Source organism: Microbacterium sp. NPDC055312 (assembly GCF_053645675.1).
Genome location: NZ_JBSHMU010000005.1, coordinates 57,672 through 114,306, shown reverse-complemented (window position 1 = coordinate 114,306; position 56,635 = coordinate 57,672). Strand labels below are relative to the sequence as shown.

Annotated in this window: 55 protein-coding genes and 1 pseudogene (2 of these 56 only partly in view); 26 read left to right on the top strand and 30 right to left on the bottom strand. The window is 67.5% G+C overall.

Annotation, left to right across the window (positions count from 1 at the left end; genetic code table 11):
- On the top strand, positions 1-947 hold the 3' portion of the coding sequence (locus ACWIDW_RS12580; protein WP_454125660.1) for an ABC transporter substrate-binding protein. It extends 73 nt beyond the left edge of the window; 947 of the gene's 1,020 nt are visible here — the last part of the coding sequence; its start codon lies beyond the left edge, outside the window; it ends in the stop codon at positions 945-947.
- A 110-nt stretch (positions 948-1,057) separates the two neighbouring features.
- On the opposite strand, the gene ACWIDW_RS12575 is transcribed toward ACWIDW_RS12580, so the two are convergent.
- From ACWIDW_RS12575 to ACWIDW_RS12535, 9 genes are all read right to left on the bottom strand, one after another.
- Positions 1,058-1,495 carry a VOC family protein gene (locus ACWIDW_RS12575; RefSeq protein ID WP_454125659.1) on the bottom strand — a complete coding sequence of 146 codons (438 nt, stop codon included), beginning with the start codon at positions 1,493-1,495 and terminating at the stop codon, positions 1,058-1,060.
- Positions 1,496-2,164: 669 nt separating this feature from the next.
- The gene (locus tag ACWIDW_RS12570; protein WP_454125658.1) at positions 2,165-2,305 is read right to left on the bottom strand and encodes a hypothetical protein; all 141 of its coding nucleotides are present in this window, start codon (positions 2,303-2,305) and stop codon (positions 2,165-2,167) included.
- Entirely contained in the window at positions 2,302-4,659 is a 2,358-nt protein-coding gene (gene purL, locus ACWIDW_RS12565) for a phosphoribosylformylglycinamidine synthase subunit PurL (RefSeq protein WP_454125657.1), read from the bottom strand. The genes ACWIDW_RS12570 and purL overlap by 4 nt, the downstream gene beginning before the upstream one ends.
- 93 nt (positions 4,660-4,752) lie before the next feature.
- Positions 4,753-5,682 (bottom strand): hypothetical protein, encoded by a 930-nt coding sequence (locus tag ACWIDW_RS12560; protein WP_454125656.1) that lies wholly within the window; start codon positions 5,680-5,682, stop codon positions 4,753-4,755.
- A gap of 21 nt (positions 5,683-5,703) precedes the next feature.
- Positions 5,704-6,021 (bottom strand): hypothetical protein, encoded by a 318-nt coding sequence (locus ACWIDW_RS12555; protein ID WP_454125655.1) that lies wholly within the window; start codon positions 6,019-6,021, stop codon positions 5,704-5,706.
- A 94-nt stretch (positions 6,022-6,115) separates the two neighbouring features.
- Entirely contained in the window at positions 6,116-6,601 is a 486-nt protein-coding gene (locus ACWIDW_RS12550; RefSeq protein WP_454125654.1) for a pyridoxamine 5'-phosphate oxidase family protein, read from the bottom strand.
- A gap of 118 nt (positions 6,602-6,719) precedes the next feature.
- Positions 6,720-7,049: a DsrE family protein gene (locus ACWIDW_RS12545; protein WP_454125653.1), complete on the bottom strand. Its 330-nt coding sequence runs from the start codon at positions 7,047-7,049 to the stop codon at positions 6,720-6,722.
- A 105-nt stretch (positions 7,050-7,154) separates the two neighbouring features.
- The gene (locus ACWIDW_RS12540; RefSeq protein WP_454125652.1) at positions 7,155-9,704 is read right to left on the bottom strand and encodes an ABC transporter; all 2,550 of its coding nucleotides are present in this window, start codon (positions 9,702-9,704) and stop codon (positions 7,155-7,157) included.
- A gap of 60 nt (positions 9,705-9,764) precedes the next feature.
- Positions 9,765-11,132 (bottom strand): plasmid pRiA4b ORF-3 family protein, encoded by a 1,368-nt coding sequence (locus tag ACWIDW_RS12535; RefSeq protein WP_454125651.1) that lies wholly within the window; start codon positions 11,130-11,132, stop codon positions 9,765-9,767.
- Between the two features lie 183 nt (positions 11,133-11,315).
- Here ACWIDW_RS12535 and ACWIDW_RS12530 point away from each other — a divergent pair, with 183 nt between their 5' ends.
- Positions 11,316-15,053 carry a hypothetical protein gene (locus ACWIDW_RS12530; protein ID WP_454125650.1) on the top strand — a complete coding sequence of 1,246 codons (3,738 nt, stop codon included), beginning with the start codon at positions 11,316-11,318 and terminating at the stop codon, positions 15,051-15,053.
- A gap of 102 nt (positions 15,054-15,155) precedes the next feature.
- Positions 15,156-16,076 (top strand): hypothetical protein, encoded by a 921-nt coding sequence (locus tag ACWIDW_RS12525; RefSeq protein ID WP_454125649.1) that lies wholly within the window; start codon positions 15,156-15,158, stop codon positions 16,074-16,076.
- Positions 16,077-16,144: 68 nt separating this feature from the next.
- Here ACWIDW_RS12525 and ACWIDW_RS12520 read toward each other — a convergent pair whose 3' ends face one another.
- The 4 genes from ACWIDW_RS12520 to ACWIDW_RS12505 all read right to left on the bottom strand — a co-directional run bounded on the left by ACWIDW_RS12520 (position 16,145) and on the right by ACWIDW_RS12505 (position 19,455).
- A complete protein-coding gene (locus ACWIDW_RS12520; protein WP_454125648.1) occupies positions 16,145-16,642 on the bottom strand; it encodes a hypothetical protein in 498 nt (165 codons plus the stop codon).
- Positions 16,643-16,685: 43 nt separating this feature from the next.
- Positions 16,686-17,246 carry a DUF5067 domain-containing protein gene (locus ACWIDW_RS12515; RefSeq protein WP_454125647.1) on the bottom strand — a complete coding sequence of 187 codons (561 nt, stop codon included), beginning with the start codon at positions 17,244-17,246 and terminating at the stop codon, positions 16,686-16,688.
- Between the two features lie 158 nt (positions 17,247-17,404).
- Positions 17,405-19,132: a DNA/RNA helicase domain-containing protein gene (locus ACWIDW_RS12510; protein WP_454125646.1), complete on the bottom strand. Its 1,728-nt coding sequence runs from the start codon at positions 19,130-19,132 to the stop codon at positions 17,405-17,407.
- Positions 19,129-19,455 carry a nucleotide pyrophosphohydrolase gene (locus ACWIDW_RS12505; protein WP_454125645.1) on the bottom strand — a complete coding sequence of 109 codons (327 nt, stop codon included), beginning with the start codon at positions 19,453-19,455 and terminating at the stop codon, positions 19,129-19,131. The genes ACWIDW_RS12510 and ACWIDW_RS12505 overlap by 4 nt, the downstream gene beginning before the upstream one ends.
- 78 nt (positions 19,456-19,533) lie before the next feature.
- Here ACWIDW_RS12505 and ACWIDW_RS12500 point away from each other — a divergent pair, with 78 nt between their 5' ends.
- A complete protein-coding gene (locus ACWIDW_RS12500) occupies positions 19,534-20,421 on the top strand; it encodes an HNH endonuclease (protein WP_454125644.1) in 888 nt (295 codons plus the stop codon).
- Here ACWIDW_RS12500 and ACWIDW_RS12495 read toward each other — a convergent pair whose 3' ends face one another.
- Complete coding sequence (locus ACWIDW_RS12495) at positions 20,422-20,850, bottom strand: (deoxy)nucleoside triphosphate pyrophosphohydrolase (protein WP_454125643.1); 429 nt, start codon at positions 20,848-20,850, stop codon at positions 20,422-20,424.
- A 173-nt stretch (positions 20,851-21,023) separates the two neighbouring features.
- Between ACWIDW_RS12495 and ACWIDW_RS12490 the strand changes: the two genes are divergently transcribed.
- Complete coding sequence (locus ACWIDW_RS12490) at positions 21,024-22,106, top strand: type I restriction endonuclease (protein ID WP_454125642.1); 1,083 nt, start codon at positions 21,024-21,026, stop codon at positions 22,104-22,106.
- Between the two features lie 84 nt (positions 22,107-22,190).
- On the opposite strand, the pseudogene ACWIDW_RS12485 reads toward ACWIDW_RS12490, so the two are convergent.
- A pseudogene (locus ACWIDW_RS12485) lies at positions 22,191-22,828 on the bottom strand (ISL3 family transposase); the annotation flags it as partial.
- 41 nt (positions 22,829-22,869) lie between these two features.
- Between ACWIDW_RS12485 and ACWIDW_RS12480 the strand changes: the two are divergent.
- Together ACWIDW_RS12480 and ACWIDW_RS12475 are read left to right on the top strand one after the other, a co-directional pair.
- A complete protein-coding gene (locus tag ACWIDW_RS12480) occupies positions 22,870-24,510 on the top strand; it encodes an ATP-dependent nuclease (protein ID WP_454125641.1) in 1,641 nt (546 codons plus the stop codon).
- Between the two features lie 283 nt (positions 24,511-24,793).
- Positions 24,794-25,444, top strand: coding sequence for an NAD(P)H-hydrate epimerase (locus ACWIDW_RS12475; RefSeq protein WP_454125640.1), 651 nt, complete (start codon positions 24,794-24,796; stop codon positions 25,442-25,444).
- A 36-nt stretch (positions 25,445-25,480) separates the two neighbouring features.
- On the opposite strand, the gene ACWIDW_RS12470 is transcribed toward ACWIDW_RS12475, so the two are convergent.
- Positions 25,481-25,978, bottom strand: coding sequence for a MarR family winged helix-turn-helix transcriptional regulator (locus tag ACWIDW_RS12470; RefSeq protein WP_454125639.1), 498 nt, complete (start codon positions 25,976-25,978; stop codon positions 25,481-25,483).
- Positions 25,979-26,180: 202 nt separating this feature from the next.
- Between ACWIDW_RS12470 and ACWIDW_RS12465 the strand changes: the two genes are divergently transcribed.
- From ACWIDW_RS12465 to ACWIDW_RS12440, 6 genes are all read left to right on the top strand, one after another.
- Entirely contained in the window at positions 26,181-27,065 is an 885-nt protein-coding gene (locus tag ACWIDW_RS12465) for an ABC transporter substrate-binding protein (RefSeq protein ID WP_454125638.1), read from the top strand.
- A 40-nt stretch (positions 27,066-27,105) separates the two neighbouring features.
- Positions 27,106-27,948, top strand: coding sequence for an amino acid ABC transporter permease (locus ACWIDW_RS12460; protein WP_454125637.1), 843 nt, complete (start codon positions 27,106-27,108; stop codon positions 27,946-27,948).
- A gap of 61 nt (positions 27,949-28,009) precedes the next feature.
- Positions 28,010-28,723: an amino acid ABC transporter ATP-binding protein gene (locus tag ACWIDW_RS12455; RefSeq protein WP_454125636.1), complete on the top strand. Its 714-nt coding sequence runs from the start codon at positions 28,010-28,012 to the stop codon at positions 28,721-28,723.
- Positions 28,724-28,726: 3 nt separating this feature from the next.
- Positions 28,727-29,686 (top strand): aldo/keto reductase, encoded by a 960-nt coding sequence (locus tag ACWIDW_RS12450; protein ID WP_454125635.1) that lies wholly within the window; start codon positions 28,727-28,729, stop codon positions 29,684-29,686.
- A gap of 252 nt (positions 29,687-29,938) precedes the next feature.
- Positions 29,939-31,243 (top strand): hypothetical protein, encoded by a 1,305-nt coding sequence (locus ACWIDW_RS12445; protein ID WP_454125634.1) that lies wholly within the window; start codon positions 29,939-29,941, stop codon positions 31,241-31,243.
- Positions 31,244-31,358: 115 nt separating this feature from the next.
- Positions 31,359-32,702 (top strand): DUF222 domain-containing protein, encoded by a 1,344-nt coding sequence (locus ACWIDW_RS12440; RefSeq protein WP_454125633.1) that lies wholly within the window; start codon positions 31,359-31,361, stop codon positions 32,700-32,702.
- 174 nt (positions 32,703-32,876) lie between these two features.
- Here the strand turns inward: ACWIDW_RS12440 and ACWIDW_RS12435 are convergent, their stop codons facing one another.
- Together ACWIDW_RS12435 and ACWIDW_RS12430 are read right to left on the bottom strand one after the other, a co-directional pair.
- Entirely contained in the window at positions 32,877-34,373 is a 1,497-nt protein-coding gene (locus ACWIDW_RS12435; protein WP_454125632.1) for a SulP family inorganic anion transporter, read from the bottom strand.
- 102 nt (positions 34,374-34,475) lie between these two features.
- The gene (locus tag ACWIDW_RS12430; RefSeq protein ID WP_454125631.1) at positions 34,476-35,060 is read right to left on the bottom strand and encodes a helix-turn-helix domain-containing protein; all 585 of its coding nucleotides are present in this window, start codon (positions 35,058-35,060) and stop codon (positions 34,476-34,478) included.
- Positions 35,061-35,160: 100 nt separating this feature from the next.
- Here ACWIDW_RS12430 and speB point away from each other — a divergent pair, with 100 nt between their 5' ends.
- The 5 genes from speB to ACWIDW_RS12405 all read left to right on the top strand — a co-directional run bounded on the left by speB (position 35,161) and on the right by ACWIDW_RS12405 (position 39,232).
- Positions 35,161-36,168, top strand: coding sequence for an agmatinase (speB, locus tag ACWIDW_RS12425; RefSeq protein ID WP_454125630.1), 1,008 nt, complete (start codon positions 35,161-35,163; stop codon positions 36,166-36,168).
- Positions 36,165-36,563: a nuclear transport factor 2 family protein gene (locus ACWIDW_RS12420; protein ID WP_454125629.1), complete on the top strand. Its 399-nt coding sequence runs from the start codon at positions 36,165-36,167 to the stop codon at positions 36,561-36,563. The genes speB and ACWIDW_RS12420 overlap by 4 nt, the downstream gene beginning before the upstream one ends.
- A 53-nt stretch (positions 36,564-36,616) precedes the next feature.
- Positions 36,617-38,011 carry a purine-cytosine permease family protein gene (locus ACWIDW_RS12415; RefSeq protein WP_454125628.1) on the top strand — a complete coding sequence of 465 codons (1,395 nt, stop codon included), beginning with the start codon at positions 36,617-36,619 and terminating at the stop codon, positions 38,009-38,011.
- 4 nt (positions 38,012-38,015) lie between these two features.
- Entirely contained in the window at positions 38,016-38,657 is a 642-nt protein-coding gene (locus ACWIDW_RS12410) for a cyclase family protein (protein WP_454125627.1), read from the top strand.
- Between the two features lie 77 nt (positions 38,658-38,734).
- The gene (locus ACWIDW_RS12405) at positions 38,735-39,232 is read left to right on the top strand and encodes a gluconokinase (RefSeq protein ID WP_454125626.1); all 498 of its coding nucleotides are present in this window, start codon (positions 38,735-38,737) and stop codon (positions 39,230-39,232) included.
- Between the two features lie 32 nt (positions 39,233-39,264).
- On the opposite strand, the gene ACWIDW_RS12400 is transcribed toward ACWIDW_RS12405, so the two are convergent.
- From ACWIDW_RS12400 to ACWIDW_RS12370, 7 genes are all read right to left on the bottom strand, one after another.
- On the bottom strand, positions 39,265-39,657 hold the full coding sequence (locus tag ACWIDW_RS12400; RefSeq protein WP_454125625.1) for a DUF4186 domain-containing protein: 393 nt from the start codon (positions 39,655-39,657) through the stop codon (positions 39,265-39,267).
- 38 nt (positions 39,658-39,695) lie between these two features.
- On the bottom strand, positions 39,696-39,905 hold the full coding sequence (locus ACWIDW_RS12395; RefSeq protein WP_454125624.1) for a hypothetical protein: 210 nt from the start codon (positions 39,903-39,905) through the stop codon (positions 39,696-39,698).
- A gap of 91 nt (positions 39,906-39,996) precedes the next feature.
- Positions 39,997-40,218, bottom strand: a complete 222-nt coding sequence (locus ACWIDW_RS12390) for a helix-turn-helix domain-containing protein (RefSeq protein WP_454125623.1) — start codon at positions 40,216-40,218, stop codon at positions 39,997-39,999.
- Positions 40,219-40,704, bottom strand: coding sequence for a DUF2975 domain-containing protein (locus tag ACWIDW_RS12385; RefSeq protein WP_454125622.1), 486 nt, complete (start codon positions 40,702-40,704; stop codon positions 40,219-40,221).
- A 205-nt stretch (positions 40,705-40,909) separates the two neighbouring features.
- On the bottom strand, positions 40,910-42,487 hold the full coding sequence (locus ACWIDW_RS12380) for an SDR family oxidoreductase (protein WP_454125621.1): 1,578 nt from the start codon (positions 42,485-42,487) through the stop codon (positions 40,910-40,912).
- 377 nt (positions 42,488-42,864) lie between these two features.
- A complete protein-coding gene (locus tag ACWIDW_RS12375; protein ID WP_454125620.1) occupies positions 42,865-45,045 on the bottom strand; it encodes a malate synthase G in 2,181 nt (726 codons plus the stop codon).
- Entirely contained in the window at positions 45,042-45,473 is a 432-nt protein-coding gene (locus ACWIDW_RS12370; RefSeq protein WP_454125619.1) for a GlcG/HbpS family heme-binding protein, read from the bottom strand. The genes ACWIDW_RS12375 and ACWIDW_RS12370 overlap by 4 nt, the downstream gene beginning before the upstream one ends.
- Positions 45,474-45,657: 184 nt before the next feature.
- Between ACWIDW_RS12370 and ACWIDW_RS12365 the strand changes: the two genes are divergently transcribed.
- The 5 genes from ACWIDW_RS12365 (at position 45,658) to ACWIDW_RS12345 (ending at position 50,694) form a co-directional block, all read left to right on the top strand.
- The gene (locus tag ACWIDW_RS12365) at positions 45,658-46,389 is read left to right on the top strand and encodes an IclR family transcriptional regulator (RefSeq protein ID WP_454125618.1); all 732 of its coding nucleotides are present in this window, start codon (positions 45,658-45,660) and stop codon (positions 46,387-46,389) included.
- A 75-nt stretch (positions 46,390-46,464) separates the two neighbouring features.
- Positions 46,465-47,043 carry a PadR family transcriptional regulator gene (locus ACWIDW_RS12360; RefSeq protein WP_454125617.1) on the top strand — a complete coding sequence of 193 codons (579 nt, stop codon included), beginning with the start codon at positions 46,465-46,467 and terminating at the stop codon, positions 47,041-47,043.
- Positions 47,044-47,066: 23 nt separating this feature from the next.
- Entirely contained in the window at positions 47,067-48,710 is a 1,644-nt protein-coding gene (locus ACWIDW_RS12355) for an ABC1 kinase family protein (protein ID WP_454125616.1), read from the top strand.
- A gap of 508 nt (positions 48,711-49,218) precedes the next feature.
- The gene (locus ACWIDW_RS12350; RefSeq protein ID WP_454125705.1) at positions 49,219-49,914 is read left to right on the top strand and encodes a class I SAM-dependent methyltransferase; all 696 of its coding nucleotides are present in this window, start codon (positions 49,219-49,221) and stop codon (positions 49,912-49,914) included.
- 3 nt (positions 49,915-49,917) lie between these two features.
- Entirely contained in the window at positions 49,918-50,694 is a 777-nt protein-coding gene (locus ACWIDW_RS12345) for a GAF domain-containing protein (RefSeq protein ID WP_454125615.1), read from the top strand.
- A 123-nt stretch (positions 50,695-50,817) separates the two neighbouring features.
- Here ACWIDW_RS12345 and ACWIDW_RS12340 read toward each other — a convergent pair whose 3' ends face one another.
- Positions 50,818-52,539, bottom strand: coding sequence for an AAA family ATPase (locus ACWIDW_RS12340; protein ID WP_454125704.1), 1,722 nt, complete (start codon positions 52,537-52,539; stop codon positions 50,818-50,820).
- A 343-nt stretch (positions 52,540-52,882) separates the two neighbouring features.
- On the opposite strand from ACWIDW_RS12340, the gene ACWIDW_RS12335 reads away from it, so the two are divergent.
- Both ACWIDW_RS12335 and ACWIDW_RS12330 read left to right on the top strand, forming a co-directional pair.
- Entirely contained in the window at positions 52,883-53,269 is a 387-nt protein-coding gene (locus tag ACWIDW_RS12335; RefSeq protein ID WP_454125614.1) for an ArsR/SmtB family transcription factor, read from the top strand.
- Position 53,270: 1 nt separating this feature from the next.
- Positions 53,271-54,251 (top strand): SRPBCC family protein, encoded by a 981-nt coding sequence (locus ACWIDW_RS12330; protein ID WP_454125613.1) that lies wholly within the window; start codon positions 53,271-53,273, stop codon positions 54,249-54,251.
- Between the two features lie 27 nt (positions 54,252-54,278).
- Here the strand turns inward: ACWIDW_RS12330 and ACWIDW_RS12325 are convergent, their stop codons facing one another.
- Positions 54,279-54,662, bottom strand: coding sequence for a DoxX family protein (locus ACWIDW_RS12325; protein ID WP_454125612.1), 384 nt, complete (start codon positions 54,660-54,662; stop codon positions 54,279-54,281).
- Between the two features lie 86 nt (positions 54,663-54,748).
- Here ACWIDW_RS12325 and ACWIDW_RS12320 point away from each other — a divergent pair, with 86 nt between their 5' ends.
- Positions 54,749-55,780 (top strand): mechanosensitive ion channel family protein, encoded by a 1,032-nt coding sequence (locus ACWIDW_RS12320; RefSeq protein WP_454125611.1) that lies wholly within the window; start codon positions 54,749-54,751, stop codon positions 55,778-55,780.
- Positions 55,781-55,783: 3 nt separating this feature from the next.
- Here ACWIDW_RS12320 and ACWIDW_RS12315 read toward each other — a convergent pair whose 3' ends face one another.
- The 3 genes in view from ACWIDW_RS12315 to ACWIDW_RS12305 are tightly spaced (at most 31 nt apart) and all read right to left on the bottom strand, a layout consistent with a single transcriptional unit that may run on beyond the window.
- Positions 55,784-56,164, bottom strand: coding sequence for a DoxX family protein (locus ACWIDW_RS12315; protein WP_454125610.1), 381 nt, complete (start codon positions 56,162-56,164; stop codon positions 55,784-55,786).
- Positions 56,165-56,195: 31 nt separating this feature from the next.
- Positions 56,196-56,495 (bottom strand): DUF503 domain-containing protein, encoded by a 300-nt coding sequence (locus ACWIDW_RS12310; RefSeq protein ID WP_454125609.1) that lies wholly within the window; start codon positions 56,493-56,495, stop codon positions 56,196-56,198.
- A 22-nt stretch (positions 56,496-56,517) separates the two neighbouring features.
- Positions 56,518-56,635, bottom strand: partial view of a ribonuclease H family protein gene (locus ACWIDW_RS12305; protein WP_454125608.1) — the 3' end only. The gene runs 647 nt beyond the window's last position; 118 of the gene's 765 nt are visible here — the last part of the coding sequence; its start codon lies off the right edge, out of view; its stop codon occupies positions 56,518-56,520.

Sequence of the window (56,635 nt, the reverse complement as noted above, 5' to 3'; positions counted from 1 at the left end):
AATCGCCCGCGGCCACCTCGGGCGACGGCGCCGACAAGATCGGCAACGGCGGCAAGGTGAACATCCTGGCCAACCCGTCGGGCTCGCAGACCTTCGCGCCCTACCTGATCGACTCCCTCAAACTCGACGAGAAGTACGGGTTCGATCTCAACATCGTCAGTGCGAGCGATCCGGTGACCGTGTTCAGAACGGGTGAGGGCGATGCCATGCTCACGTTCTGGACGAACTTCGCGAACATGAGAAACGCCGACGTCGGCATCACCGCCGTCGCCCCGTTCACCACCTGGGTGAACAACATCGTCGCCGCGAAAGACAGCGGGATCTCGGACGTCGGCGACCTCAAGGGCAGCCGCCTCGCAGTCTTGGGGACCACGTCGATGGACTGGACGATCCTGAAGACATACGCGGCGAAGGAGTTCGACCTCGACGTCGAGAAGGACGTGGAACTCGTCGACACCACGGCTCCTGCGCTCGCGCAGGGACTGCTGGCGAAGGGTGACGTCGACGCCACGCAGATGTGGTTCAACCTCGTGCCCCCGCTCACCGCGTCAGGTGACAATGTCACCATCGCCTCGATGGCCGAGATGGCCGAAGCGATTGGCCTTCCGCGCGGCGCCCACCTGATGTTCGGCTTCCGCGACTCGTACATCGCGGACAACCCCGAGAACGTGAAAGCGTTCGTGCACGCCTACGAAGAGGCCGTCACACTCATGCTCGAAGACGACGAAGTGTGGCCGGATATCGCCGCGAACATCGGCATCACAGACGCCGACCAGGTGGTCGAGCTGCGCGAGCTCACCCGCCCCGTCCTCCTGAATCGCTTCTCGGATAACGCAAAGGATCAGCTGGCGGAGATGGCCGACATCCTGATCCCGCTCGTCGGGGCGGAGAACCTTGGGTTCTCGACGCTGCCCGAAGACATCATCTCGCTGGAATTCCAGAGCTGACCGCAGCGGGTCGCCCGCTGTGAGCGCGATTGTGCCGCTTCTCGAGACGAGGAGCGGCACAATCGTGCGCGGCGGGCGGCCGCAAGTCCGACACCGCGTGAGGTGCCGGGTCAGGTGCGCGTGAGGTCTTCGGCGAGCATCACGATGATGCCGCTCGGGCCACGCAGGTACGTCAGCCGGTAGACGCCGTGGTAGTCGGCGACGCCGCGCAGCGGATGGCATCCGTGCTGCGCGGCGATCGCGAGCGCCTGGTCGAGGTCGTCGACCTGAAAGGCGACGCGATGCATGCCGATCTCGTTCGGCAACGTCGGGTCGGTCTCGATCGCCGCGGGATGCACGTATTCGAACAGCTCGATCCGCCCGTCGCCGTGCGGGGTCTGCAGCATCGCGATCTTCGCGTGGTTGCCGTCGAGCCCGACGGTCGTGTCCGCCCACTCGCCGCTGACCTCATCGCGCCCGATGACGGTCAGCCCCAGTGCGGTGAAGAACGAGATGGCCTCGTCGAGGTCGCGCACGGCGATGCCGACGTTCTCGAAGCGGATGCTCATGCCTCCGGATGCTACTCCCCGGCGCTCCGTTCGTCAGCACGCCTCTTGGGCTGCGCCGTGTGCGGGCACCTCGGGTCCAGGTATCCTGCCTTCGAGCTCAGGCATCCCTCTCGCCGGGTCGGCCCATATGGTCGCCTCGGTCGCGAAGAGGCCGCGATCCGGGACCAGCCGACGCGGGGCGCGCGCCTGCGCGCGCGGCGGCCCCTGCCGAGTAGGCCCGTATGGCAGCCTCGGTCGTGGGGAGGCGACCATTCGGGACCAGCCGACGGGGGGATCCCTAGCGCGGGCGACGCGATGGTCCGCCTATAGGCATCCCTTGCCGGGTGGGCCCATATGGTCGCCTCAGTCGCGAGGAGGCAGCCATTCGGGGCCAGCCGACGCGGGGCGGAGGCTCCAGCCGCAGGCATCCGTCGCCGAGTGGGCCCATATGGTCGCCTCGATCGCGGGGAGGCAGCCATTCGGGACCAGCCGACGCGGGGCGGAGGCCCCAGCCGCAGGCATCCGTCGCCGGGTGGGCCCATATGGTCGCCTCGGGCGTGGGGAGGCAGCCATTCGGGACCAGCCGGCGTTGGGCGCAGGCCCGAGAGCGAGGCGGCCCCTGCCGAGTGGGCCCATGTGGTCGCCTCGATCGCGAGGAGGCAGCCATTCGGGACCAGCCCCGCCCGCGCGTCAGCCGAGCAGCGTGAGCGCGGTCACCCCGCCGGCGCCGACGATGAGCGCGACGATGGTGACCCAGGCGACGGCCCGGATGCGGCGGCTGCGGCGCTCACCGAGATCGCCGTAGTCCTCGTCGGTGTGCACGTCGGTCACGCGACGGGCTCGGTCACGGTCGGGCCGAACACGGCGGGAAGCGTGCCGCGGGAGGTCTCGCGCAGCTCGTCGACCGAGAAGGTGAACACGTCCTGCACCTCGAGGGTCGGCTCGGTGTCGGTGACGCCGATGCGCAGCACCGGGTAGTCGCGTCCCTCGCACAGCCCGCGGAACTTCACGTCTTCCTCGCGGGGCACGGTCACGATCACGCGGCCGGCCGACTCCGAGAAGAGCGCGGTCGCGGCATCCACTCCGTCGCGCTCCATCAGCTCGGTGAGCCAGACGCGCGCGCCGACGCCGAAGCGCATGACGCCCTCGGCGAGGGCCTGGCCGAGGCCGCCCTCCGACAGGTCGTGCGCCGACGAGATCAGCCACTCCTCGCGAGCGGCGCCGAGCAGGCCGGCGAGACGGCGCTCGCCGGCGAGGTCGACCTTGGGCGGCAGGCCGCCGAGGTGGTCGTGCACGACGTCGGCCCAGGCCGAGCCCGACAGCTCGGTCGCGGTCACACCGAGCAGGTAGATGTTGTCGCCGGCATCCTGCCAGCCCGACGGGATGCGACGCGACACGTCGTCGATGATGCCGAGCACGCCGACCAGCGGCGTCGGGTGGATCGGCACGTCGCCGGTCTGGTTGTAGAACGACACGTTGCCGCCGGTGACCGGGGTGCCCAGCTCGTAGCATCCGTCGGCCAGGCCGTCGACGGTCTGCCCGAACTGCCACATCACCTCGGGATTCTCGGGGGAGCCGAAGTTGAGGCAGTCGGTGATCGCCGTCGGGGTGGCGCCGGTGACGGCGACGTTGCGGTACGCCTCGGCGAGGGCGAGCTGCGCACCCGCGTACGGGTCGAGCTGGCAGTAGCGGCCGTTGGCGTCGGTCGAGACGGCGAAGCCGAGACCCGACTCCTCGTCGACGCGCACCATGCCGGCGTCGTCGGGGAAGGCGAGGGCCGTGTTGCCGCCGACGTAGTAGTCGTACTGGTTCGTGATCCAGCTGGTGTCGGCGAGGTTCGGCGAGCCGAGCAGCTGCAGGAACTGCGCCCGCAGCACCTCGGGCTCGTTCGAGCGGGGGAGGTCTTCTGCGGCATCCGCCTGCAGCGCGTCGAGCCACGTCGGGTAGGCGACCGGGCGGTCGTAGACGGGGCCGTCGACGGCGACGGTCGACGGGTCGACGTCGACGATGCGCTCGCCCTGCCAGTCGATGATCAGGCGGCCGTCGCCGGTGACCTCGCCGAGCACGCTGGTCTCGACCTCCCACTTCGCCACGACCTCGAGGAACGCGTCGAGCTTCTCGGGCGCGACGATGGCCATCATGCGCTCCTGCGACTCGCTCATCAGGATCTCTTCGGCGGTGAGCGACGGGTCGCGCAGCAGCACGTTGTCGAGCGAGACGTGCATGCCGCTGTTGCCGTTGGCGGCCAGCTCGCTGGTCGCGCACGAGATGCCCGCGGCACCGAGGTCTTGAATGGCCTCGACGAGCTCGAGCGCGTACAGCTCGAGGCAGCACTCGATGAGCACCTTCTCGGCGAACGGGTCGCCGACCTGCACGGCCGGTCGCTTCCTCGGTTTGGCGACGCTGGCGTCGCCCTGGGTTGCTGAGCCTGTCGAAGCATCGAACGAATCGGATGCCAGGATCGACGCGCCACCGATGCCGTCGCCGCCCGTGCGGGCGCCGAACAGCACGACCTTGTTGCCGACGCCGGTGGCGTTGGCGAGCTTGAGGTCTTCGTGGCGGAGCACGCCCACCGCGAGGGCGTTGACGAGCGGGTTGGCCTGGTAGACGGCGTCGAACACCGTCTCGCCGCCGATGTTCGGCAGGCCCAGGCAGTTGCCGTAGAAGCTGATGCCGCTGGTGACGCCGTGCACCACGCGGGGGGTGTCGGGGTGGTCGATGGCGCCGAAGCGCAGGGCATCCATCACCGCGACCGGGCGGGCGCCCATCGAGATGATGTCGCGCACGATGCCGCCGACGCCGGTCGCGGCGCCCTGGAACGGCTCGATGAAGCTGGGGTGGTTGTGCGACTCGGCCTTGAACGTGACGGCCCAGCCCTCTCCCACGTCGACGACGCCGGCGTTCTGGCCCATGCCGACCATGAGCCGTTCCTTCATCTCGTCGGAGACCTTCTGCCCGAAGCGGCGCAGGTAGTTCTTCGACGACTTGTACGAGCAGTGCTCAGACCACATCACCGAGTACATGGCGAGCTCGCCCGAGGTGGGGCGCCGACCGAGGATGGTCTTGATCTGCTCGTATTCGTCGGGCTTGAGCCCGAGGGCGGCGTAGGGCTGCTCCTTCTCAGGAGTCGCGATGGCGTTCTCGACCGAGTCGGGAACATGCTGACGAGAGGCAGGAGTGGTCACGCGGGCTCCAGAAGAAGAGGGAGGCGGGGCACGTTCAGTCTACCGGCGTGCCACGACGCTCTCGGCCTGCCGGAGTCGACGGCCACCGAAGCCTTAGCCGCCGTACTGCTCCGGATCGGCGCCGGGCTCGGTGCGCAGCGGCTGCCCCTCGGCCGCGCCGTGGTTGCGCATCATCTGCGCGCGCGACGGCTGAGGACGCTGGTACGCGTATTCGCCGCCCTGGCGTCCGCCGTAGGGGCGTCCGTGATCGGCGTACTCCTCGCGGAAGAACGCGAGCCGCCACCGGCCCATCGTGATCAGGGCGCCCGTGCGCAGGGTGCGCCCCTGCTCTTCATCCCCGATGCGCTCGCGGTAAGCGCCTCCTCCGACCGCGCCCTTCGCGTAGAGCACGTACTCGTCGCCCGGCTCGTGACGGATCTCGGCGTGCACCGATTCGAGATCGGGCAGCACGAGGTCGCACGTCGACGATGAGCCGATGGTGATCCTGTCGGAGGTGAGATCGAACACCTTCGGGGCGACGCCGTCCCACTGCTCGGCATCGACGGTGAAGATGAGTCGCGGATGCCCGGCGCCCCACGCGTAATGAGTGGTGGTGATGACCCGCCGTGGGCGGTTGCGTTCGAAGGTCGGCGCCAGCGGGAGCAGCACCCGCGCGACGGAGGGGATGGACGGCAGGGTACGGGAGGACTGGATGCGACGCACGCTGTTCAGCGCGCTCAGCGATCCGAGGCGCATGTGCGATGACCCGGTGGCCAGGCGCGAGAGCATGCTGCGACGCACGTCGCCCACCTCGATCATCGGCCCTTGCGGGCCTTCGATCCGCACCGTCAGCCCCTGGGCGGCGAGCTGCCTGGCGAGGGCGTCGACCTCGTGCAGCTGCGCGCGGCGGATGATGGGAAGACGCTCGGGATCGCTGATGAAGACGTTCACGCGCCGACCGTGGCCGGTGATCTTCACGGAGAAGGGCGGTTCGTCGTCGGTTCCGAGCAGCGCGACCGTGAGGTCGACGTCGACGGTGATCATGGCCCGTGCCCCACAGCCGACTCAGCCCGCCGAGGGGCCGGAGTCCTGGTCGGTGTACGCGCCGGTCTCAGAGGTCAGGGTGTTGTCGCTCGTGGTCACACGCAGCGTGCCGTTGATCTTCCACGTCGCGCGCGGGGCGTCGGGGCCGATGTCACGCGGCACCTCGACGGTCATGTCGTCGAACGCGTAGTTGACGACGGCGCCGCGGCCGGTGAGGAACGACCACATCTCGCGGCCGAGGTCGGTCCAGTCGCCGATCGAGCGGCCTTCGGGCCCGCTGCTCGATCCGAACAGGTCGGAGGAGGAAGAGGAGGAAGAGGAGGAAGAGATGTCGCTCATGTCGGCTCCTTTGCCGGTGTCGGTGGGTCGAACACTAGTCCTGCCCGCCGACACCGGCAAGAGCCGATCACCGGCATCCGGTCGGAGGCCTCGGTCAGAGGTCGACCTTGCCGCTTTCGCCGCCGTCGTAGCGCTCGCCGGTGAGCTTCGACTTCACGAAGCTGAACACCGTGGCGATCCGGCCGCCGGGGGTGTCCCAGTACTCGGCCGATTCCGCCGTGAAGCGCACCAGGCCCACGTCGGGGTCGTCGGGTCCGTCGGGGAACCAGGCTTCGACCACCGGGTTCCACAGGTCCTTGATCTTGGCGAGGTCATCGACCAGCCACGCGGTTCCGGAAAGCGACACCCATGCGTCGTTCGAGCTCATCGAGACGTTCACGTCGGCGTCGTCGGCGAGCTCTGCCGCGGGGGACGAGCTGTTCGAGATCAGGAACCACAGGTCGCCGTCGAACTCGGCCTCCTGCACGGTGAACGGCCGGGCGACGAGCTTGCCGTCGCTCTTGCGGGTGGTGAACATCGCGAAGCGGAAGTCCTTGATCAGCTCGGCGACCTTCTTGCGGTCATCGGTCGTGTCGGTCATCGCCTGCTCCCTCCAGTCGCCCGCCGGCTGCGGGCGTCGTGGCTCACCACGATGCCGCCGCAGCCGAGAGTCGGGCAGGGGGTTGCCGCGTCGCGCGCGCTGGGTTACGCCGTCGGGCTCACAGTCGGATGTACGCCGCACCCTCGAACTGCGCGTCGGTGAGCGCGACGATCGCGGCGGGGACGGTGCGGATGCCCGGCTGCAGGTCGTCTGCGGTGATCTCGTGCGCGCGCATGCCGCCCTCGCACGCCTCGATCGCCGCGCCCGCGGGCAGCCTGTCGACGGGGAGCGGGTCGGCGTCACGGGTGACGCCGGTGATCGCCGGGCCGTTGACGATGATCCGGATGCGGTGCTCGGGCCGGTCCGTGTGCAGGATGCGCGCCGAGGTGATCGAGCGCGCGACGTCGGCGGGATCGGCGGTGACGTGGATGACGACGGTGCGGGTCATACCGGCATCCTGCCATCCGGATGCCGCCCCGCCGGCAGCGCCGAGAAACCACGTTCTGCATGAGAAACCACGCGGTCGTCCGTTTCTCTCGCGGGAAGTGGTTTCTCAGCGGGGTGGGGCGGGAAGGCGGGCGGCGAGGTAGGGGGCGGTGCGGCTGGCGGATGCCCGGGCCACGGCATCCGGAGTTCCGGTCGCGACGATCCGGCCGCCGGCGTCGCCTCCGGACGGGCCGAGGTCGATGACCCAGTCGGCGTCGGCGACGACGCCCATGTCGTGCTCGACGACGACCACCGTGTCGCCGGCGTCGACGAGCGCGTGCAGCTGCGCGAGCAGCAGGCGCACATCGGCGGGGTGCAGGCCCGTTGTCGGCTCGTCGAGCAGGTACAGGGTGTGCCCGCGGCGCACCCGCTGCAGCTCGGTGGCGAGCTTGATGCGCTGTGCCTCACCGCCCGACAGCTCGGTTGCCGGCTGGCCGAGGCGCAGGTACCCGAGGCCCACCTCGAGCAGCGCGCGCAGGCTGCGCGCGGCCGCGGGGATCTCGGCGAGCACCTCGGATGCCTGGGTGACGGTGAGCGCGAGCACGTCGGCGATCGAGTGCCCGTGCCAGCGCACCTGGAGCGTCTCGTCGTTGTACCGGGCGCCGCGGCAGGTGGGGCAGCGTCCGTAGCTGCCGGGCAGGAACAGCAGCTCGACGGCGACGAACCCCTCGCCCTGGCAGGTCTCGCAGCGTCCGCCGGGCACGTTGAACGAGAACCGGCCGGCCGTGTACTCGCGTTCGCGGGCGAGGTCGGTGCGCGCGAACGCCGTGCGCACCGCGTCGAACAGGCCGGTGTAGGTCGCGAGGTTCGAGCGCGGGGTGCGTCCGATCGGCTTCTGGTCGACGCGCACCAGGCGGTCGACGAGCTGCAGACCTTCGGTGCCCCGCACGCTGAGCGTGTCGACGTCCGACGGCGCGGTCGCCTCCGCGATCCCCGGCTCGTCGGGTGCGGTCTCGGCTTCTGCGGGGTCGGCGGCATCGGCATCCGGATGCAGGTGATCGCGCACCACCTGGTGCAGCACCCGGCTGACGAGGGTCGACTTGCCCGAGCCCGAGACGCCGGTCACGGCGACGAGCGTCTGCAGCGGGACGGCGACGTCGACGTCGTCGAGGTTGTGCAGCCGGATGCCGTCGACGCGCAGCCACCCGGCCGCGTCGCGGCGCTCGCGCGGGGCTGCGTGCTCGCCCTGTGCGGAGGGGAAGAGGAAGGGGCGGGTGAGGCTGGCATCCACCTTCTCGAGACCGTCGACGGGACCGCTGTAGAGCACCTCGCCGCCGCCCTCGCCGGCGGCGGGGCCGACGTCGACGATCCAGTCGGCGCGACGGACGACGTCCATGTTGTGCTCGACGACGAACACCGAGTTACCCGAGCCCTTGAGCTGTTCGAGCACCTCGAGCAGTGGCTCGGCGTCGGCGGGGTGCAGGCCTGCCGAGGGCTCGTCGAGCACGTAGACGACTCCGAAGAGCCCCGAGCGCAGCTGGGTGGCCAGGCGCAGGCGCTGCATCTCACCGGGCGAGAGGGTGGTGGTCACCCGGCCGAGGCCGAGGTAGCCGAGGCCCAGGTCGCAGAGCACGCCGATGCGGGCGCGCAGGTCGGCGGCGATCGCGACGGCGACGTCGGTGCGCTCGCCGCTGCCGGCGGTGGGCACGGCGGGGGCCGGGTCGGTGATTTCGGTGGTGGGGCGCAGCACCTCGGCGAGCTCGGTCATCGGCAGGGCGTTCAGCTCGGCGATCGAGCGCCCCGCGAAGGTGACCGCGAGTGCTTCGCGGCGCAGCCCGGTGCCGTCGCACAGCGGGCACGGGCCGGTGCGCATGAAGCGCAGCACCTTGGCGCGCATCATCGCGCTCTGCGAGTCGGCGAGGGTGTGGAAGACGTACTTCTTCGCGCTCCAGAAGCGGCCGTTGTAGGGCTTCTCGATGCGGTCGCGCTGCGGGATGATCTGCACGACCGGCTGCTCGTCGGTGAACAGCAGCCAGTCGCGGTCGGCTTGCGGCAGGTCGCGCCAGGGACGGTCGACGTCGTAGCCGAGGGTGATGGCGATGTCGCGCAGGTTCTTGCCCTGCCAGGCGCCCGGCCAGGCGGCGATCGCGCCGTCGCGGATGCTGAGCGACGGATCGGGCACGAGCGAGTCCTCGGTGACGTCGTGCACGACGCCCACGCCGTGGCAGCGCGGGCAGGCGCCGGCGGCGGTGTTCGGCGAGAACGCGTCGGAATCGAGGCGCTCGGTGACGCCGTCGGGGTAGGTGCCGGCGCGCGAGAGAAGCATGCGCAGCGAGTTCGACAGGGTCGTCACCGTGCCGACGCTGGAGCGCGAGCTGGGCGCCCCGCGTCGCTGCTGCAGTGCGACCGCGGGCGGCAGACCGGTGATCGAGTCGACGTGCGGGTCGTGGCCCTGCTGGATCAGCCGGCGCGCGTACGGGGCCACCGACTCGAGGTAGCGGCGCTGCGCCTCGGTGAAGATCGTGCCGAACGCGAGCGAGGACTTGCCCGAGCCTGAGACGCCGGTGAACGCGACGATCCGATCGCGCGGCATGTCGACGTCGACGCCGCGGAGGTTGTTCTCGTGGGCGCCGCGGACGCGGACGAACGGATCGGCGGTCGGTGACGTGTCGAGCATCCGGCCGAGTCTAGTGAGCGGGAATCAGGGGGCCTGAGCGCGGTGTCAGCTTTCGCAGCCTCAGCGCAGCGCCGCCCGCGCGAACAGCTGCAGGTCGTCGGCCGCGCTCGCCGGATGCCGGCGGAGTGAGTCGCTGAGCAGGTCGAGCACCCGCTGCGGATGGAAGGTGACGTGTGTGATGTCGCGCTCGGTGAACGCGAGGCGGGTGGATGACTGCCAGCCGCACATCTCGAGACCGAACGCGATCGCGTGCCAGCGCTCGCCGGGTGGCGTGCCGTCGGCGACCGCGAGCAGCAGCAGGGTCGCAGCGTCCGATTCGGCGTCGCTGAGCTTGCGGTACAGCCCTCGCGCGATCAGCTGCAGCTGCGCGGGGGCGTCGCCGAGGGCCTTCTTCGCCGCGGCGCTGAGCAGCAGGCGTCCCTTCTGCACGCGCACCAGACCGAGCCGCTGGGCGGCGTCGCGCAGCTCGGCGATCGGCGGGGTGAGATCCTCACGGTTGCCCGCGCCGATCCAGTCGTCGAGCAGACCCAGCTCGGTCATGCCGTTGAGCACGGTGGCGGGTGGCATCCATCCCGCGGCGGTGAGGGCGAGACCGTCGGCGCCGACGGCATCCATCAGCCACGCGAACGGGCGCACGATGCGCGCCGCGGTCTCGTCGTCGAGCTCGAGGGGCTCGAGCACGCCGGTGAGGTGCAGATGCTGGCGCAGCTCGGAACGGATCGGCGGCGGCAGCTGCGCCGCGAGCTCGACGATCGGCGACTCGTCGGTGACGTCTCCCGGGCGGCGCAGCTCGTCGCTCTTCACCAGCCCCGACATGTCGTACGGCGAGAGGCCAGACCCCTGCGGGTTGAACATCAGGTTCAGCTCGCTCTGCGCGCCGACCAGATCGAACGCACCGGGCGAGATCGGCGACCACGGCCCGACGGTCGCCCGCGCCCAGTCGGTGATCTCGTCGTGCTCCGGATGCTGTGGATCGGCCAGCGCGGCGACCTTGTCGGCGTAGCCGGGCATGCCGCCGGCGTCTTCGAACGGCCCGCGATTCGCGCCGTCGAGCAGCACCACGGGGGCGAGCAGCGGGGAATCTGGCTGGCGCTCGACGACGTCGAGGCGGTGCACCCACCCGTCGCCGAAGTCGTACTCGTACCAGAGGGTGTCGATGCTCGAGAGCACCTGATCGACGGTCGCCGCGTCTTCCGACAGGGCGCCGGTGTCGCTCGCGAAGTCGGGTGACTCCCAACGCCGGCCGCGCGACGACGGCCGGTGGGGATCGGTGTCGGTGAACGCGTGCAGGTGCGACTCGCGCCAGCCGATGATCGTCTGCAAGGCGATGTGCAGCATACGCAGCGGCATCCGCCCGTCGATGTCGAACTCGCGCCAGATCTCGGGTTCGCTGTCGACGAGGGCGACGCGCAGGCGGTACCGGGTCATGGGTCGAGCGTACGGGTGGGATCCGACATGTATCTCGCGGCGGATGCCGTGCCGGCGGCCGCCGTTCGAAGGTGGCCTGTCGCGGCGCCGCGCGCCGGAGTAGCATCCGGCGGTGTGAGGAGTGCTCCGCACACCATCTCGATCGTCAGCGTGCGCCCCGCGGGACGCGGATCGGAGACAGCCATGCCCGTTCGTTTCGCAGACCTCGTCCGCGAGTCGAGCCGCGAACTCAGCCTTCGCGAGCTGCTCGAGCAGCCGGTCACCGAGCTGATCGGCGTGAGCGCGGCGGCAGCATCCGCCCTCGCCTCCCTCACGATCGGATCGATCTTCGACCTCGGCACGTCGTCGGTGTTCGCCCGCGCGTCGGCCGCGCTCGCCGCGGCCGACTCCGACGTGCAGCTGGTGCCGCAGGACATCCTCGGCACGTCGGGCGCGGGCGTGCCGCCCGAGGATGTGCCGGGCCTGCCCCTCGGGCGGCTTCATGGTGTGTCGCAGGCCGTCGCGTCGGCCATCACCGCGGCCCTGTCGGTGAGCACCATCCGCGAACTCGCGCTGTGGCCGCCGCGCCGCGTCGCGCACGAGATGGTCGGCGTGGCCCTCGGCACCGATCTCGGCGACACCGAAGAGCGCGCTGCCGACGAGCTGCGCCCCGCGTTCGGCGAGTACCCGACTGAGCGCGTCTACTACGACACGCTCTTCATGCTCGGAACGGATGCCTCCCAGGCTCAGCAGCCCCTGTCCGCGCCGCTCTCGCTCGCGAAACTGGCCGGAGCCGGGCTCGCGTTCGGGGCGCCGGCGATCGGGGCGATCGCCACGTACGCGCAGTCGTGGTTCGCGCAGGGGCTCACGCTCGGGCACATGGTGCACTCGCTCGCGCTCGCACCCGGTGAGGCCACCCGGCTCGCGGTCATCGACTGGACCCGCAAGACCACGACGACGGCGAGCGAGTCGGTCGACGAGGGCGAGCGCCTCACGAACGCGACGAACCACGTGCGCGCGATCAGCGAAGTGCAGAACGCGGTGGCCGACGAGATGCAGGAGGGCGGATCGATCGCCACCGGATGGTCGAAGTCGTCGAGCAAGTCGAAGGGCTTCGCGGCCAGCGTCGGCGGAGGAATCGCGGGGGTGGCCGGCTCGATCGGCGGCGCGCTCGGCTTCGGCGGTGGCGGCTCGTACACGAGCCAGTCGGCCGAGACGCAGTCCGAGGCGACGAGCGCATCGTGGTCGGTGGGATCGCGTTCGGTGCTCGCCGAGATGAATCAGCGGGTGAACGACCGCACCGAGCAGTTCGCGACCTCGGTGCGCAACCGCCGGGCGACAGCCGTGCGAGAGGTCTCGCAGTCCGAGCACGAGCAGGTCAGCACCCGGATTGTCGCGAACTACAACCACATGCATGCGCTCGCCGTGCAGTACTACGAGGTCGTGCAGATCTACCGTGTCACGGTGCAGCTGAACCGGTTCGACCGGGCGCTGTTCCTGCCGTTCGAGCTGCTGGACTTCAGCACGGCATCCGGTGCCGATCTCGTCGCGCGGTTCCGCGGCGAACTGCTCGCCGGCGCGCTCACGCCGCGCGCGGCGGATCTGCTGATCGACGACCGCGGGCGCATCGAGGTGCACAGCGCCGTGCGGGTGCCGAGGCCGATCACGGTCGCCGACCTGGCGGTGGCGCCGGCGGCGACCGCCGCGACGGCGCGGATGGCGATGCGGCGGGTGGGTGACGACGCACCCCTTCCCGACGATCCGCCCGACGTGCCGCCGGTGGGTGACCCGCGGCAGCCGACGCGGGTGGTGACCCGGTTCACGGTCGTGCGCCCCGGGCCGATCGCCGTGGTCATCCCCGGTGACGCGAGCATCACCTCAATCGCGTTCGACGATGTCGTCGTCGATCGGGTGCGACTCGACCAGCCGGGGGTCGCCGCCGAGGCGAGCACGTTCATCGTGGCGGCGGGCACGGGGCAGGTCGACTTTCCGCAGGGTGTCGCCGCGCGCGGCATCGACGCGATCCACGTGGCCCGCGACTCGGCCGCCGCGGGCGAGGGGTCGATGGTCATCCGGTACGAATCCGAGGGGCAGCAGTCGCTCGCCGTCGTGCCGATCGCGGTGCTGGCGACGAGCGCGATGCAGAAGGTCTGCTTCCTGCGGGGGGATGCCGTGGGGCGCCGTGCCGAGCTGCTCGCGCACCTGCAGGCGAACCGCAGCCATTACACCCGCGTCGTTCTGGGGCGTCTGGATGCGGCATCCCTCGCTCTGCTGCTCGCCGATGTGTCGTGGCTGGGCAAGCCGCTCGCCGATCAGGTCGAGCCGAATCCGATCGCCGTGTCGGGCAACTATCTGGTGCTGCGCGCGCCCGCCGAAGACGGCGACGCCAGCGGGCTCGCCCAGTATGCGACGTGGCGCGATCTGCTGCGCGACCGCGGGATCGACTTCGGCACCCAGTCGACCCGGCTCGTGCCCATCCCCACGGCCGGCGTCTTCGCCGAGGCTGTGCTCGGGCGCTCGAACGCGGCCGAGAAGCTCGACATCACCCGGTTCTGGAACTGGCAGGACTCGCCGATCCCGCTGCAGCCGCCCGAGATCTCTCCGGTCGCGACCGGGTCGCGCGGAACGACGGATGACCTGAAGCCCGGGCAGCTGAGTGCCCCGGTGTTGGGCATCTCGGCACCGACCGTGCTGCCCGAACCCGCCGGGCTGTCGGCGGCGCTGAGCGCACTCGCGAACGGAAGCATGTTCCGCGACATGGCCGGCCTGGCCGGCACGCAGGACGTCGCGAAGGATGCCTCCGCCGGCACCCTCAACGCCGCCACCGAGGCGGGGCGCATCGCGAGCGCGAACTTCCAGGCCGCGACCACCCAGGCGACCGAGATGGGCAAGGCCGCCGCGAACATGTTCACGGCGATCAAGTCGGGTGAGGCCGCCAAGGGCCGCGACGCGGGCATCTCGGGTGACGGCGCCCGCATCAACCACGGCCGCGACATGGACGAGCGCGGAGTGACGACGCGCGGCGGCTCGGGTGGCGTCGCATCCGGCGTGGGCGGCTCGCCGTCCGCCGCCGGTAGCGGGGCGTCGGCCGACCCCTCGGCCGAGACAGGCACGGCCGATGCGGCATCCGACGGCTCGGGCGGCACCGACGTCATGCCGGGGCCGAGCGGCTTCGCGCGCGAACTCGCCTTCGCCGATGATGCCTCGTCGGTCTCACCCGACCGGCTGGGCGCCACGACCTCCGCGCTGGGTGTGCCGCTGATGCTGGCCGACTTCAAGACTCGCGGATCGGGCACGTCGATCCGCTCGTCGAAGACGCTGCTGCTGAAGACCCTCCGAGACGACGCGCTGAAGGCCGGGATCGCGCTGCGTGGCGTGACCCTGCGCGACCTCGCGACGCACCCGAACGGCAAGGCTTTCGCGGGCGTCGAGTTCGGTGCGTGGACCGACGACCCGAAGAACATCTACGTCAACCTCTCGGCCCTGCAGAAGATGATCGTCGACGCGGTGGCGAACGGCGTTCCTCTCGCCGATGCCGAGGACTTCGTGCGCGGCGCGGGAGTGCTCACCCTGCGCCACGAGACGCAGCACGCCGCCCAGTTCACGACGCTCACGTCGCGGGCGCCGACGTTCGCTCAGATGATCACGTTCGAGGCGGCCGCGTACAAGGGCGATGTCACCTGGCTGAGCGCTCAGGCCAACAAAGACCTGCTCACGAACACGTTCGGCTGGGATGCGGCGGCGCTCGCCGATGCGACCACCTCGAGCAGCACGCGCAAGGCGGCGTTCGACGCGTTCGCGGCCGACGCCGCGTTGAGCGACGAGGCGAAGCGCCGTGATGCGCTCAAAGCCGGAGCGAACGGAGAGGCCTTCCTGCCCGACGAGATCGTGGTGGGAGGCAAGAAGAAGAAGGACTACGTGGCGCGGCAGCTCTATCGCTGAGCCGCGGGTTCTTCTTGGGCTGGCGTGGGATGCCGGATGCTCGACGCCGGCGTTTCCGAGCGCGTGTCGACACGCGTAGATCTCGCCTGGTTGACTGCCCTCATGCATCGCGACACCGCTGTCGATTCTTTTGCCGCGCCGCGGCCCGCCTGGGTTTCTCTGATCGTCGGCATCGCGGCATCCGCCGTCATGCTCTTCCCGTCGTGGGTGGGCGGCGGCCGGCTGCCGCTGCAGAACCTGTGGCACGAGCAGACGATGCCTGATGGCATGCCGTTCTCGCTGCTGCCGCTGAGCCAGTACTACGCGCTGAGCATCTTCGTCATGCTGCTGCTCGGCGGGGTGGTCGCGGGGTTCGTCGTGCGAATGCTGCGGGCGCGCGCCTGGCCGGCGGCGCTCGGCGTGCTGCTCGTGCACGTCATCGCGACGGTGCAGAGCTTCGCCGTGCTGGCGGGTGGGCTCGGCATCGCCGACGGCTCGGCCGGGTCGCGCGAGATGCTCTATTTCGGGGGGATGCTCGGCGGCGTGCTGGTCGGGATGCTGCTGGCGCAGCTCGGATGCTGGATGGCATCGCGCCCGTCGGTGCCGTTGCCCGCGCTCGCCGTGGCGCTGTCGGCCGTGCCGGCGCGCAACTGGCTCGGCTACACGATCGCGTCGTTCGACCCGATCTACGGCTACCCGCCCGAGGTGGGCATGGTGCTGCGCTGGGTGCCCGCCGTGATCGTAGCGGCCGCGCTGATCTGGTGCGGGGTGCGTCCGCTCTCGCGGCTGGTCGTGTGGGCGGCGGGCCTGTTCGCGCTCTGGATGCTGCCCGCGGTGTTCACGGCCATCAGCTCTGCGCTCGGGATGCGGGTGCTCGACGTCGACCTGCGCGAGATGGCCGAGGTCGCGGTGCAGATCTTCCCGATGGCGCTGGAGGTGGAGGTGCTGCCGGTGGGGGTGGCGCTGGTGGGTGCGGGGGTGGGGGCCGTGGCCCGGTTGCTGATGAGAACCTCTCCTGACCGAGCCGCACGGCCAAATTGGTGATCTCCACCGATGCAGAAGCCCCCACTCGCTCTTAATGCGGTGAGGGCTTCTGCGGGCTGTTACGCGTATTACTCCATGCCCAGGCGGACTGTCTTCGTCACGCCCTGCACGGTCACGTCGTAACTGAGCTCGCCATTGTCGTAGGTGAACGTCTTCGTTTCATCGCCGGATGCGAGAATCGCGTTCTCCGTCTTGGCGGTGTCGTTGACCGAGTCGAACGTGAACGAGTCGCCCTCGGCGGGCACCTCGATGGAACCCGCCCAGTAGAGGGCTTGGGTGTCACCACTGTCGGCAACCCAGAAGACCTCGATGGTGTCAGCCGTGACAGTGGCCCTCTGCCAGCGCTCGGGATCGTCGGAGTTGGTCTGTTTCCATTCGCCAACCAGGCTTACGGGATCCGGGGTCTCCTCGGCTGGTTCGCTGCCTGTCTTCTCAGTCTGGGCAGATTTGTCGCTGCTCTTCGACGAGTCGGGTGCATCTGACGCCGAGCACCCAACAATGCCGATGCCCACGAGGGTCAGAAGTGCGATAGTCGCACCAATCTTCTTCGTGATGGTGGAGTTCAAGGGAGTGCCTTTCGCATATTCGGTGTCTTATCGCTGGACGTGCTTACTTCAACTCGAACGTCATCGAGCCGATTTCTGAATCTCCGAACATGCCGCCAGCGACGAGCTTTACCGGTGTGGTGGTGTCGTCAAGCTCATAAGAGATGGCGTTCGCGACCGTGCCGCCTCTCTTGATCTTCTCCATCTGTGACTCGCCGAATCGTTCATCCGGCAGCATGCCGGGCTGGAGTTCGTTCTCTGCATTCGGATCGTTGTCCTGAAACGCGCGGAAATAGCTGATCCAGACGAGAGGGTCGACCGACTCTCCGGCGACGTTCGTGGTGTCGTACCAGAAGGCGATCACCGGCTTCTCTCCGTACTCGTTCCCGACCGCTCCGACCGGTATCGTCTTCACGTCGGTAATCTTGATGATCGCCTCGGCCGTAGTCAGAGTCTGGTTCTCAAAGGTGTCCTTGGCCGCCGCCTCTCCCGGCGCATCAATCGCGACGGTCTTCTCGGCCTTTGGCGGGTTGGCGGTGGTTGCCGCAGGGCTACACCCCAACAGCGTCGTGGCCACGATGGCGACGGACGCGAGGGCGAGAGTGATCTTGCTGTTGCTGCGCATGAATGTCCTCTGGTGTAGGCGGTTGTACGGGATCGCCGTGAGTCTGCGCCGCCCCCTCGGCGGCACTCTGATGCTATCGATGCGCAGCGTCCGCCCTCGTAGGTGAACTCATAGGTCTTGCCCGGGTGGGGGGAGATCGGCGCCTCTGAGTAGCCAGCTCAACTCAGATAGTGATGAAGCCGCTTCCTCAACCCCTCGTCACACACGTACACGTACGTCCCGAGCATCCCTCGCGTCAGCAGCACCCCGTAGATGTTCCGGATGAACACGAGCAGATCATCATCGCCGAAGGCGTCCTTCAGGTGTCCGGTGTTCTCCTTGCCCTTCTTATCGCGGTACGCCTCACGATCGGCGACGATCGAGCCGTCCGGACCAACACGCAGATCCGGCCCGATGATCACCCCGGCGTAGTTCAGGTCGTAGCCCTGCACCGTGTGGATCGAGCCGACCTCCTCCAGCGACCCGGGCGCGTTGATCCAGTCTTTGTCAGTGCTGTTCCAGCGCATCCGCTCGCCGTCGATCTCGATGTCGAACGCCGACGGATCTCGACGCGACACCCAATCCCACGCGTATCCGGCCACGAGACGAGACAGCCCGAACTCGCGATCGCGGGCGCGAATGGCGCGTCGCATCTCACCGAGGTCGTCGAAGAAGCGCAGGTCATAATCGCCGAGATCCGGGCGTTGCGGATGCTCGCCGCGCAGAAGCGCACGGATGTACTCGACGTAGTCCGCGCCGGCGCGCACGCGCATCTGCGTGGTCAGCCGGAAGTGGCGGTGGGAGTCCTTGGCATCCCGAAGCTCCCGCTCGAGCGTCGCCGGCGCGAGGTCATGCGGACGAACGCTCTGCGCGCCATCGACGAGCAGCATCCGGTGACGGCTGCGGGCCCTGATCCAGTCGAGCTGCGTGCGCGACGGATCGTCCCAGCCGAACAGCTTCTCGTTGATCTCGCGGAACTTCTTGTTCTGCACACCAGAGGCCTGATTGGCGCGCTGATTCAGCCGGTGCGTCTCGTCGACCAGGATCAGATCGAACAGGGCATCCGACTCCCCGATCTGAAACGGGGTGAGCACCATCGACGGATCGAGCTTGGGCGTCTTCTTGAACACCTGCCGCACCGACTGCCGCAGCGACTGCTGCGGAATCACGAGAGCCATCTTCAGATCGCGCAGCAGCTCGCGGTTCTCGGCGGTGAAGAACTCCGCGAACATCGAGTCGGGCTCGACGTCGTCGTGATCCTGGTGGTCGCGGATGTCGGCGAGCAGCTTCATCAGGAAGATCGCGATGATCGTCTTGCCGGTGCCGGGGTCGCCCTGCACGACGAGGGTCGAGCGGGCATCCGGATGCTGCAGATCGGCCAGCAGGCCCTCGACGATGTCTTCGATCGCGATGGCCTGATCGTCGGTGAGCGCCTTGAACGGCGAGAGTTTGAAGAGGTCGCTGTTCTCGATCTGAGGGATGCTGCGGCTGAACAGCCCTTCGGTGCGCAGCGCTTCGAAGACGTCGCGGAACGACTCGCGATAGATGTCGCGATCGTAGTAGCGCGCGTCGCTGAGGCCGTCGTTGCCGTTCAGGATGCTGTACTGACCGTCGCCGTGGAACCAGCGGATCAGGTGCGATTCGAGGTCGAGGCAGACGGACTTGTTGAAGCGCTCGCCGATGACGACGCGGATCGACTCGAGCCCCTCGTTCTTCTTCGAGCTGGCGAGGTGCTGCCGCATGCGGGATGCCGCATTCACCGTCTCGCCGACATAGAGCTTCTTGCTGCGGGCCGAGCTGTCGAGCACGTACACGACCGGCCAGTCGGTGTGCTGCGAATCGCTGCGCCCCCACGCATCGACATGCTGACGTTCGAAAGGAAGCCGCTCGATGCTGAACTCGGTCATGGCTGCAGATCGGTGTACTTGGTGATGCGACCCTTCGACAGCTCGACCGGATACTTCGCGCGGGTCTTCTCGAGTTTGCTCATCACGATCTCGTCGATGTCGACACCGAGCCGGGACGCCATCTGGAAGCAGTAGGTGAGCACGTCGGCGAGCTCTTCTTCTACCCGAGTCTGGTCGGGCGTCTGCCCCCACTGGAACAGCTCGAGCAGCTCGGCCGCCTCGATCGAGATCGACTTCGCGAGGTTCTCAGGGGAGTGGAACTGATCCCACTCGCGCTCGACGGCGAAGTCGCGGAGGGCTTGCAGCGTTGCGGGGGACGGCATGGGGAGAACGTAGCAGGAGAGTGTGCGCGCAGAAGTGAGTTGCTCGGACGAGGCGGCGGTGTCGGTAGATTGAGCCGCATGGCCCGTCCCGCGCTTGAGCAGCAAGCAATTCGAGAAGATGTATTCCGCTGGCTCGACGATCGACGCGCCGCCGGGGCGTACGAGTTCAGCCGCGCTGAGCTCATCAGCTATTCGTACCAGGGTGAGCGCATCCCCTTGCTTGATACCGGCCGCGGTATTCGCAATCCGGCCGACTTCGACTCGACCCTGACCATCATGACGAGCTCAAAGAAGACCGAGTACTCCGACGGGATCAGCGCTGAGGGGCTTGTGCGCTACTCGTATCAGTCGCGCGACGGCGGCGACAATCGAAAGCTTCGCAACGCGTACGACAATGCAGAGCCGCTGGTCTATTTCCTCGGCGTGCGCGCCGGGTTCTTCGTTGCTTTCTACCCCGCATACATTGTGCACGATGATCCGCTTCGGCGTGAGGTTCATGTGGCGCTCGACGAGTCACTGAGATTCTTCGATGACCCCATGCACTTGAACGAGACGGAGCGTCGGTACGCACAGCGTCTTGTGAAGGCGCGCTTACACCAGCCCATGTTCCGAGCACGGGTGCTGCGCGCGTACGCCACAGCTTGTGCGATCTGCGAGCTGAAACATGCCGAACTGCTCGACGCAGCACACATCGTTCCCGACGCGAGCAGCCACGGCGTCGCGGAGGTCACGAACGGTCTCGCCCTATGCAAGATTCACCACGCTTCGTACGATCGGAATCTTCTCGGCATCACGCCGCAGTACGAGGTCCGCATCGATCGAGCGTTGCTTGAGGAGATAGATGGGCCGATGCTCCGACACGGCCTGCAAGACATGCACGGTCGGCCGCTGACGCTTCCGCAAAAGAAGGCGGACTGGCCTTCACGCGACCGACTGGCAGAGAAGTACGACCAGTTCGCTGCGTAGTCAGCGCATCGATTGCGACTGCGAAATCACCTTGCTCACAGCCGGAAGGTCTGCCGGAGCCCAGACGAGCTCCGTAAGCCGACTGATCTCCACCCAGCGGAGTGCGGTGTGCTCTGACCTCCTCGGGAGACCGTTCTCGAGAACCGCGTAGTAAGTCGCAAGGCGAACCGTCCCGAACTCGTAGAGATGGGTCGTTGTGACTATGTGATCGCCTATCGTGATGTCGCAGCCGAGCTCTTCGAGAATCTCGCGCTTCAGCGCCGAGCGCTGGGTTTCATTGGCCTCGACCTTGCCGCCAGGGAACTCCCACATTCCTTCTAGCGCCTTGCCAGGGCCACGTTGCGCGGTTAGCACAGTGCCATCCCGCGTGATGACCGCGCCGACGACGTCGATTGGCCCGCTCGAGTGATGCTGAGACCTCGCTTTCACAACACCTCCCGGGGTCGTCAGTTGGCGAACAGACTACCCACCCGTCACCGGCCATTAGGGCACGGAGGCGTCTACCCGGGTTGGTTAGGGGCGGATCACCTCCGCTAGGGTCAAGATCAGGCTCTCTGAGGGGGGAGTCGGTGTCACTCAGTCAACGAAGATGGGAGCGGCTGATGGAGTTCGCGGAGCGCCTCGAATCACTCGCGGTAAAGGTTCGGAACCAAGCCACAGCAATCGGCACGGAGGAGGCGACGAAGAACGCCTTTGTGATGCCGTTCATCTCGACGATCCTTGGATACGACGTGTTTGACCCGCTCGAGGTGGTACCGGAATTCACCGCAGACGTCGGAACCAAGAAGGGCGAGAAGATCGACTACGCCATCATGCGAGATGGCGAGGTACAGATCCTCATCGAGTGCAAACCATCGATGGGCTCCTTGAAGATCGAGCACGCGTCGCAGCTGTTCCGGTACTTCTCGGTCACGAACGCACGAATAGCGGTTCTCACGAACGGCGTTGTGTGGCACTTCTACACTGACCTCGATGCTCCGAACCGGATGGATGCCAAGCCGTTCCTGGTTCTGGACCTGCTAGATATCGATGAAACGTTGATCCCCGAGATCCAGAAGCTCAGCAAGGAGAGCTTCGACCTCGAGTCGATCATCAGTGCAGCCGAAGAGTTGAAGTACATCGGTGCGCTGAAGCGGGAGATCGCTGCTCAGTTTCGGGAGCCGACCGACGAGTGGATTAAGTTCTTCACTTCTCGGGTCTACGACGGAGCATTCACTCAGCGTGTACGCCAGCAGTTCACGGGCCTCGTAGGCAAGGCTGCCCAGCAGTTCCTCACTGAGCGTGTGAATGACAGGCTCAAGGCCGCACTCGGGGTAAGCGGAGGTAGCCAGGTTTCCGACGTTCCGTCGCCGTCAAGCGCGGAGGTGGCCGAGGCGGATCTCGATCGAGACACCGAGATTGAGACCACGCTCGAGGAGCTAGAGGGCTACCAGATCGTTAAGGCGATTGCGTGTGGCGAGGTCAAGCCGCAACGAGTGACACAGCGCGATGCGAAGAGCTACTTTGCCGTACTGCTGGACGACAACAACCGCAAGCCGATCGCCCGCCTTCACTTCAATGGCAAGCAGAAATACCTCGGTCTTCTCGACGGAGAGAAGGCTGAAACGCGCCACCCGATTGTCGATCTCGATGAGATCTACGTTCATGCGGAGGGCATCCGGGAAGCTGTGCGGCGCTACGCGTGATCGGTTGTCCGTTGGTAGCGTTACACAGCCGACCGCACTTGGCCGCAGGCACGCAGACTTCTGTTTAGTTCGGGCCGCATCCAACGCGAGGATGTCGGCGGCGCGTTGTTCACGGTGCGGCCGAGCTTGCGGATCACACGTAGCGGGGTAGGGACGCCGTTGGTGATGGCGGCGATCACGGTGCCCGGGTCGCTTCGACCTCGACGCGCTCGTAAGCGGCGAATACTGCGTCCAGGCGGAGCTTCTGCCGGTCGGCGAGCAGGCTGGAGCCGGTGTGCAGGACGTCTGTGGGTGTAAGGCAGGATCACCCTTCATTCCGCGGTGCGCCCTGGCGTCCTGCTGGATGCGGCGCCGGCAGACATCGAGCTCGTTGCCGGCGCGCCGGACGTCATGGAACTGATCCATTACCAGGAGTGTCAGGGAGCGCCTGGGAGGCCGGGGTCTTGACGTCTGCGAACCCGGAGCCCGTCCATCGCGACCACCTCGATCTGCGAGCCCACTCCTCCGGCCTTCCGGTGAGTCACTGCTCTAACACGGCCTTGGAGCGGCTTTCATCCATGTCTTGCAGACGTGCCGGGCTGGTCTTTTAGCGGGCTGGGGTGAGATCGATGATCACGTTGGCCTACTTCTCGCCGAGCCGGGTAACGCCAGGCATGCTCATCTACGCCGATCGTGCCGACCCCGTCGCACCTGGCAGGGTCATCGATCAGCGGCCAAGAACCAGATTGGCTGCAACCAGAGCTCGATGCGTTAGGTTGCCGACGTGGGACTCTCGTACAGATTTACATCGATCACCCTCACCTCCGGACAAGAGTTGCAGCTTCTCGGCACCGGTGTCACTTGTGTGGTGGGCGCAAACAACACCGGCAAGTCGCAACTCCTGAAGGACATGGTCGAGACAGTCCGGGGTCAGATGGGTGTGTATTACGGCCCCGATTCCGGCGAGCGTGGCGCAAGCCGCTCAGTCGTGAGGGAAGCGAGTTTCATCGTCGACGCGCACAGCGAGCAGGACATCATTGAGTGGGCGTCCGCGAACACTCTGGCGGTGGGTCCTTCGCACGCGCCAGGTAACGTCATCCTTCCTCCGAGTCAGAACCAGACCCATTTGTCGAGCATTGCGTCGAGCGTCACCTCAAGCGCAGCAGGCAATGGATTGCAGTATCTAACGGATTCATTCGTCAGACGCATTCCGGCTGGCGGAGCGATGGCCTACGCGGCCGGTGAGTTGCGCACAGACCAGAACCCGGACTCACTCCGGAACTGGTTGATTCGCCGTCTGCACGAGAACGGCGAGCTCGAAGCCGAATTCTCGGCGACTGTCGAGCGGCTCTTCGCGGTTCCCTGCTTCGTCGACCGCGTAGGGTTCCCTCCACGGCTCCGCGCGGGACACGTGCTGGTCGACCCGCCGCCCGTAAATGCACTCACGGCTGAGTATGCGGACGCTGTAAACTCATGCCCACCTCTCGACGATCAAGGAGACGGCCTTCGGAGCTTCGCCGGGCTCGCCTTAGTAACTATGGCCTTATCGCCCTCAGTGCTTCTACTCGACGAGCCTGAGTCGTTCTTGCATCCAGCTCAGGCTCGCGCAGTTGGGCGCTGGCTCGCCGCATCGGCTCGTGACAGGGGGATGCAGGTAGTCGTGGCCACGCACGACCGGGACTTTCTCATCGGTCTGCTGAACGGCTCGAAGGGTGGGGGCCTCGAGATCCTCCGGCTCACGCGCGCCGAGGAGGGCGCCCGGGCTCGCCAGCTGGAATCGACGGACCTTAACGCATATTGGACGGATCCCACGCTGAGATACTCCAACGTGTTGCAAGGCCTCTTCCACGAGCGGGTCGTGGTGTGTGAAGGAGACCGCGACTGCAGGTTCTACGGTGCGGCGGCCGATGAGTTGGCGACCTCGCTTGACAAGCAGCACGTTGCTGACAACACCTTGTTCATCCCCAGTAGTGGCACAGGCGGCTTTGCGAAGCTACTGAACGTCCTGCGAGACCTAAACGTAACAGCATCCGTGATCACCGACTTCGACTTCCTCGATGACCGGGCGAAGGTCGAAGCGACGCTTGCGGCGCTTGGAGCGACTTGGGACGAAAGCGTCAACGCGGCGTGGTTGAACGCGATGCGCCACATCGAGCGAGGCAAGGAAGCGTCGTTCTGGAAGAAAGTTCACAACGGTGGACTCGACCAGGTTCCGGCTGGGGTCGCGACTAAGGACTTTCGCGCACTCCTCGGAGAGTTGGCAGTTCGTCGGCTACACGTTCTTCCGGTTGGCGAGCTGGAGGACTTCCACCGCGAGGAGGGCAAGGGCGCCGCTTGGGTCGGCTCCGCGCTAGACGCGGAGGCTCATAGAAGCGCCTCAGTACAGTCATTGCTTTCGGTCGTAATACCTGAGCTCAAGGCCTAGGGCGGGAGACTGTTACAGATGGGTGGCGAGTTGTAGTCACGCCGCCGGTGCGACGGTCATGTGGCTTCGAGTTCGAGAAAGTGATTAACAAGCGGGCAGCGCTCGGCTACCGCCTGCACACAAGATCACCACCGCATCGTCAGGCAGCACCGGGTTCGGCCGCGGCGATCGCATCCAGGCGACGATGGCGTTCGAGCGGCTGACCTGACCTCTCGAACCGACGTGGCAGTCGGCGGTAATTCCGTACGTCGAAGCCCCACGAACCCCGCAGTACCGTGAGGTCATGCCAGAAACCGTCCCCACCTTCACCACCGCCCAGGTGCGCGCGGCGGAGGCGCCGCTGCTCGCCGCGGGCGTGCCACTCATGCGCCGTGCCGCGGCCGCGCTCGCCGAGGTCATCGCCGAGCACAACCCCGAACGGATGCTGGTGCTCGCAGGCCCGGGCGACAACGGCGGCGACGCGCTGTTCGCCGCCGCAGACCTCGCCGCCCGTGGGGTTCCTGTCGACATCCTGCGCACGTCCGACCGCGTGCACGAGAAGGCGCTGCAAGCCGCGATGGACGCCGGCGCGCGCAGCATCCGTCTCGTCGATCTCGACCCGGCCGCTTATGACGTGATCGTCGACGGCATCCTCGGCATCGGGGCGCGCGGCGCACTGCGCGGGCACGCGCGCGACGCGGTGACCGCGCTGCTGTCGGCATCCGCTGTCGTCATCGCTGTCGACCTGCCCAGCGGACTCGACGCCGACACCGGCGCTGCCGACGCCGCCGTGCTCGCGGCAGCGACGACGGTCACGTTCGGCGCGGTCAAGGCCGGCCTCTCCCGCGGCGAGGGGCCGCGGCTGAGCGGGCGGATTGTGCTGGTCGGCATCGGGCTGACGCTCGACCCGGCGGATGCCGTTGGGCAGGCGACCGTGACCGACAAACGCTCCTGATAGGCGCCGCCACAATGGCGGGTGGCGGACTGTCCCTCAGCTTCTCCTTCGTGCGCCACTCAAGCTCGACGCTAACCGTGACAGGGCCGACTTGATCACCTCGGCCTCGTCGGCGTCGAGCTTCGAGTACCAGATGCTCTCGCGGGCGTTGTAGTCGCGGTAGACCTCGGCCATCAAGGCCGCGCCTTCCGGCGTCGCCTCGATGAGAATGCTGCGACCGTCCGTCTCGGCGGGAGTGCGAGTCACCATTCCGTCGGCCTCGAGCCGCTTGAGTAGTGCGGAGACCGCAGCGCGGCTCATTCCGGTGAGCTCGGCGACGCGCAAGAGCGACATCCTGCCAGCCGATACCAACACGATCAGCACGCGCAGCCCGGCAGGTGTCAGACGCTGCTCGAGTTCGCCCCTGATGTCGTAGACGATCAATTCGAAGGCTCGGTGCAGGGTCATGAAGAATGTCGCCGCTTCGAGGTTGAGCCACGGCAGCTTCTCGCCGGCCAATCGGCCGAAGTGCTCGACGAAAGACCAATAAGTCACCTCGTCGACTGTCGCTTCCGCGGGGTCGCTTGGGACACCCTTCGGTTGTTCTGCACTCACGAGTTCGATACCTCCAACGCACCACTGGGTCAGATCGTGCCCTGAAGTCTAGCGAGATCTGATCACAGAATAGTTAACGTGTTGACTATCTCACAGAACCTGGTTAGCGTGCTGGGCAACCCCTCCACCGAAAGGAGAAGCAATGAGGCTTCGCACCACCCGAGCAGTTGTGTTCACCGCCGCCCTCGCCTTGGCAGCATCCTTGGCAGCATGCTCTTCGCCCCCCGCATCCGACCCGGCCAACGCCGCCGACGCAGAAGGCAAGATCGACCTCACCAGTGCCCTCGGCTCGGCCGGGGTCCTCGTCGCCGCCGACAGCGGCAGCGTCAAGCCGCTCAAGTTCACCGAGGCGGGCAGCCCTGAGATGAAAGGCCTCATCGTCGATCTCACCAAGGAGTATGCCAAGCGCCTCGGTCTCGACGTGAAGTTCGAGAAGGTCTCGTCCGATGCCGTCATCCCTGGCGTCCTCGCTCAGCGATACGACGTCGCGCTCGCAGCCGGCGACTTCGCCGAGCGGCGCAAGACGCTTGACTTCGTCGATCTTGTCGAGGGTGGTGTTGTCCTCATCGTGCAGAAGGGGAATCCCGCCGGGATCTCCGGTCGCGCCGACCTCTGCGGGGCTCGCCTTGCCATCGTCAAGGGGAGTATCCAGCAGGGCTACGCCGACGAAGAGCAGAAGAAGTGCGCGGATGCCGGTAAGCCCGCCATCGACATCCAGGGTTATGCAGACGGTCCCACCGCGACCCTCGCTCTGCAGAGCGCGCGGGTCGATGCCGAGTGGTCGGACCTCGCGGTCGCCAACCAGCTCGTCGCCGACGAGCCGGAGCAGTTCGAACTGGCCGGCGAACCCGAGCACCTCGCTCCGTATGGCGTCGGCATCCCCAAGGACAACACCACGCTTCGGGATGCCATCTTCGAAGCGCTGACCGAGATGAAGGAAGACGGAACATACGACCGCATCCTCGAGGAGTGGAACCAGTCCAGCCTCGGCCTGACGAAGATTGAGATCAATGGCTCAAAGTTCTGAAGTCGTCCTGCGCGCTCCGCAGGACGCTGAGGAAACGGGCTTGGCGAAGCCGGTCTATCGCTTCGCCAAGCCCCGGCGAACATCGTGGTGGGTCGCTGGACTCATCGCGGCGGTTGCCGTCGTCGGCCTGGCCGACTTCTTCGTCCGCGGCAAGAACTGGCAGTGGGACGTCGTGTGGGAGTACCTCTTCCACCCCGACATCCTCGGCGGTCTGCGCAACACCATCATCCTGACCGTGGTGTGCGCCATCAGCGGGCTGGTCATGGGTGGTGCGGTCGCATATCTGCGGATGTCGGCCAACCCGGTCTTCCAGGCGATCGGCGCCGTGTACATCTGGTTCATCCGTGCCATCCCGGCGCTGGTGCTGCTCCTGTTCATCTTCTTCCTGTCCGCTCTGCTCCCGCAGATCCCGATCGGCTTGCCGTTTCTTCCTCCGCTGGTCTCGTTCCCCACGAACGAGCTGATCTCGCAGTCCACAGCGGCGATTCTCGGGCTGACGCTCATCCAGGGCGCGTACATCGGGGAGATCTACCGCGGCGGCATCCTTTCAGTCCCCCGTGGGCAGCTCGAGGCCGCTCGCTCGATGGGGATGACGGACTGGCAGGCCATGCGGCGGGTCATCGCACCACAGTCGATCCGCGTGATCATCCCGTCGCTCGGCAACGAGATGATCACCCTGTTCAAGAACACCTCGCTCGTGTTCGTCATCGGATACACCGAGTTGCTCACCACAGTTCAGCTGATCTACGGCGTGACCTACCAGACGATCCCGCTGCTCGTCGTGGCGTGCATCTGGTATCTCGTGCTCACAAGCCTCGCGATGCTCGGCCAGCAGCAACTCGAGCGCAAGTTCGGAAAGGGGTTCCGCGGTGTCACCGATTGAACCGAACCAGACACCGCTGATCCGCGCGCGGGACGTCGAGAAGCGATTCGGCGACAACCACGTGCTCCGCGGCATCGACCTTGATCTGCACGCCGGTGAGGTGATCTCGCTGCTCGGCCCGTCGGGCTCGGGAAAGAGCACCTTCCTGCGATGCGTCAACATGCTCGAGACGCTCGACTCCGGCACTGTCCACTATCAGGACGAACTGCTCGGATTCGACCTGAAGGCCGGCGTCTATCATCCGCTGACCGAGAAGAAGCGAGCACGGCAGCGCCAGCATTTCGGCATGGTCTTCCAGCAGTTCAATCTGTTCCCGCACATGACTGCGATCGAGAACATCTGCGAGGGACTGCGCGTCGTGCACAGGAACTCGAAGAGTGAAGCTCTCGAGCGTGCCAGGTACCTACTCGACCGGGTCGGACTCGCCGAGAAGGCAGATCAGTATCCGGCGATGCTCTCGGGCGGCCAGCAGCAGCGGGTGGCAATAGCACGCGCTCTTGCTCCGCAGCCGAGCGTCATGCTCTTCGACGAACCGACATCGGCGCTCGATCCCGAGCTCGTCGGTGAGGTGCTGGACGTGATCCGAGAGCTCGCCGCCGCCGGCATGACGATGCTCATCGTGACCCACGAGATGAACTTCGCTCGGGAGGTCAGCAATCACGTGGCCCTGCTTGATGAAGGGCGGATCGTCGAATTCGGTGCGCCCGAGCACGTGCTTATCAATCCCCAGTCGACGCGCGCACAAGCGTTCGTCAATGCAATGAAAAGGAAGTAGAACATGCGCAACATCGGAAAGAGCGACATCGCGGTCAGCGAGCTTTCCCTCGGATCGTGGCACACATACTCACGTCTGTCATTCGAAGCCAACATCAACCTGATCAACCACGCGTACTCGCGAGGCATTCGGTTCTTCGACGTGGCGTACTACCGCGACAAGCCGCACACCGAGGTGCTGTTCGGGCGGATGCTGCAGGAGGCTGACTTCTCGCGTGATGACGTCGTCATCGCCGAGAAGGTCTGGTACTTCGACTATCCCGAGCGGTCTCTCACCGCGCAGCTCGACGCGTCGATGCGGCGCCTCGCGGTCGACAACGTTGACGTCATCATCGTGGAGCACCCGCGTGCTGAGATGGATGTCGAGCAGTTGACTCGGGATGCTGCCGAGTTGGTCACCTCGGGACGCGCGCGCGTCTGGGGCGGCCTGAATTGGCGCCCCGAGCTGATCCGTCAGGCCCACGACTACTGCGTTGCGGAGGGGCTTCCCACACCCGAGATGGTGCAGCTCAAGTACTCGGTCGTGCGACAGAACGTCGTCGACGGCGCCGACTACCAGTCGGTGCTGGCTGACACGGGGATCTCGGTGCACGCATCCGATTCGCTCGAAGGCGGCATCCTGACCGGCAACCTGTCGCCGTCACGCCACATCGGACTCGACATCGGTGGCATCCGGGAGGACATCAAGGCTCGCGTACCTGCAATCGAAGAGGCGGCCGCCTCGCTCGGCGTCACTGCAGCAGAGTTCAGCATCGCGTTCGCCGTCAGCAGCCAAAACGTCTGCTCACTGCTCTTCGGCGCCACGCGACCCGAGCAGATCGACTCCAACCTGCGCGGTCTCGAGCTGGCGCAGACACGTGGCGAAGAGGTACGTGCACTCGCTCGCGACCTGGGCGTCGACAAGCACGAGATCGACCCGCCCTACGGCCACGACGTGCCCCTTACGGCCGACTTCATCGCCTGATTCGGGCAGTACGATCGGGGGCGGCACTGGTCGGTGCCGCCCCCGATCCGTCGTCAGCTCTGTTCCGAGGTGCGCTCGTTCGGCGCGGTCGATACCGGCCGAACCCGCGCACCCGAGCGGGTCGAATCAGGCGCGCTGACGGCTTTCGCGTCGAAGCCACTCTTTCTGCACAATGGCCGATGCTGAGAGGTGTTCCACAGGTGCCGGGGCAGAGGGCGCTGGGCGTCGGAGCGGATGCCTATCGTCGCCTGCATGAACTATCGCGAGCACCTGGTCGTTCCGTCGCCCGTGCGCATCGAGGTGTCGGTGCCGGGTCGCCCGGAGTGGGACAGGACGATCGAGCTTCCGAAGCACTCGCCCGAGACATGGCTGTGGGAGGCCTACCTGCTCAGCATCGGTATCGAAGCGTGCGACGAGGAGGTCGCCGCACTCAGGTATCGCCATCCGCACGTCTACTGCGGCGAGAGCTGGGTGGTTCGAGACGAGTGGTCCGCGCCGTTCGCGGCCCGTGCCGTGCGCTACGCGGGTGATCACTTCTTCGGCGATGATCCAGCCCCACTCGCCGAGGCGGCGGTGCGGGTGCCGTCGTTTCCGTTCGAACTCGACATCACCGTTGAGCGCGCGTCCGGTCGGCAGGCGGGAGACGCGAGTGTGTCGATCGTGGCTGCCGGCGCCGACAGTTCGCTGCGGCCCTCGAAGGACTGGCAGACGAGCGCGCAGCCGCTGGATCTGGATCAAGCCAACCGCGAACTCGTCCGTCGCTTCGGCATCGTCGTGCCGTTCGTCCGCTCGGAGTCCCTGCGCGCCATTCCCGACGACACCTCCGCGGGCTCGCTGATCGCTGATCTGCTCGCACCGCTGACGCCGGTGCGGCGGCTCGCTCTTCGGGCTCATCTGAACGCCACCGAACTGCTCGACGCCAACCGGCTGGGCATCGACACGGTGCGCCAGGCGACCCACGCGCTGCGGGCCCTGATCGACGCGGTCGGGCCCGACGGCACCGACCAGGACGCCACCAGCGGGTGGCTGCCGACCAGCGTCGTCGACAGGGGCGTCTCCGGCGTCGAGTGGGATGCCGATGATGCGGCGGATCTGCTCAGCTCGTTCGCGCGGCGTGCGGGGCTCATCCGGCGGCTGAAGGGACGCGTCGTAGTCAACGCAATCGGGAAACAGCTGATGGCTGATCCGGTCAGGGCCTTCCCGCGGGTCGTCAGCGCGATCGCGGGCGGGACGCGAGGGTACTGGGGCTCGTTCGACACGTGCCGCTTCTCTCGCGCCGCGGCTCTGCTCGCACTCGCCGATGGATCCGCCACGTCGTACGACCAGCTGGCCGGCTACCTCGAGAAGGCGCACGCGGCGCGTGACACGAGAAGGTACGACGAGTACGGCGACTGGTACGACACCGTCCGTTCCCGCGCGGGGTTCGATCGGGGCGAAGCAGATCGGGTGCTTCGCGAGCTCACCGACGGACTGCTCGCACTGTCGGCTCCCGGTGCCTTCGGCCTGGTCACACCGCACATTCGGGCGGTGGCGCGCGCCGCATTGCAGCGCGGCTGAGCGTTGGGTGCGGAGAGCTGCGGAGCGCCGCGCCCGGGGCGAGTGGCCCAAACATCATCGAACAAAATTTCGAGATAGCGTTGACACGTGTATCGAACACACGTACTATTAATGCATGTCGAAGCTCACGCGATTGATCGAAGCGATGTCGTCGCTCGATCGATCGTGGGGCGATGCGGAAGACGCAGCGGACCTGACCCGTGAGCAGTTGATCGCGATCGACAGCGCTATCGGGATGGTGAAGCGTCGATTGGATGCCGTGCACGCCGACGTCGCCGCGGGGATCTCTCGCGAGTCGCGTCCTGAGCTCGGAGCGGACAGCCTGGCCAAGCAGCAGGGGTATCGCACGCCGGCGAAACTCATCGCCGCGACTACGGGCGTCTCGACGGGGGATGCGATTCGACTCATCAAGGTTGGGGAGGCGACGGCTCCGCGGGCGGATCTGCTCGGTGATCGGCTTCCCGCGCGGTATCCGCTGGTGCGGGAAGCCCTGTCTGACGGTGCAGTCAGTTCGCAGGTGGCCGGGCTCATCATCAGCCTGCTCGATCGGTGCCGTATCGCTGCAGGGCCTGAGCGGACGAGCGAGGGCGAGCGGATCCTCACCGAGGCCGCCGTCGGGCTGTCTCTGGACGACGTGCGCAAGCTGATCGTCCGCGCCGAGGCGTGGCTGGATCCGGATGGAGTGGAGCCGCGCGCCGAAGAGCAGCGTGCCAAGCGCTCACTGACGATGTTCGAGCGTGACGGGATGGTTCATCTGAACGCGCTGCTCGATCCCGAAAGTGCCGCCCCGGTGATCACCGCGATCCGCGGATACGTCACCGTCGCATTCGCGGCCCGACAGGACGCACCGGATCCCGATGCGCCGGATGCCGATCGCCGTACCGTCCCGATGATGCAGGCCGACGCCCTGAGCCTGTTCGGATCGCACATGCTCGGCTGCACGACGCAGACGCCCGCGCTCGCAGGAGCGACGGTGGTGGTGCGGATGACTTTGCAGGATCTTCAGGCGGGCACCGGTTCGGCGACGATCGACGGGATCGATCAGCCGATCAGCATCAGCGCGGCTCGCCGGATGGCTGCCGACGGCGGGATCATCCCGTGTGTGCTCGGCGGCGATAGTGAAGTGCTCGACTGGGGGCGCCGGCGACGATTGTTCACCCCGGCGCAGCGACACGCTCTCGCCGAACGCGATGGCGGATGCGCCATGTGCGGACTGCCGCCCGGCATGGCCAAGGCGCATCACATCCGATGGTGGCAACGCGACGCCGGGCCCACTGATCTCGCGAACGGGGTCCTGCTCTGCGAGACCTGTCACCACCGGATACATGACAACGGGTGGGACATCCGCGTCGACCCACCCGGACAAGGCAACACTGTCTGGTTCGTGCCACCACCACACGTCGACCCTGCCCGCGCGCCGCGCCGGGGTGGCCGAGCACGATTCGACATCGCAGCCTGACCCTGCGCGCCGGTGATCGTCCGCGCGGTCACGGTGCATCCGCTAGCTGTGGTGCCTGCCGCATGTGGGGCTAGGGGTACTTCGGCACGCTCAGCGTGTCAGGAGGGGCCAGGCGTTGTAGGGCGACGGCGCGCCGGTGCGGGCGGTGGCGTTCGTGCAGGCGTGAGTTCTTCCCTACTCGAACCCGCCGCTCAAGCGCCCGTGAAACACCCCGCTCGCGTCGTTCATCCCCACGATCTCCACCGACTTCCCGTACGCCGCGTACTTCGTCTCGATGGCATCCAGCGCGGCGACGGTCGACGCGTCCCACACGTGCGATCCCGACAGGTCGATCACGACCTGGTCGGGATCGGAAGAGTACGAGAACAGCGTCGTCAGGTCGTTGCTTGAGGCGAAGAACAGCTCGCCCTCCACGACATACCGGGCGACCCCGTCAGACACCGAGCGCGTCACGTTGGCCAGGTGCGCCACGCGCCGCACGAACAGCACCGACGCGACCAGCACGCCGCCGACCACCCCGACGGCGAGGTTGTGGGTCAGCAGCACGAGCACGACGGTCGAGACCATCACGAAGGTCTCGCTCTTGGGCATCCGCTTCAGAGTCGACGGGCGCACGCTGTGCCAGTCGAAGGCGCCGATCGCGACCATGATCATCACCGCGGCCAGCGCCGCCATCGGGATCGTCGCGACGAAGTCGCCGAACACGACGACGAGCAGGAACAGGAAGACGCCGGCGCAGAACGTCGAGATGCGGGTGCGCGCCCCCGACTCCTTCACGTTGATCATCGTCTGGCCGATCACCGCGCATCCGCCCATGCCGCCGAACGCGCCCGACAGGATGTTCGCAACTCCCTGCGCCCACGCCTCGCGGCCCTTGCGCGAGTGGGTGTCGGTGATCTCGTCGACCAGCTTCGCGGTGAGCAGCGACTCCATCAGCCCGACCAGCGCGACGGCGAGCGCGAACGGCGCGATGATCGTGAACGTCTCCCAGGTCAGCGGCACGTTCGGGATGAACAGCGACGGCAGGCTGCGCGGCAGCTCGCCCTGATCGCCGACGGTCGGCACCGCGATCGCGAACGCGAGCACGACGCCGGTGACGATCACGACGGACACGAGCGGGGCGGGGACCACCCTGGTGATGCGCGGCATCACGATCATCACCGCGATGCCCAGCGCGACCAGCGGATACACCAGCCACGGCACGTCGATCAGCTGCGGGAACTGCGAGCTGAATACGAAGATCGCCAGCGAGTTCACGAACCCGACCATCACGCTGCGCGGGATGAACCGCATCAGCTTCGCCACACCCAGCACCCCGAGGAGCACCTGGAACACCCCGGCGAGGATCACCGTCGCGATGAAGTAGTCGATGCCGTACGTCGGCGCCACCGGCGCGATGACCAGCGCCACGGCGCCGGTCGCGGCCGTCACCATCGCCGGTCGGCCACCGAGGAACGCGATCGACACCGCCATGATGAACGACGAGAACAGCCCCACCTTCGGATCGACCCCGGCGATCACCGAGAACGCGATCGCCTCGGGGATCAGGGCCAGCCCCACCACGAGTCCGGCGAGCACCTCGCGGGTCAGCATCCGCGGACTCTTCAGCGCGGTCAGCACCGACGGGTTCGGCCGGTAGCGGGCGGGGTCATCGACGGATGCGGTGGACATGCGGCTCCTGAGCGCGCCTCGAGAGGGGATGAGGCAGACGTTCCAGCGTAGAGCGGATGCCCTGGTCGGGCGCCGCACGGTATTCCCCCCGACCGGCGACGCTCAGGCCGACCCGCTCCAGGGTGCCGGCACGATCACCCAGGCCACGCTCGCGGGCGCATCGCCGGTGACCTCCCACGTGTGCGGTTCGCGGCCCGGAAAGGTGAGCGCATCGCCCGCGCGCAGCGCGACCGAGCGGTCGGCGAAGCGCACGGTCACCTCGCCGGCGATGACGTGCAGCACCTCGACGTCGCAGTTGATCGTGTACAGCTCCGACCCGCCGTGCGCGTGCGGCTCGAGCTCCGAGCGCAGCAGCTGCACCCGCTCTTCACTGCGCGGCGAGAGCAGTCGCTCGTCGGCGTGCATGCCGCCGAGATTGATCCGCGGCGCGTCGACGAAGGTGACGTGCTGGATCTCGGGCTCGGTGAACAGCGCGCCGACCGGCAGTGAGAGCACCTGGCACAGCTGCACCAGGGTCGAGACGCTGGGCGAGGTCTCATCGCGCTCCACCCGGCTGAGGAAGCCCTTCGACAGCCCGCTCGTGGCCGCCAGCTGGCTGAGCGACATGCCCTGACTGGTGCGCGCGGCACGCAGTTTCGCGCCGATCGGCGTGGTCACCGCATCGGCGTGCGGGTGGATGGCGCGCATGGATGCTCCTCGAAACAGTACGGCGTGCTCTTGACGCACGCCGTACGACGCGCGTATGGTCTCTCAAAGGTTGCCTCCAACGTACCAAAGGTTGTCAAATATGCAACACCCAGTTTCCGGTGAGAACGAGCTCACCCCGCGCGGCCCGGTCGACGCCAGCGTCGTGCCGCGGTTCGCCGGCATCGCCACCTTCGCCCGCCTGCCCCGCCTCGACGAGGTCGAGCGCGCCGAGGTCGCCGTCGCCGGCATCCCGTTCGACAGCGGCGTCAGCTACCGCCCCGGCGCCCGTTTCGGTCCTGCGCACGTGCGCGAGGCCTCGCGCCTGCTGCGGCCGTACAACCCCGCGCAGGACGTCTCGCCGTTCGCCGCCCAGCAGGTCGCCGACGCCGGCGACATCGTGGCGAACCCGTTCGACATCTCGGCCGCCGTCGCCGAGATCGAAGCCGGCGCGCGGGCCCTGCGAGCCAAGGCCGACCGCCTCGTCATCATCGGCGGCGACCACACCATCGCGCTGCCGCTGCTGCGCGAGGTCGCCTCGGTGCACGGCCCGGTCGCGGTGCTGCACTTCGACGCGCACCTCGACACGTGGGACACCTACTTCGGCGCGCCGACCACGCACGGCACGCCGTTCCGCCGCGCCTCCGAAGAGGGGCTCATCGACATGACGGCGAGCATGCACGTCGGCATCCGCGGCCCGCTGTACGACAAGAGCGACCTCGAAGACGACGAGCGGCTCGGCTTCGCCGTCATCACGAGCGAGTACCTCGAGACGCACGGCGTGGCATCCGCGATCGAGCGGATGCACGCACGCATCGGCGACAAGCCGCTCTACATCTCGATCGACATCGACGTGCTCGACCCCGCGCACGCCCCCGGCACCGGCACCCCCGAAGCGGGCGGCATGACCAGCCGCGAGCTGCTGCGCATGCTGCGCGCCCTCGCCGGGTTCCGCATCGTCGGCGCCGACGTCGTCGAGGTGGCCCCCGCCTACGACCACGCCCAGCTCACCGCCGTCGCGGCCAGCCACGTCGTGTACGAGCTGCTGAGCGCGATGGCCCCGCGCTCCCCGCAGCCGCCGTCGACCACCACGGAGGAGGCAGGATCATGACCGCCCCCGACACCGCGGCGATCGCCGACGCCGCCGCCGCGATCGTCGACGCGTTCGCCGCGACCGACACCGCGCGGTACTTCGCCGCGTTCGCCCCGGACGCCACGTTCGTCTTCCACACCGAGCCCGCCCGCCTCGACAGCCGCGCCGCCTACGAACACCTGTGGGCCGAGTGGCTCGAGAGCGGCTGGCGGGTGCTCTCGTGCGCATCCAGCGACAGCCGGGTGCAGGTGTTCGACGGGGGCGGCATCTTCACGCACACCGTCGACACCACCGTGCACACCGCTGACGGCGACGAGTCGTATCGCGAGCGCGAGACCATCGTCTTCGCGCTGCAGCACGGCCGGCTCGTCGCCGTGCACGAACATCTTTCGCCGCTCACCGGCACACCCTGACAGATTCCACGCGCCCGCGTGACCACGCGATCGCAAGGCAAAGGAGCTTTACGATGTCTCTCTACACCCGCCTCGAGCAGAGACTGCAGGCGCAGTCCGACGACGCCGGACCCATTCGCGGCACCTACTCCACCGGGCGCCTGCTGATGATCTGGCTGGCCGCGAACCTCGTGGTCACCACCCTGCTGACCGGCACCCTGTTCGTGCCCGACGTGCCGTACGGCGTCGTGCTGCTGCTCATCGTCGGCGGCACCGTAGCGGGCGCTGCCGTGCTCGTCGCGGTCGGCACCATCGGCCGCCGTACCGGCCTGCCCACGATGGCGCTCACCCGCGGACCGTTCGGCACCCGCGGCAGCCTGCTTCCCGTCGCCGCGAACGTCGTCATCCTGATGGGGTGGAGCTGGGTGCAGGCGATGCTCGCCGGCATCGCGCTCGACTACGTCGTGATGACCTTCACCGGCTTCTCGAACCCGGTCGTGTTCGCCGTGCTCTGCCAGACGATCGTCGTGACCCTCGCGATCTTCGGCCATGCCGGCGTCGCCCGCGTCGAGCCGTGGTTCGCCGTGGTCATCCTGGCCATCGCGGCGTACATCTTCGTCACAGCGTTCACGACGTTCAGCCCGGCCGAGTTCACCTCGATCGCCGCTCCGGATGCCCCGTTCTACACCTCCGGCCTCGTTTTCGACGTCGTGCTCGCCACCGCGATCTCGTGGACGGTGCTCTCGGCCGACATCAACCGCCTCGGGCGCAGCAACCGCGCGAGCGTGGTCGGCGCGGGCGTCGGCTACACGCTGTCGACCATCATCTCGATGTCGCTCGGCGCCACCGCGATGGCGTACGTCATCCTGAACGGCGGCGAGGCTGTGCCGTTCGACCCGGTGACCATCATCGAGCCCTTCGGCTGGATCTTCGGCGTCGCGATCTTCCTGTCGGTGATGGCCACCAACACGATGGTCGTCTACGGCATGGTGACCACCGTCGTCAACGCCGTGCCCGGCACGCGCCTGCGCTTCCTGCCCACCGCGCTCGTGGTCGGCATCCTCTCGATCATCGGCGCGACCTTCTTCGGCCTGCTCGATCAGTTCACGACGTTCCTGGTGACCATCGGCGCCCTGTTCGCCCCGATCTTCGCGATCATGATCGTCGACTACTACCTGATCAAGCGCGCCTCGTACGATCACGACATCCTCGGCACGCGTGGCGGACGCTACTGGTACCGCGGCGGCGTCAACTGGCTGGCCGTCGGCGCGTGGGCGGTGGGCGCGACGCTCGCGTACGTGTGGGCGTACGTCTTCCCGCTGCCGTTCGGCTCGACCGCCCCGGCGTTCGTGATCACCTTCGTGCTCTACCTGCTGGTCTCGTGGCCGACGCGGGCAGCCGAGCGCGGCACTCGGGTCGGCAATCTCGCCGACGCCGTCGACGAGCCGGTGCCGGCCGGGAAGGGGTGAGCGGATGCTGCGCGACCTGAGCCACCCCGTCCGCGACGGCATGATGGTGTACCCCGGCGACCCGCACGTGGCGATCAGCCCCGCGCTGACCGTGGAGCGCGACGGCGTGCACGTCGACCGGGTCGACATGGGATCGCACACCGGCACCCACATCGACGCGCCGGCGCACACCGTCGCCGGCGGCCGCACCATGGCCGACGTGCGCCTCGACGAGCTGGTCGGCGATGCGCTCGTGCTGCGGCCGCGCGGCCTGGCGGACCGGCAGTGCTACGGCTGGGACGACCTCGAGGCGGCGGGGGAGATCCCCGCCGCCGTGCCTGCCATCGTCATCATCGACACCGGCTGGGCGCAGTGGTTCGGCGACGACCGCGCCACCCGGCATCCGCATCTGCACCCGGATGCCGCTGCCGAGCTGTGGCGGCGCGGCATGCGCGTGCTCGCCGTCGACACCCTGAGCCCCGACGAGACCGGCGGCGACTCCGCCGAGTTCCCCGTGCACGAGATCGTGCTCGGCGGTGACGGGCTGATCGTCGAGAACATCTGCGGCCTCGCCGACCTCGCCGCGCACGTGCAGGTGGGCTTCTTCCCGTTCAAGCTGCAGGGCGACGGCGCCCCGGTGCGCGCGGTGGCGTTCATCGACGACTGAGTTCGACGCCGCAGTCGATCGGTTGACAGCGTTCGACGACGCCGATTAGGTGGTCTGGTGAACGAGGAGCACGGCTGGTGAATGAGCAGCATCCGCTGATCTGCGTCATGGGCGTCTCGGCCTGTGGCAAGTCGACCGTCGGCGAGCGGCTCGCCCGGCATCTGGGCGTGCCGTTCCTCGACGGCGACTCGCTGCATCCCACCGAGAACACCGCGAGGATGACCGCCGGCGTGCCGCTCACCGACGATGACCGCTGGCCCTGGCTGGACGCCATCGGCCGGCGCTTCGCGGACGCCGCCGACAGCGGTCTCGTCGTCGCCTGCAGTGCGCTGCGCAGGGCGTACCGAGACCGGCTGCGGGCGGCGGCTCCGGGCATCCGCTTCGTGCATCTCGACGGACCCGACGCGCTGCTCGCCGAGCGGGCCGCGGCGCGCTCGCACGAGTTCATGCCCGCGTCGCTGCTGGCGTCGCAGCTCGCGACGCTCGAGCGACTGGGGGCCGACGAGGACGGCGTCGTCGTCTCGATCGACGCGTCTCCCGACGACATCGTCGCGGAGGTCATCGACCGGCTGTGACCTTCGCAGGCTCGCCGGGGCGGCGGCTCACGTCACGGCGGGGGCGTCTTCGGCAGGTACTGCCAGGCGATCCACCGGCAGATCGCCTCGACGACGTACTCGCGCTCGCCGTCGGTGAGCGCGTGCCCCTTCGCGATGCCGTGCCAGCGCGAGAGGCAGGTGCGGCAGCAGGTGGCGGTCGCGTGCTGCGCGACGAAGACCGGATGCCCGCGGTACGGCGTCTGCTTCCCGTCGTTGCGCGGCTCGGCAGGGGCGAGTCGCTGATCGACGAACTCTCGGGCGTGACGTCGGATGGTCTCGATGCCGCGCAGGTCGACGATCGCGCGGTCGCGCCCGCGCAGCTGGAAGCGTGCGCGGAACGGATGCCGGCCGATGCGGCGCAGCCGGTCGTCGAGGTCGTCGAGGTCGTCGGTCCTGTCGGTCATCATGCTCATTGTGGCGAGGGGTGCCGACATCGGGTCGATCAGTCGATGTTCGTGTACTTCTCGCCGAAGTCCTGCTGCTCTGCCGCCATGCGGTCACGCATCTTCTCGTCGTGGGTCGGCTCGCGGTCGTCGGGTCGATCTGCGTCGGCCGCGTCGGATGCCTGGCGCGAATCGTCATCCTTGCTCAGGTCGGGGTCGGTGCCCTCGGCCTTCATCGGGTCGGTGGGAAAAGGCGTGGGGTCGGACATCGTGGCTCCCGTCTGTCGGTGGGGGGTACAGCCTGTCACCCGGGGATGGGTCGCGGATGCCCGTTGACAAACCTCGCGTCCGATGCGGCGGTCAGCGGTGGGAACCCTCATCGGGTTCCCAGCGCAGCAGGTCGCCGGGTTGGCACTCGAGCGCCTGGCACAGGGCATCCAGCGTGGTGAAGCGCACAGCCTTCGCGCGACCGTTCTTGAGCACCGCGAGGTTGGTCGGCGTGATGCCGATGCGCTCGGCGAGCTCGCCGACGCCCATCTTGCGCCGGGCGAGCATCACGTCGATGTCGACGACGACGGGCACTCAGATCACCTCGCCCAGTTCGTCGCGCAGGGTGCGCGCCTCGTCTTCGCGCTCGATCGCCTGGCGCAGCAGGGCCTTCATCACGACGACCAGCAGCGCGAATCCGGCGAGCACCAGCCCCGCACCGCCGATCAGGCCGACCGCTCCGGGCGCCACCTCTCCCGGAGCCAGCAGCGCAGCCAGGGCGAACGCGAGTGCCGCTGCCGTCGTGATCGCGCCGATGATCACATCGACGGGCCGGAACGACGATGCCCGGAAGATCGAGCCGCGACGCACGCGCGTGAGCAGCATCCAGACGCAGACCGCGAAGACCTGCATCGTCAGGATGCCGAGTGCCGCGATGCTCACGAGCGTGATGCGCCCCCAGAGAGCCTCGCCTTCGAGGTCACGCCAGACCGCCGGGAGGATCATCACCTGCACGACAACCGAGCCCGCGAGCGCGAGCGCGATCACGACCTTCAGCAGGAGGATTGTTCCGTGTCGCATGGGTCGCCTCTCGTTGATTGACGATGAGAATCTATCGTTAATCGTTCGATGGCGCCAGGAGTGTGTGTTGTGGTGGGTGGCGTTTCGGGGCGGGCCGTCACCGAGGTAGGCGAACACGCGGAGGACGGAGCAATCCCGGTGAAAATCTCCTGTGCTCGTGTGTTCGCCTACGCTCACGCCGCACTGAGGTCGCCGGCGTCGGGGCTCAGTCGACGGGAACTGCGCTGCCGCGCTCGGCCGCGGCGGTGATGCGCGCGGCCATGCCGGTGAAGATGAAGCCGTGGAACGGCAGCACCGCAAGCCAGTACAACCGGCCGAGCAGGCCCCGCGGGAAGAAGACGGCGCGCTGCTCGTAACGGGTGCCGTCGGCATCCGGAACTGCCCGCAGCTCCAGCCAGGCCGAACCCGGCACGATCATCTCGGCCCGCAGCCGCAGCAGACCTCCCCGAGAGCCGTCACCCGACTCGAGCACGAGCGGCTCCTCCACGGCCTCGACGCGCCAGAAGTCGACGGCGTCGCCCGGGCGCACGGTCGAGCGGCTGCGCCGCCCCCGGCGCAGCCCGACTCCGCCCATCACGCGATCCATGACCCCGCGCACCGCCCAGAGGAACCGCGACGAGTACCAGCCGTTCTCGCCGCCGATGCCGGTGATCACCCGCCACACCTCCGTCACCGGCGCGGTCGTGTGCACCGACCTGTTGTCGGTGAACACCGTGCGTCCGGCCCAATCCGGGTCGCTCGGCAGCGGGTCGCTCGGCGCCCCCGAGACCTCGGCATCCTGCCAGCTGGTCTCGACGCCGTCAGCATCCACCCGGCCCAGAGCCATCGCCACCGCCCGCCGATACGGCGTGAGGCCACCCTCGGGCCGGGGGATCAGCTCGTCGATCATGTGGTTCTTCATCACGCACTCGTTCTGCAGCGACTCGACCAGCGGCCGCGCGATCGCGCGTGGGACCGGCGTGACGAGGTTGACCCAGTGCGAGGCCAGTCGCGGAGTCAGCACGGGCAGCGACGCGATCGCGCGCTGCCGCAGCCCCGCCTCGAGGGCGTATCCGTTCATCATCTGGCCGTACCGCAGCACGTCGGGACCGCCGACGTCGACCGCGGTGTTCACCGGCGCGTCGACGCGCGCCGCGCCCAGCAGGTAGTGCAGCACGTCACGGATCGCGATCGGCTGAATGTGGTTGCGCACCCACTTCGGCGCGGGCATGTAGGGCAGCACGTCGGTCAGGTGCCGGATCATCTCGAACGACGCCGAACCAGAGCCGATCACGACACCGGCCTGCAGCACCAGCGTCGGCACGCCGGACTCGAGGAAGATCTCGCCCACCCGCACCCGCGAGCGCAAGTGCGGCGAAAGCTCGGCATCGTCCGGATGCAGCCCGCCGAGGTACACGATCCGGCTCGCGCCGGCCGCGGCCGCGGCATCCGCCACCGACTCGGCGGCCGCCGTGTCCTTCTCTTCGAAGTCCTTGCCGCCGGTCATCGAGTGCACGAGGTAGTAGACGACGTCGACATCGCGCATGGCTGCGGCCACGGTGTCGCGATCCTGCGCCTCGCCCTCGACGATCTCGACGTCGCGTCCCCACGAGAACGACTGCGCCCGCGCCGCATCGCGGGCCAGCACACGCACCCGGTATCCGGCGTTGAGCAGCCGCGGGGTGAGCCGCCCGCCGATGTATCCGGTCGCGCCGAACACCAGCACCCGGGGTGCCGAGCCGTCGTCACGGGGAATGGCGCGCAGCGCCGGTTCGCGCCCGGTCGGGGCGGTGAGCTCGCTCATGAGACGAGAGTACGACTCGCGGGCGCGCGACGACAGAAGGGTTGACGCGGGCGGCCGCGTCTGGCATCCGGGGTCGCTCGGCCGCCGGCCCCGCCGGGGTAGGCGAACAAGTCGAGGTAGGAGCAATTCGGGCCTGAATCACCGACGCTGGTGTGTTCGCCTACCTCGGTGAGGAGGGCATCAGGTCTGGCCACTCACCGGGCATCCGGCTGTCCGAGAGCCGACCCGCATGCAGGCAGCCGACCCGCGCGCAGGCAGCCGACCTGCCCGCAGCCAACCGACGCTGCCGACGTAGGCGAACAGGTCGAGGTAGGAGCAATCCGGGCCGGATTCACCGACCTGCGTGTGTTCGCCTACCTCGGCGCGGCGAAACCGGCTCAGGCCGACGCCTGCTCGGCCTTCTTCTCGCGGCGCAGGCCGTGCAGCAGCGGCTCGGTGTATCCGCTGGGCTGGGCGGCGCCCTCGACGATCAGGCGACGTGCGGCGGTGAACGCGATGCCCGGCTGGTCGCCCTCGGCGTACGAGAGCTTCTCGTAGTTCGGATCGCCCGCGTTCTGCTCGTCGACCACGACGGCCAGGCGGCGCAGGCTGTCGTCGATCTGCGCTTCGGTGATCACGCCGTGCGTCAGCCAGTTCGCGAGCAGCTGGCTCGAGATGCGCAGGGTCGCGCGGTCTTCCATGAGGCCCACGTCGTGGATGTCAGGCACCTTCGAGACGCCGATGCCCTGGTCGATCCAGCGCACCACGTACCCGAGGATCGACTGCACGTTGTTGTCGATCTCCTGCGCCACGACCTCGGGCGTCAGGTCGCCGTCGGCGGCGAGCGGCGGAGTCAGCAGCGCATCCAGCGCGTCGTCTCCGGTGGGGGTGAGGGTCTCGCGCACCGCCATCGCGTCGACCTGGTGGTAGTGCAGGGCGTGCAGGGTGCCGGCGGTCGGGGAGGGCACCCAGGCGGTGGATGCCCCCGACTGCGGGTGCGCGATCTTCTTCTCGAGCATCGCGTGCATGAGGTCGGGCTCGGCCCACATGCCCTTGCCGATCTGCGCGTGCCCGTCGAGCCCGCACTGCAGGCCGATCGAGACGTTGCGGTCTTCGTACGCCGTCATGAACGGCTGCTGCTTGATCAGCGCCTTCGGCAGGAACGGCCCGGCATGCATCGAGGTGTGGATCTCGTCGCCGGTGCGGTCGAGGAATCCCGTGTTGATGAAGGCGACGCGGTCGGATGCCGCGGCGATGCACGCCATGAGGTTCGCCGAGGTGCGACGCTCCTCGTCCATGATGCCGATCTTCATCGTGCGCGCAGGCAAGCCCAGCAGCTGCTCGACACGACCGAACAGCTCGACGGCGAAGGCGACCTCTTCGGGGCCGTGCATCTTCGGCTTGACGATGTACATCGAGCCGGTGCGCGAGTTGGTGCCCTTGTTCGCGCCCTCGAGTTCGGGCAGCGATCCCAGGGCGGTCATGATGGCGTCGAGGATGCCCTCGAACACCTCCTCGCCGTCGCGGTCGAGCACGGCGGGCGTGCGCATCAGGTGCCCGACGTTGCGGACGAACAGCACCGCGCGACCGGGCAGGGTGAGCTCGCCCGCGCCGTCGGGGGTGCGGTAGGTGCGGTCGGCGTCGGGCACGCGGGTGAAGGTGCGGCCGTTCTTGGTGACCGGCTCACTGATCGAGCCGTCCATGAATCCGCGCCAGTTGCGGTAGCCGAGCGCCTTGTCCTCGCCGTCGACCGCTGCGACCGAGTCCTCGAGGTCGAGGATCGTCGTGATGGCGGATTCGAGGATGATGTCCTGCACGCCGGCGGCATCCGTCGAGCCGATGCGACCGGCGCGGTCGATGACGATCTCGACGTGCAGGCCGTGGTGCACGAGCAGCACGGCGGCAGGGGCATCCGCCTCGCCGGTGTGCCCGACGAATCCGGCGCCGTCGGCCAGGCGACGGTCGCCGCCGGCGGTGCGCACGATCAGGCCGCCCGCGTCGACGGCGTATCCGGTCGCGTCGCGGTGCGAGCCGTCGGCGAGCGGCGCGATCTGGTCGAGCAGCTCGCGGCCACACTCGACCACGGCGGCGGCGCGAGTGAGGTTGAACTCGGCGCCCGGCGCCAGCTCGCCGGTCTGGTCGATCGCGTCGGTGCCGTACAGCGCGTCGTAGAGCGATCCCCACCGGGCGTTGGCGGCGTTGATCGCGAAGCGGGCGTTCAGCAGCGGCACGACCAGCTGAGGGCCCGCCATCGAGGCGATCTCGGGGTCGACGTTCTCGGTGGTGACGGCGACCTCGTCGGGAGAAGGCACCAAGTAGCCGATGTCGGTGAGCAGCGAGCGATAGGCGTCTTTCTCGGGCAGGCCGGGGTTCGCGCGGTGGAACTCGTCGATCTTCCGCTGCAGCTCGTCGCGCTTCGCCAGCAGCCCGGCATTGCGAGGGCTGAGATCGTGGATGATCGCACTGACGCCCGACCAGAACTCGTCGACATCGCGCCCGCTCTCGGCGAGCGCCGCCTCGGCGAACTCGACGATGGGGGCGGCGACCGAGAGATCGGCGCGGCGGAGGTGCGAGGTCATAGGTCCATTCCTTCTGTTCGAGCGCCGATCCGGCGCAGGGTCTCCAGGGCGATCTCCGCGTCCTGCGCGGGGGTGCCGCCGGCGACCCCGAGGCCGCCGGCGTGCTCGTCGCCGAAGTAGATGGGCAGGCCGCCGTCGATCGTCGTGAGCAGGCCGCCCGAGCCGAGAGGCAGGGCGACGGCGAACGCGTCGGGGATGAGGGCGGTGCGGCGGCGGGTGGATGCCGCGGTCGCGGCCTTGCGGCGACTGGTCTCGACGCTGTGCGGCGTCGCGCCGTCGGCCATGCCGAAGGCGATCACGGTCATCGTCGGGTCGGCGACCGACACGACCGGGCGGACGCCCCGCTCGGCGCCGATCTGCATCGCGAGGTCGACCGCCTGTGCGGCCGTGGCGTAGGTGACGGCGATGATCCGGCGCGTGCTCGTCATGTCGCTCCCCTCTGAAGTGCAGTTCCAGGTTAGGGACTGGGGGTGAGTTTCGGAGCCGTGATTCCATATGATGGAACTCATGGCGGGAACAGCTGACACCCCAGATCGACGCACTCCGGCGGCCGCCGCCGCACCGGCAGGTGCTGCACCGGCCGGGACTGCACCAGCCGGCACTGTGCAGTCAGTGGCGCGCGCCTTCTCTCTGCTCGAGGCGCTGTCGGCATCCGGGGGTGAGGCGTCATTGGCATCCATCGCCGCCCGAACCGGACTCGCGGTGCCGACCGCGCACCGCCTGCTCGGCACGCTGCACCACCTCGGCTACGTGCGCCAGCTCGAAGACCGCCGCTACGCGCTCGGCGCGAGCCTGATCTCGCTCGGCAGGCACGCCGTGCCGCCGCTCGCCGACGCCGCCCAGCCGTTGCTGCGCCGCCTCGAGGACAGGTTCCACGAAACCGCGAACTTCGCCGTGCTCGACGGCGACCTCGTTCTCTACGCCGGCCAGGTCGCATCGCGCCAGCGCATGCGCATGTTCACCGAGATCGGCCGGCGCGTGCTGCCGCACTCGACCGGCGTCGGCAAGGCGATGCTCTCGACCATGCCCGAACGGCAGGTGCGTGCGCTGATCGCCCGCACCGGCCTGCCGCGCTTCACGCCGCAGACGATCACCGACGAAGAGACGTTCATCACCGACCTGCGCCGCGCGCGCGGGCGCGGGTTCGCGGCCGACGACAGCGAGCAGGAGGTCGGCGTGCGATGCATCGCCGTCTCGGTGCCGGGGCTCGGGCAGCCGGCCGCCGTGTCGGTGTCGGGGCCGGCGGCGCGGATCACCGACGCCACGGTGGTCGAGGTCGTGCGCGCGCTGCGCGAAGCGGCCGACGAGCTGACCGAGCTCGCCGCCGAGCACGCCGGGGGCTGACCGCGCCTGAACACCCCTTGCCGAACGACACTCAACGACATATCGTTAAGCATCGTTCAGCAACAGGAGGTCATCATGAACGGATCGTTCCCCTCCAGTGGGTTCAACTTCGGCTCGAGCAACGGTGCGGGCAATCCGCTCGCCGGCGTGTGGGAGGCCGTCGAGCAGCTGCGCAGCGGCTTCGAGCAGCGCACCGGCGGCTCGCGCATGGCGCGCGGTGACGTGCGCGCGGCGGTCATCTCGCTGCTCGCCGAGCGGCCGATGCACGGCTACCAGATCATCAGCGAGATCAGCGAGCGCTCGGGCGGGGCGTGGAAGCCCAGCGCCGGCTCGGTCTACCCGACCCTGCAGCTGCTCGCCGACGAGGGTCTCATCACGGCCGACGAGCAGGGCGGACGCAAGACCTATTCGCTCACCGACGCCGGCGTCGCCGAGTCGGAGACGCTCGCCGCCAAACCGGCCCCCTGGGAGGGCGCCGGGCAGCGCGGCGGCAGCGCGTCGGGCCCGCTCGGCGGCCTGCCGAAGGCGGGCATGGAGCTCGCCAGTGCGGCCGCGCAGCTCGGCCGCACCGGCACCCCCGAGCAGGTGAAGGAGGGCGTCGAGATCCTCGAAGACGCCCGGCGTAGGCTGTACGCGATCCTCGCCGAGGGGTGATTCCGCCAGAAGGGAGTTCGGCAGTGCACCGGGCTCGCTATCGCCGCATCCTGCGCTTCGCCGCTCGGGCGTTCGCGCAGATCTGGTGGTTCGAGCTCGTGCTGCCGCGCTTCGGGCTCGGTCGCGTCGCCGATCGCACGCGGGATGCCCGGATGCTGCGGCTGGCCCGGCGCTTCCGCGCGCTCGCCGTCGAGCTCGGCGGTCTGATGATCAAGGTCGGGCAGTTCATGTCGTCGCGCCTCGACGTGCTGCCGCCCGAGATCACCGCCGAGCTCGCCGACCTGCAGGACGAGGTTCCCGCCGAGCGGTTCGACGACATCCGTGCCGCTGCGGAGGCAGAGCTCGGGATGCCGCTCGCGCAGGCGTTCGCGTCGTTCGACCCGGTACCTGTCGCGGCGGCATCCCTCGGTCAAGCGCATCGCGCCACCCTCGCGGCCGCGGACGCGGCCGACACCGGTCTCGACCGGGTGATCGTGAAGGTGCAGCGGCCGGGGATCGACGAGATCGTCGCGGTCGATCTCGCGGCCCTGCGCCGGGTGTCGCGCTGGGCGTCGCGCGTGCGTGCGGTGTCGTCGCGCGTCGACGCTCCGGCGCTCGTCGAGGAGTTCGCGGCGACCTGCCACGAGGAGATCGACTACCTGCACGAGGCGGCCAGCGCCGAGCGCTTCGCTTCGGATTTCGCTGATGATGCGCGGGTGGGGGCACCGGCGGTGGTGTGGGAGCGGTCGACGCGAAAGGTGCTCACACTCGAAGACGTCACCGCGATCAAGATCAGCGACACGGTCGCGCTGCGCGAGGCCGGCATCGACCCCGCCGATGTCGCGCACGTGTTCGCGCAGGTGATGCTCGACCAGGTGTTCACGCACTCGTTCGTGCACGCCGACCCCCACCCCGGCAACGTCTTCGTGACGCCCCTCGACGGCGACGACTGGCGCCTCACCTTCATCGACTTCGGGATGATGGCGGAGGTGCCCGACGGCATCCGGGCGGGCCTGCGCACCCTCGTCATCGCCGTCGCCTCCCGCGACAGCCACGGCATGATCGTCGCCGCGCAGCAGATCGGCGTGCTGCTGCCCTCGACGAACACCGTCGAGCTCGAGCGCGCCCTCTCGGTGCTCTTCGCACGCTTCGGCGGCATGGGCTTCAACGAGCTGCGCGATGTCGACCCGCGCGAGCTGCAGCGATTCGGCATGGAGTTCGGCGAGACGGTGCGCTCGCTGCCCGTCCAGTTCCCTGAGAAGCTGCTGCTGCTTCTGCGCGCCGTGTCGCTCACGTCGGGCATGTGCAGCGCGCTCGATCCGGCGTTCAACATCTGGGAGCCGGTCGAGCCGTACGCCACCAAGCTGCTGCGGGACGAGGGCGGCGGGATGCTGCGCGACCTCGGGGCGCAGAGCATGACGAACATGTCGACGCTCTGGCGGCTGCCCGCCCGCGTCGATGCGGTGCTGAACAAGCTCGACTCCGGGTCGCTGACCTTTGACATCTCGAGTCTCGAGCTGCGCCTCGACCGGATCATCCGGGTCGCGTATCGCGCGGTGTCGGGCGTGCTGTTCGGCGGGATGCTGATCGGCGGCGTGCTGCTGCTGGAGCCCGCGTCGGGGTGGGGCGTCGCGCTGATGTGCGCGTCGGTCGTGCCACTGCTGCACGCCGTTTTCGGGAAGCGGTGACGTCTCAGGTCCGAGCGGTCTGTCGTCATCGCTCTCTAGGCCTCGTACTCCCTTCTTGGTGCTCGGCGCTCGCCACCGAACGGACCGCGATCGACGTACCGAGACGCACTGCCGATACGCGCCGGTCGCCGTCTATCTAGTCAGGGGGAGTGTGTGCTTCTCGACTCCTCAGCGATGGCAGGAGGCATCATGGTGTGAATGGGCACGCTGATCGACCAGTAGGTGGGCGATCGGAGAATTGAGTAGCGGTGCTTGAACCCGTCAGACGCTGACGATGGACGTGGACGAGTAGCAATCATTCGTGGTTCACCCTCAGGAACATCCCAGCCGCGCGATAAAGGCAGCATCTTGTTCGATGATGGCACCTTCACACTCACCCCGCCGCTTGATAGGGCTCGAGCCCTAAAGCTGGCTAATTCCTGACCGGGCGGCAGTACCTCGCATCGTGGTTTGCGCCTCGTCGCAGGTCCCAGACGAGGCGCGGCTGGGCCATACTGGGCAGGTGCTCATGACCCCCTACGATGCTCTCGCCAACGAGTACTACGACGACGATCACAAGACCTGTCGTAATTTTGACGCGACGACGCTCACAGCGCTTGCTCACCTTCGATCCAAGCTTCCAGCAGGGAAGGTGTTGGAGGTCGGAGCTGGTCGTGGACGCGCCAATGAGTTCCTGAGGATCGAGCCCGGGCGTGTTGTCCAGCTTGACAACTCTGCAGCAATGCTCAACCTCGAACCGCGGGAAGCCTCGTTCCTTCGAGTGCTGAGCGATGCTGAAAGCTTGCCATTCCCAGACGACGAGTTCGATCTGGTTCTCGGCTTTCTTTGTGATCCGTTCCTCGGCCTCAACTTCCTTAGTGAGGCTCGACGGGTTCTCAAACCTGGAGGTCTGCTGGTTGCAACCACCCCAAGCGAAACTTGGGGGAAGGCCCTTCGAGGCGGCCTCGGGGTCGATGACATGGAAACGCGATTCGTCCTGCGGGATGGGAGTACCGTGAAGGTGCCGTCGGCGCTATACCCGCCCATGCAGCTAAGGTCGATGCTTGAAGCGGCGGGATTCAAGCGAAAGAGCATTAGAATCAGTTCTCACTGCCTCCCGGCGGACACCGAATCGGTTTCGGGTGACGTTATTGCCCCGGCAATGCGACTCGGAGTTTCGGAGCACAAGCTCCCCCTACTGGATTTATTCGAAGCTCGGGTCTGAACTATGAAGTCCCTCCTGCGGGGAATACCCACACGTCAGCGCTATCGGGTCTTCGCCCGTCTGGGATCAATCCTCGCCGCCGCAATCGCGGCGTACGCATTCTCGTTCCTCATCCAGGAGCGCAGCTATCTATGGGCATTAATTCCGGCGATCGTGCTTGCTATCGCAAGCATCGCCGAGTTCGTGGTCACAGATCTCCTCCTGGACAAGCGCTTCCCGCCCGAAAGTGCTGCTCTACTCGAGCGACTGGGGCAGAAGCTGATCGCAACGACCATCCACGACGAGATTGTGTCCGCTTTGAACTCTTGCGTCAGTGGGTTTCGCGGCTGCGACCCGTCGAAGATCAGCTCGACATTGCATCTGCGTGTCGACGTGCTTTCTGACACCGATTCAGAGGCAGTTCCGTCCCTTATTCAGGTTGCTAGGTATACGCGGCCTTCCCTCGGTGGGCCTCGGTGGCGAATCCTTAGTCCGGCGGTAGGACTGGTGGGAAGGTGCCTTCGATTAGACGATCTGGTATGGGTCAACTTCCGGGACCGGTCTGAGTACGACTACCGGATGGTGGCTGAGTTCGGTTTCGCGCCGGAGGATGTGCAGCGCCACACGACGAGTGCTCGCTCCTACCTCGCATCGCCTCTTCGCGACGGCGGACGACTCGTGGGGGTGCTCTACTTCTTCTCTACGGAGCCGCAAGTTTTTCCCCTAGCTGCGGATGAGCGCCGACTTGCGCGTGCCGGAGAGGAACTGCTCCGCCTCCTGCGCGTTGCGGAGATTCTCTAACGAGTAGGGATCGCCGGAGGGCGAGCTCGTGAACACCGGGCGACCGGCATTCGCGCACCAACCGATGTTCGTTGAGGGGCGTGGCGTAGACCTGGCCGTTGCTGCCCCAGCAGCCTCACTCGGCTACCCACCAAGAAGCACCTGCTTGAGGAGTGCGACGACGTCGCTCGGGACGCACGTCGGGATGTCCGCGTACGCTGATTCGATAAGTCGACGCTTCAGGCCACGCCCTTCTTGGTTGAGGCCGGGGAATGCCGCGACGATCGCGGCTTCGAGATCATGGCCTTGACGATTCAGCCAGTCACTCGCAACTTGACAGTTGAACCCACCGACATAGTCGACCTGCTCCAGCAGTGTTGGCGAACCAAGCACCCGCTGCGTAACCACGTCAACGATGTTCTGCGCGCTCGCCTCACTAACTTGGAAGTGGCGAAGCGAGTCATCGCCGACGTCTGTGCCGCTCAGTATCCCGCGACGCAGTAAATAAACTCCGACGCCGAGTGGGTCGAGAATCAGGTTCTCGATCGCATACCTGCGCTCACAGAAATAAATGCCTTCCGGGGCTCCGCCTCTGTCGTCCCGATCCACAAGCCCGCTCACCCTGTCATTGCCTGACGCGCGGAGCTGTGCTACAAGCCGAAGAACAGCGTCTGAATTACCTTGACCACCGCGACCGGACGCGATGAAATGCAGGGAAATCGGCGATGCTAGTTCTTTGCGAAGCAGGTCATAAAGCGCCTGATAGCAACTCTCGTCGTCTTCGCTCTCCACGAAGACTTGACGGCGATTGTCAACACTGATGCTGAGGGTTGGCAGCCCGACGATCAAGCTGGCGAGGGCCTCGTCGCGGGTCGCCTTGATCAAGCGAGGAGAGTCGTTCCGCCTCATGACGAAAAGAGCCGACTCCGGTGCGAGCGCCACGGTAGTAGGTGAGTGCGTCGTGAGTATCACGTCTACGCCGTACCGGTCGCAGAATAGTTCCACTATTACGTTGAGCAAGCTTCGGATCATCATCGGGTGGAGGCTCGCGTCCGCTTCGTCAAGCAGTAGCACCTTTGGCATCTCGATCGATCGGTCGAGACGCTCACCTGTGAAGAGTGTGAGCGCGACAGTCAGCAGCGTCTTCTCGCCGCTCGAGAGCTGGTCAGTGAGCACTACATCGCCGCTCTCGAGGTGTTCTAGCCGAGCCACATAGCTGACAGAATCTTCAACTCCGTGTGGAGGCACGAACCTGTACCCAAGGCCGATGAGGGCTAGGGTCTCGTCAAGGAGCTCCCACGGAGCTGGCCCGTAATTTGCGACGAACTGGTCCTGTGTCAGCGGCGAAAGACCTTGGTCGCCTTGCTCGACGCGCCACTGCTCGAATCGATTTCGGTTGTATCGGTCGTGGTAGGACAGGAAGATCTCGGTTGCGCTGATAGCAAACGGATCGCGCACTCCGTCGATTAGGGGGTGATGCTCGCGGAAGTCGTTGAGTTCGAGTTCCAGGATGGAGCGGCCGGAGCGGTCGAGGATACTCTGAAGTGCGGCTTCGGAGACCCATCGGTTCTGAACGGTTACAAGTTCGAGTGTTTCTGCCCACGCGGATTCAGGGATACCGCTGAAAGGCTGCCGAATATCCCTTCTGTAGTTGTCGAACTGCTGGAACGCTTGCACGTATCGCTCGCGGTAAGCGGCTGGGGACTGCGCGCCATCCGCAAAAGGGACAAGCTCCGCAAGGCGAAACAACCGAACACCTTGCTGCTCCCCGGCGTTAGCGACAGGTAGCCCTTCCACCGAAAGGGACCCGTCCAAGATCGCGGTGAGCAGATTTGACTTGCCGGATCCATTTGGCCCAGATATCACAGTGAACCTAGGGAGTTCCTCCGGCGTCACAGCTTCGCGGATGGTCCCACTCGTACGCTCAAAGCTCAGTCTCACTTCGTACTCCCTTCACAACGGGTCAAACTCATTCGCTCAGGCTATCGATGCGTCTGCCTGATCGAATGGAAATGGATGCCCGGCGCGTGACGCGTTCAGTAAGTGCATCCGCGCAACGTCTCGAGTTGCTAGCGCGTCCGCCATTCCTCACTCGCGGTTTCGCTCGGTCTGAGCCTTGTGTCATCCAAAGGCCACTGTGTGCCACTGCACGCGTTCTTGAGAAGAAAGTTCTTGACAGCGGCATCCGCCGGTCGTAACGTACAACCAAATGGTTGTACGAACAGAACTCAGCGAAGCGGAGATCGACCGTGTGTTCCACGCACTCGCGATCTCGACCCGGCGCGACATCCTGCGCCGGACGGTCGAGCGCGAGTATTCCGTCTCCACCCTCGCGAGCGACTACGAGATGTCGTTCGCGGCGGTGCAGAAGCATGTCGCCGTCCTCGAAGAGGCCGGCCTCATCATCAAGCGCGCCGAGGGACGCGAGCGGCTCGTCCGCGCGAACCCCGAGATGATCGCCCGTGCGCGGGCGCTTCTCGCCCGATACGAAGAGCTGTGGCGAGCACGCATCGCCCGGCTCGATGACCTGCTGGCGAGCGGTTCGACAGGCTCACCGGCCCGAGAAGACCCCGATAACCCCGTCAAAGGAGACTGACATGCCTGTCATCGACATCACCACCGACCACGAGAACCTGACGATGACCGTCGTCGCCGATCTCGCCGCACCCGTCGAACGCGTCTGGGGCGTCTACAGCGACCCCGAGCAGCTCGGCCGGTTCTGGGGCCCTCCCGGCTGGCCGGCCACCTTCACCTCGTGGGACCACGAGGTCGGCGGCCGTGCCACCTACACGATGCACGGCCCACGCGGCGAGAAGGCATCGGGATACTGGGAGTTCCTCGCGATCGAGCAGCCGCACCGCTTCGAGGTGCTCGACGGCTTCGCCGACGAGCAGGGCAACCCGAACGATGACCTGCCCGCGATGCGCATGGAGTTCACCTTCGAACCCACCTCCACCGGCACCCGCATGCGCAACACCAGCCACTTCGTCTCGCTCGACGCGCTCGAGCAGGTCGTCGCCATGGGCGCCGTCGAGGGCACCCGCATGGCGCTGTCGCAGCTGGATGCCGTGCTGCAGGATCTCCGCGACTACGCCCAGGGCAAGGGCACGCAGGTCGAGATGCTCGACGACATGCACGTGCGCATCACGCGTCTCGTCGACGGCCCGCGCGATCTGGTCTGGCGCGCGCACACCGAGCCCGAGCTGATCAAGCGGTGGATGCTCGGACCCGACGGATGGGAGATGACCGTCTGCGAGGTCGGCCTGCAGGCCGGCGACCGCTACCGCAACGAGTGGGCGCCGGTCGGCGACACCGAGGGCGAGCCGTTCGGCTTCGAGGGCGAAGTGCTTCTCGTCGACGCCCCGCGCCGCGCGGTGCAGCTGGAGCGGATGTCCGGAACCGACGGCCCCGACATCCTCAACGACCTCACCCTCTACGAAGAAGACGGCGCCACTCTCATCACCGTGCTGATGGAGTTCCCCGACAAGGAGACCCGCGACATGGTGCTCGCGACCGGCATGGCCGACGGCATGGAGGCCTCGTACCAGCGACTCGAGTCGTCGGTGCTCACCGTCTGACGGCACCGGACCACCGGATCGGCCCGCTCACCCCCGGCGGGTGCTCCACAGCGCGAGCCACACGAGCACCGGCTGGAAGAACAGTCGCGCGAAGCGCTTCATGTCGGTGTCGAGCCCGAACCCGTCTCGATGATGCGTCCACTGCGACACGTTGCCGGGGAAGATCACGATGAAGAACAGCGCGGTCAGCACCCCGACCATCCGGCGCTGACGCCACGCGAACAGCAACGCCGTGCCGAGGCCGACCTCGACCAGACCGGATGCCACGACCGTCGCATCCGGATCGCCCGGCACCCAGTCGGGCACCTGCGCCTGAAACTCACGGCGCGCGACCGTGAGATGGCTGACCCCGGCGAAGGTGAGGAAGCCGCCGAGGGCGATACGAGCGAGCATGCGGGCGGGTGACGTCATGTCCCGATGGTACGCGCGCCGGCGCCCGTGTGGCCCGGATCACCCGACACTCAGGAACCCGACAGGGCGCCGCCTACGGTGGAAGGATGCTCGATTGGACCTCGTGGACCGGAACCGCCGTCGCCGTCGGCATCGCCCTGGCGGCCGCGATCGCCGCCGTACTCGCCCCGCGCGCCATCGCGTCGGTGGTGGGTCGCAGGGCCGCCTGGATGCGCGACCTGTACCGTCGTGCCGGCCGCCCGTGGGCGGTGGTCGTGCTCATCATCGCGCTCTGGACCGCCGCGTCGGTCAGCCAGCCGGCGCGCGAGGAATGGTGGCCGGCCGTCTCGCACCTGCTGCTGATCGCCACGATCCTCGCGGGAGCCTGGCTGCTGGCCACGGTCACGTCGTTCGCGTTCGAGGGGCTGCTCACTCGTGAGAAGGTCACCTTCTCGGGCGCCGACCTGCGTCGCCGGCGCACGCAGATCCTCATCATCCAGCGGCTCACGGTCGTGCTCATCGCGGTGATCGCGGTGGGCATGGCCCTGTTCTCGTTCCCGTCGCTGCGCGTCGTGGGTACGAGCGTGCTGGCATCCGCCGGCATCGTCTCGGTGATCGCCGGACTCGCGGCGCAGTCGATCTTCGGCAACCTCATCGCCGGCATCCAGATCGCCTTCACCGACTCGATCCGGGTGGGCGACGTCGTCGTGATCGACGGCGAGTTCGGCCGGATCGGTGAGCTGAACCTCTCGTACGTCGTCGTCTACGTGTGGGACGAACGCCGCCTGGTCATCCCGTGCAGCTACTTCACGACCAACGTCATCGAGACGTGGACCCGCCGCTCGGACGCCATCCTCGGCACCGTCTACCTCGACCTCGACTGGCGGGTGCCGATGGATGCCGTGCGCGCCAAGTTCGACGAGATCGTGGCGGCCTCCGAGGCCTGGGATCGCCGCAGCAGCGGCGTGGTCGTCACCGATTCGCAGGGCGGCTTCGTCACCGTGCGCTGCACGGTCTCGGCCAAGGACTCCGATGACCTGTGGACGCTGCGCTGCGACGTCCGCGAGCAGATGATGACGTGGCTGCAGCAGGAGCATCCGGACGCTCTGCCGCGCACGCGCGTCTCGCTCGAGAGCTGAGCGTCAGTCGCGCGTCGACCACAGGGCCAGCAGCACCAGCACCGGCTGCAGGAACAGGCGCCCGAACCGCTTCATCTCGGTGTCGAGTCCGGGGACGCTGCGGTGATGCGTCCACTGCGAGACGTTGCCGGGGAACACGGCGATGAAGAACAGCGCGACGAGGCGGCCGACGCCGCGCCGACGCCGCCGGGCGAGCAGCAGCGCCGAGCCCAGTGCGATCTCGGCCCAGCCGGATGCCACGACCGTGGCATCCGGATCACCCGGCATCCAGTCGGGAACCGCGACGCGGAACCCGCGCCGGGCGAACGTGAGATGCGCTGTCCCGGTGAACAGCAGCAGCCCGCCGAGGGCGGCGCGGGTGATCGTCTGCGCAGTGGTCGCCATCCCGCGAGTGTACGCAGGTCGCCGCCGCCGGTCACTCGTCGCTGCTGGAATGCAGACCTCGCCGGGCCGAGAGCAGCGTCACCTCGGGGTGCTGCTCAGCCAGCATCCGCTCCGCCTGATCGAGCACGTCACGCACGTGGGAGGCGTGCGTCGCGACGACCGAGACGCCGATCAGCGCGCGACGGTGCAGGTCCTGCGCGCCCACCTCGGCGGCGGCGGCCTCGGTGCGCCGGCGGAGATCGGCGATGATCGGCCGGATGATGCTGCGCTTCTGCTTGAGCGAATGGACATCGCCGAGCACGATGTCGAACTCGATCCAGCCGATCCACATGGCGTCAGTCTGCCACGCAGGCTCAGATCAGCCGGCGCAGCGCGTCTTCGAGAGAGATGCCCTGCGCGTCGGCGCGGTCGCGCAGCCGCTCTTGCTCGGCCGCGCTGAGTGAGACGGTCAGCTCGAGCGGGTCGGACGCC

Coding starts and splice junctions, on each gene's coding strand:
- ACWIDW_RS12530 (WP_454125650.1), top strand. CDS start 11,316: ATGCCCGTTCGTTTCGCAGACCTCGTCCGCGAGTCGAGCCGCGAACTC.
- ACWIDW_RS12500 (WP_454125644.1), top strand. CDS start 19,534: ATGGCCCGTCCCGCGCTTGAGCAGCAAGCAATTCGAGAAGATGTATTC.
- ACWIDW_RS12350 (WP_454125705.1), top strand. CDS start 49,219: ATGACCCCCTACGATGCTCTCGCCAACGAGTACTACGACGACGATCAC.
- ACWIDW_RS12560 (WP_454125656.1), bottom strand. CDS start 5,682: ATGATCACCGTCGACGTCGACCTCACGGTCGCGCTGCTCGGAACCGAC.
- ACWIDW_RS12330 (WP_454125613.1), top strand. CDS start 53,271: ATGCCTGTCATCGACATCACCACCGACCACGAGAACCTGACGATGACC.
- ACWIDW_RS12435 (WP_454125632.1), bottom strand. CDS start 34,373: ATGTCCACCGCATCCGTCGATGACCCCGCCCGCTACCGGCCGAACCCG.
- ACWIDW_RS12475 (WP_454125640.1), top strand. CDS start 24,794: ATGCCAGAAACCGTCCCCACCTTCACCACCGCCCAGGTGCGCGCGGCG.
- ACWIDW_RS12370 (WP_454125619.1), bottom strand. CDS start 45,473: ATGACGAGCACGCGCCGGATCATCGCCGTCACCTACGCCACGGCCGCA.
- ACWIDW_RS12535 (WP_454125651.1), bottom strand. CDS start 11,132: ATGACCCGGTACCGCCTGCGCGTCGCCCTCGTCGACAGCGAACCCGAG.
- ACWIDW_RS12395 (WP_454125624.1), bottom strand. CDS start 39,905: ATGTCCGACCCCACGCCTTTTCCCACCGACCCGATGAAGGCCGAGGGC.
- ACWIDW_RS12360 (WP_454125617.1), top strand. CDS start 46,465: ATGAACGGATCGTTCCCCTCCAGTGGGTTCAACTTCGGCTCGAGCAAC.
- ACWIDW_RS12510 (WP_454125646.1), bottom strand. CDS start 19,132: ATGACCGAGTTCAGCATCGAGCGGCTTCCTTTCGAACGTCAGCATGTC.
- ACWIDW_RS12505 (WP_454125645.1), bottom strand. CDS start 19,455: ATGCCGTCCCCCGCAACGCTGCAAGCCCTCCGCGACTTCGCCGTCGAG.
- ACWIDW_RS12450 (WP_454125635.1), top strand. CDS start 28,727: ATGCGCAACATCGGAAAGAGCGACATCGCGGTCAGCGAGCTTTCCCTC.
- ACWIDW_RS12490 (WP_454125642.1), top strand. CDS start 21,024: ATGGAGTTCGCGGAGCGCCTCGAATCACTCGCGGTAAAGGTTCGGAAC.
- ACWIDW_RS12550 (WP_454125654.1), bottom strand. CDS start 6,601: ATGACCGACACGACCGATGACCGCAAGAAGGTCGCCGAGCTGATCAAG.
- ACWIDW_RS12335 (WP_454125614.1), top strand. CDS start 52,883: ATGGTTGTACGAACAGAACTCAGCGAAGCGGAGATCGACCGTGTGTTC.
- ACWIDW_RS12540 (WP_454125652.1), bottom strand. CDS start 9,704: ATGCTCGACACGTCACCGACCGCCGATCCGTTCGTCCGCGTCCGCGGC.
- ACWIDW_RS12555 (WP_454125655.1), bottom strand. CDS start 6,021: ATGAGCGACATCTCTTCCTCCTCTTCCTCCTCTTCCTCCTCCGACCTG.
- ACWIDW_RS12525 (WP_454125649.1), top strand. CDS start 15,156: ATGCATCGCGACACCGCTGTCGATTCTTTTGCCGCGCCGCGGCCCGCC.
- ACWIDW_RS12345 (WP_454125615.1), top strand. CDS start 49,918: ATGAAGTCCCTCCTGCGGGGAATACCCACACGTCAGCGCTATCGGGTC.
- ACWIDW_RS12325 (WP_454125612.1), bottom strand. CDS start 54,662: ATGACGTCACCCGCCCGCATGCTCGCTCGTATCGCCCTCGGCGGCTTC.
- ACWIDW_RS12315 (WP_454125610.1), bottom strand. CDS start 56,164: ATGGCGACCACTGCGCAGACGATCACCCGCGCCGCCCTCGGCGGGCTG.
- ACWIDW_RS12400 (WP_454125625.1), bottom strand. CDS start 39,657: ATGACCGACAGGACCGACGACCTCGACGACCTCGACGACCGGCTGCGC.
- ACWIDW_RS12430 (WP_454125631.1), bottom strand. CDS start 35,060: ATGCGCGCCATCCACCCGCACGCCGATGCGGTGACCACGCCGATCGGC.
- ACWIDW_RS12515 (WP_454125647.1), bottom strand. CDS start 17,246: ATGCGCAGCAACAGCAAGATCACTCTCGCCCTCGCGTCCGTCGCCATC.
- ACWIDW_RS12380 (WP_454125621.1), bottom strand. CDS start 42,487: ATGAGCGAGCTCACCGCCCCGACCGGGCGCGAACCGGCGCTGCGCGCC.
- ACWIDW_RS12575 (WP_454125659.1), bottom strand. CDS start 1,495: ATGAGCATCCGCTTCGAGAACGTCGGCATCGCCGTGCGCGACCTCGAC.
- ACWIDW_RS12465 (WP_454125638.1), top strand. CDS start 26,181: ATGAGGCTTCGCACCACCCGAGCAGTTGTGTTCACCGCCGCCCTCGCC.
- ACWIDW_RS12385 (WP_454125622.1), bottom strand. CDS start 40,704: ATGCGACACGGAACAATCCTCCTGCTGAAGGTCGTGATCGCGCTCGCG.
- ACWIDW_RS12410 (WP_454125627.1), top strand. CDS start 38,016: ATGCTGCGCGACCTGAGCCACCCCGTCCGCGACGGCATGATGGTGTAC.
- ACWIDW_RS12415 (WP_454125628.1), top strand. CDS start 36,617: ATGTCTCTCTACACCCGCCTCGAGCAGAGACTGCAGGCGCAGTCCGAC.
- ACWIDW_RS12545 (WP_454125653.1), bottom strand. CDS start 7,049: ATGACCCGCACCGTCGTCATCCACGTCACCGCCGATCCCGCCGACGTC.
- ACWIDW_RS12445 (WP_454125634.1), top strand. CDS start 29,939: ATGAACTATCGCGAGCACCTGGTCGTTCCGTCGCCCGTGCGCATCGAG.
- ACWIDW_RS12420 (WP_454125629.1), top strand. CDS start 36,165: ATGACCGCCCCCGACACCGCGGCGATCGCCGACGCCGCCGCCGCGATC.
- ACWIDW_RS12320 (WP_454125611.1), top strand. CDS start 54,749: ATGCTCGATTGGACCTCGTGGACCGGAACCGCCGTCGCCGTCGGCATC.
- ACWIDW_RS12310 (WP_454125609.1), bottom strand. CDS start 56,495: ATGTGGATCGGCTGGATCGAGTTCGACATCGTGCTCGGCGATGTCCAT.
- speB (WP_454125630.1), top strand. CDS start 35,161: ATGCAACACCCAGTTTCCGGTGAGAACGAGCTCACCCCGCGCGGCCCG.
- ACWIDW_RS12375 (WP_454125620.1), bottom strand. CDS start 45,045: ATGACCTCGCACCTCCGCCGCGCCGATCTCTCGGTCGCCGCCCCCATC.
- ACWIDW_RS12440 (WP_454125633.1), top strand. CDS start 31,359: ATGTCGAAGCTCACGCGATTGATCGAAGCGATGTCGTCGCTCGATCGA.